Raw genomic sequence first — 57,671 nt, forward strand, 5'->3', positions numbered from 1 at the left:
CAAATGATTATTAAGATAAAATAAATAATTAAATAAAGGATAATTATATGACTTTTCGCCCAGCCAGCCATTATATTAATGACAGCTTGCATATTGATGCCGATATACTTGTCTCTGCCCTGCCGTATTTTGATTATATTGATGGTGTGCTGCACATTGACGGCGTGAGTAGTCTTGAACTTGCCAAGCAATACGGTACGCCTTCTTATGTTTATTCACAGCGTGCCATCTTGGATAATTATCAAGCCTACAGTCGAGCATTTGCAAGCCTTGACCATCAGATTTGTTATGCTGTTAAAACCAATTCCAATCTTGCCGTTCTCAAAAGCCTTGCCCAAATCGGTGCAGGCTTTGATATCGTCTCAAAAGGTGAGCTGGCACGCGTATTACAAGTAACCGATGGCAAAAAAGTCGTCTATTCTGGCGTGGGCAAAACCGCAGATGACATTGAATACGCACTCAATGCCGATATTTGTTGCTTTAATGTTGAGGCTATTAGCGAACTTGATACCATTTCCCAAGTTGCCACACGCCTTAATAAAACCGCTCGCATTTCTTTGCGTATCAATCCTGATGTTGATGCCAAAACTCACCCTTATATCTCCACAGGTCTAAAGTCCAACAAATTTGGCATCAGCCACCAAGCTGCCGTGCAAGCCTATCTGCATGCCAAACAACTGCCATATCTACAAATCGTTGGCATTGACTGTCATATTGGCTCGCAACTGATTGATATTCAAGGATTTTCTGATGCATTAGACAAGCTGATTGAGCTGATTGATGAATTAAAATCACACGGCATTCATCTGGAGCATATCGATCTTGGTGGTGGGCTTGGCGTGCGTTATATTGACGAAAATCCAGCCAGTGTTGATGATTTTGCCAAGTTGCTACTGCCTCGCCTTCAAAAGCTTGGACTAAAGCTCTACCTAGAGCCGGGTCGCAGCTTGCTTGCCAATGCAGGCGTTTTGCTTAGCCGTGTTGATGTCCTAAAACCCACCGAATTTAAGAATTTTGCCATCATTGACGCCTCGATGAGCGAGCTGATTCGTCCAGCACTTTATGAGGCTGTGATGGCGATTATCCCCACCGACACACGCAATGCTCGCGAAATTCACACTTGGGACATTGTCGGCTCTGTCTGTGAATCCAGCGACTTTTTGGGCAAAGACCGTGCCTTCGGTCTGCAAGTGGGCGACATACTGGCAATCACAGGTGCTGGTGCCTATGGCTTTAGCATGGCGTGCAATTACAACAGCCGTCCACGCCCTTGCGAAGTGATGGTTGATGACGGCAGTCATCGCCTGATTCGTAAGCGTGAATCTCTTGCTGATTTATGGCGTGATGAAATTATCTAAACCAACCAGCCCTCATGATTTGAGGGCTTTTTAGTATCATCATTCATCACAACACGGGCAAATGCACACAGCCTACTTTTTAATAACCCAAAATCAAGCTCTGCACGGCAAAATCTGTGGAAAGTATGTGGATAAATGGCATATCAATGTGGGTAATCTGTGGATAATTTTACAAAATAATCAACCAGTGGCAAAATTATCAGCCAATTTGTGAAACAAAATAATTATTTATTAATTATACTATTAATAAATATAATCAATAAAACTGGCTCAATCAACCGTTCATTTGACAATCCAGCCTGCCAAACCTTAGCCTGTCAGGCTTTGTTTGCTTTTCCCCACAAATTGTGGATAACTTAGCAAATGCATAAATTTTTTATTCGTCATGACTAGTAATACCAAGTGTTTGAGACGATTGAATGAAAATTAATCAATTTGTCATAAATAAAATAAATTATTTAAAATCAATGACTTAAAAATTTTCAATAAACTTCTGAATGATTATCTTTGTGAATCATTGGCTGTTTTTTGTGATTTTCTTTAGCCTTATGGTTTCACAAAATAGCAAATTAATAATGTGGACAAAACTGTGGATAACTTTTTTTGTGTGGCAAAGATGAGTCAAAAAGGCTGGTGATTAAGCATTGTGGGATTTTTTGTACAACTGAGCACGAGGATGGGCATGATCATAGATGCGTGTCAAAGCAGCAAAATCAACATGAGTGTAGATTTGGGTGGTGCTGATATTGCTATGACCAAGCAATTCTTGCACCGCACGCAAATCGCCACTGGCAGATAATAGATGCGATGCAAAACAATGGCGTAGCAAATGGGGATATAGGTTCAAATCAATCCCAGCGGCAGTGGCGGCAAGCTTTAGTCGCAACTGTATCGCTCGCGTGCTTAGGCGTGTGCCGTGTCGTTCACTGATGAATAAAGCAGCAGAATCTTGCTCCTGCCACAAATCACGATGCGGCAAGTAATTAGTAATGGCAATGACCGCCTTGCGTCCAACGGGTACTTGGCGTGTCTTATTGCCCTTGCCAAGCACACGCACCAAACCTGCCGCCAAATCAATATCGCCAATATCCAACGATGCAAGCTCGGATACTCGCAGCCCACTGCTGTACATCAGCTCAAACATTGCCTTATCTCGCACCCACAAGCGTGCTTTGGCGGCATCGTCAGGCATCGGCTGATCAAGAAGCTGATTGATAAGATCCACATCGGCAATGCTGGGAAGTTTTTTTGTGGCAGGTTTTAGGCGATAACCGACAGTAGGATCGGTCGCTGTGATGCCTTGATTGATGGCAAATTGATAAAAACTTTTGATGGCGGACAAAGCCAGTTTGGCACTAACTGGCTGAATGTTGCTCTCCTCAAGGCGTGTGCCAAAAAATCGCAATAAGTCTTGGCGAGTGCAAGCAAAAGCGGTGGCAATCTGGCTATCCTGCTCAACAAAAGTCAAAAATTGCGATACCGCCAATTGATAAGTTTTGATGGTATGCTTAGCATAATTTTGCCAAGCCAGCTCATCAAGCCAATCATTTAAACATTGCCAAGCAATATCGCAATCACGATTGCTGCCCGTATTGCTTGGCGGTGTCAATAGGTGAGATAGTCGCATTATCAATAAGTGCTGTCGTCATTTGGGTCTAGTTTTAGCCCAACAGACGCTGCCAAACCATCTGGACTAAACACACCTTCATAAACAAAAGCTGTCGACCCTGTCATGGATAAATTATAGCCCTCTTGCCAGCGAATCGCCAATGAGCCGCCGTACAGTTGTGCACGAATATCCACCCCTTCGTCCAGCCAGCCCTCACGAATTGCTGTCGCCACAGACGCACAAGCACCTGTACCGCATGCCTGCGTTTCGCCAACGCCACGCTCAAAAACACGAATACGAATGTGTCGCTGATTGACAATTTGTACAAAATTCACATTCACCCGCTCAGGAAATGCCTCGTGCGACTCGATAAGCTTGCCAAGCCGTTCAACTTCGGCAGTGAGAACATCATCAACCTTAATAATTGCGTGCGGATTGCCCATATTTGCCACATACAGCTGCACAGGCGTGCCATCAACATCAAGACGGTAGGCATTGCCAATTTTGGTGATGGCTTTTGGGGCAAAAGGAATTTCCGCTGGTTCAAATTTTGGCTTGCCCATGTCCACCTGCACCCAGCCATAGCGGTCTGTGGATAGCACAATGATGCCACTTGCCGTCTCAACACGCAATCGTTGCTTGAAGGATAATTTGCGAGCTTGGACAAACGAAGCAAAACAACGCGCACCATTGCCACATTGTGCCACTTCAGAACCATCTGCATTAAAAATACGGTAGCGAAAATCCACATCAGGGCGAGTCGGCGGCTCAACAATCAACAGCTGATCAAAACCCACCCCAAGACGGCGATCGGCAAGCAATCGCACAAGCTCGGGCGTGAGCGTCATGCGTTGAGTAACCAAATCAATAACCATAAAGTCATTGCCCAGTCCGTGCATTTTTGTAAATTCAATAAGCATTGTCTTGCCCTTATTATTTTTTAAATTACTGATTATCTTATCACGAAAAACGCCCGCTTGCTAATGCTTTTGTTGTATAAAATAAATTTCCCTTCTTGTGCCATTTTGCGTGGTCGGAGCTTCAATTAAAAAATTAAAAAATTGAGAAATTAAAAAATTGAGAAATTGAGAAACTTGACCACCAAGCATTTTTATAAATCAGGCTTGTCGCCAAACAAACCGACAAGCCCTATCAACATCAAGCATCAAACAACTCAGCCGACCAATTGCTTGGCAATCCAGTGCTTAATGGGTGGTAAATTATTGCTCACTCGCAGCGTCAAATCTCGCAGTGGACGCACAAGTTTATTATCTGTGGTAAACAGCCGAACCATCGCATTGGTGCCATGATACAAAGGTCGTGTATGAGCCTGATGCTGACGATTATAACTGGCAAGCAGCTGCCAAGAGCCGATATCAGATTGCTTGTCATAAGCCTGCAAAATCAGCGAAGTCAGCGTCTTGGCACTGGCAAGCCCCAGATTATACCCGTGTGCAGTTACAGGGTGCATACCAACCGCAGCATCGCCAATCAATGCCGCACGCTGCGACACAAAGCTCTGTGCATGCACCCCAATCAATGGATAATGGTGCACCGTGCCAGCAATGCTAAACTTGCCCAATTTATCGCCAAACATTCGCTGTGCCTCGTGTGCCAATTGGGCTGGCGACAGACTAAGCAGTGCTTGAGCCTGTGTATTATCCACAGTAATCACACAATTGCTCATGGTATCAGTCAATGGTAAAATCGCCAAAGTTCGGCCGTGCAAAAAGCATTCTTGGGCGGTGGCAGTATTGGATTCTGGGTGGCTGACACGAAACACAATCACCGTCCGCCCAAAGTCATTCATATCTGCACCAATGCCCAGCAAACGCCGCACGCCAGACATACGACTATCAGCAGCAATTAATAAATCTGCGGTAAACTGTCGCCCATCTGATAGCGTAACGGTTGCCCTGTCCTCTCCTGTCTTTACTGTATCAACACACGCATCGCCAATCAGCTCAACATTTGGCATCGTTGACACTTCATCGTACAGTGCCTTGCGAATGTGGTGATTTGAGACCAGATTGCCCAAGCGGTCAAGCGAACGCATGGTACGCATAGATTTGGGAACTTGAAAATGCAAGGCATAATCCAAAGTACCATTATAAACTTTGGCATCTTTTAGTGGGTAAATTTCATCATCATTCAAACGCTGCCACACACCCAAATTTTGTAGGATTTCTTTGGAGCTGTTGGTTAGAGCAATTTCACGCCCATCATACGCTGGATTTTGCAGTGCAGCTATCGGTGCTTTGTCAATGACACGCAAACGAATATCGCTACCCAAAAAAAAGCGAGCAAACGCCAGCCCTGCAGGCCCTGCTCCCACAACGATGATGTCGCTATGCTGCACTGTGTTCATGACCGCTCCAATCGCACTATTTTCTTATCTGTAACAGGGATTATTCTTGACCTGCTTGCTGATAGTTTGCCAATTCATGACGCACTGCCATCTGTACCCATGCTCGCAAATCGTCAGCCAATTGAGCGGTATGCTCCACCAAAAACTCATCAATCTGCGTTGCCAAACTCTCATTTAGGCGAGCTTCAACTGCCTTAAAATCCACCTGATTTGCCGCATGGGAAGTTTTTTCAGCACTCAATGAGGTGGTTTCGATAGAATGAATCAAGCGGCTTGGTGTGCTGACAGCCTCGCCTTGATTGATGGCTGTAGCAACTGCCTGATAAAAATCAGCATGGGTAAAAACAAACGCTTTGCTTGGCGTATCACTATCAAGCAAATTGATAATATCATCTAGCTCATCATAGATCGCCTTGCGTGCTGCAACTGGTGTGGCAAGCCAACGCTTGGCAAACTGAATACTTGGTGAAAAATTGGCCATAGCAAACCTTTTTGGTTGGTGAAATATAAACCGTTGCCTGCTTGGTGGCAATTGTTGATGAATGCAAAACGCCCAACAACCGCTCATTTGCCAAACAAGCACCGAATACAATCTGTAAAACTATTAATAGTATTGTAAATCAAAACTGCCGTGCGTGCAATCTGATATTATTTGGCAAACTTTTGTTGCATGGCGGTGCTTTTAACCAGCTCAAAACCTGTTTTGTTGGCATTTTCAATCACAAACAACGCCATCACGCCCTGTTCATTGGCAAGATTGATCGCCTGCTGATATGGCATGGCGGTCAAAGCAGTCGCCCACGCGTCCGCCAGTGCAACCGTATCGTGCAGCACCGTTACGCTTGGTGCATTATCCGCCACAGGTCTGCCCGTAACAGGGTTAATCGTGTGGCTGTATCGCTTGCCATCATAAACCACCGAGTTGCGATAGCCTCCCGAAGTAGCGATGTGCAAAGAACCGCCAGCAGGCTGAGTAAGTGTTGTTAGCGTTGTGCGATTGCTCTGCGTGCTATCAATCACAGGTGCATCAATGCCCAGCACCCATGCCCTGCCCTTGTCATTGACACCCATGGTTGCAACTTCGCCACCAATCTCAACCATATAATTGTTAATGCCATAATTCTCGCGTAAGGTATTGGCGATAACATCAACCGCATAGCCTTTGGCAATTGCCGAAAAATCCAAGCCAACGCCCTGTATGCGTTTGCTAATTTTGTCGCCCTCTAGGCTGATTTTATCCAAACCAACCAAAGCTGATGCGGCAGCAATCTCACTGTCGCTTGGTGGTGATTGCAGTCGCTCAACACTCATCTTGCTGCCAAAGCCCCATAGCTCAACCAAAGGATACACGGTCGGATCAAAGGCACGATTTGACGCTTGATATACCTGCTGACTGTCTGTTAGCACTTTGATAAAATCAGCATCAATCACCAAAGGTGTATTTGCCTGTAGACGATTAAAGCGGCTGATGGTGCTATCTTGCTGATAGGTGGACATACTGTTATTAATGTCCTGCAATCGCTTATCTATCACCGACTGAATCTTGGCAAGGTCTGCTTTATTTGCCTGCAAGCTAATATGGTAGCTTGTTCCCATCGTTTCACCGCTGATACGCTGGTAACTGGGCTTGCTATCACACGCAGTCATCACAATCGCACTACAAGCCAAGGCAACATAAGCATAACGCATAGTCATTCACCACTCCACAGGGGTAATTTTATTGATAATTAATATACATTTAATGAAATAAATCTTAGCAAATCTAAGCCACTTCTGATCGGCGGCACCAAGTAGTAAAACGATAATTCAGGCCGCTTTTTTTGTCCGTTTTTGTATCGCTTTGATAAGTTTTTATGAAAAATTTATCATCAATATCTGGATAATAAGCATCGCCCGCCACCTCAATATCCACTTCGGTAATCTCCAGCACATGAGCGATTGGTAGGCTTTGCTGATAAATTTCACCACCGCCGATGATAAAGATTTTTTGCTGATTGCGGCTGATGGCATCATCAACTGCTTGGCGTAATGCCTCATCAAGCGAAGCTGCAACAACCACGCCTGCATGACAAAAATCGCTTTGGCGAGTGATGACATGATGGCTGCGATTGGGCAACACTCGTCCAAGCGACTCAAAGGTCTTGCGACCCATGACGATGACACCGCCGTCTGTTAGTCGCTTAAAGTGCTGCAAGTCCTCAGGAATATGCCACAAGAGCTGATTGTCTTTGCCAATGGCACGATTGCGACTGATGGCGACCACCTGCACAATTTGGACAGCCGACTGGCAAAAAAGTGTTTTCATAGCACCATCCATCAAACAGACACTTCTGCCTTGATGGCAGGGTGTGATTGGTAATTAAGAATTTTAATATCTTCAAAGGTGAAATCAAAGATATCACGCACTTGCGGATTGAGCCACAGCTGGCATGGCGGCATGGGGCTGCGACTTAACTGCAAACGAGCCTGCTCAAAGTGGTTGCTATATAGATGCGTATCGCCACCTGTCCAAACAAATTCACCCACTTGCAAATCGCACACTTGGGCAATCATGTGGGTCAAAAGTGCATAACTTGCGATATTAAACGGCACGCCCAAAAATACATCAGCACTGCGTTGATACAGCTGACAAGACAATTTGCCCTGCTGCACAAAAAATTGAAACAGCGTATGGCAAGGTGGCAGAGCCACTGCGGCTGCCTCGTTGGGATTCCAACCAGAGACAATGAGTCGGCGTGAGTTTGGGTTGGTTTTTATTTCATTCACCAGCCAAGAAATCTGGTCAAAACCATCATCACGATAGTTGCCAGCCTCATCTTTGCTCGCCCCAAAATTTCGCCACTGATGACCATACACAGGCCCCAAGTCCCCTGCCTGCCGCCCAAAGCGTGCGGTCTGCTCATCGGTTGCCCACTCATCCCAAATGGTTACTTGATTGGCGGTCAGATAGTCAATGGTGGTTTCACCCTTTAAAAACCAAAGCAGCTCATGGACGATGGATTTGATGTGTACTTTTTTGGTCGTTAGCAGCGGAAAACCTGTCGCCAAATCAAAACGCATTTGATAACCAAAAACCGAGCGAGTGCCTGTGCCTGTTCGGTCAGATTTATCCTCACCATTGTCTAGAATATGCTGTAATAATTGCAAATATTGTTTCATTGGGTTATTTTCCAGTCATAAATCGGTTTGCGATACGCCATAATCATCAAAATAACACCCGCGACAATCATCGGCACGCTGTATAATTGCCCTTTGCTCATCCAACCAAAAATCAGCTGGTAGCCGACATCTGGCTGGCGGAAAAATTCGGTAATAAAGCGACTGATGCCATAACCCAACAAAAATAACGCCGATACTGCATAGCGTGGACGAGGCTTGGCACTAAACCACCACAAAAGCACAAATAACAACACACCCTCCGTTGCTGCTTGATACAACTGCGAGGGATGGCGTGGCAATAACAAATAACCGCCGATGTTGCTGGCAAGACTTTGTAGGCTTGGCTCAGCTTGTAGTAGCTGAAAATCGGCATCTGCTGCTTGCGGAAAATACATCAAATAAGACGCATTTGCTTGTGAAACACGCCCCCACAGTTCGCCATTGATAAAATTACCAATTCGCCCAAACAGTAGCCCTGTCGGTATGCACGGAGCAATAAAATCAAGCACGGTAAAAGCTGACTTTTTATATTTATAAGCAAAATAGCACATGGCAACCAAGACACCCACAAAGCCGCCATGAAAACTCATGCCCCCTTCCCAAACACGCAGCAGATATAATGGATTTGCCAAAAACTCACCAAAGTTATAAAGCAGCACATAGCCAATGCGACCGCCCAAAATCACGCCCAATGAGCCAAAAAACACCAAATCTGATACCATCTGGGCATTAAAATCCTCACGCTTTTTGGTACGCTGCCATGCCAAAAAATACGCCGCCGCAAAAGCAAGCAAATACATCAAGCCATACCAATGCAGCTTGATGACGCCCAAATCCAGTGCCACTGGGTTAAATTGTGGATGCAATACAGCCATAGTCCGCCCACCATTGATTTGTTATTGGTTGATTAAGGGTGCTTATTATAGTGCAATTTCGCTATTTTTTATACTTTTTGCCAAAATTCATCATAAATTTAGCGTTTGCAGTTCATTGTGGCTATCTCCGACTCCGAATCCCGTTCGGTGATTTTATATATCAAGTTTTTGTCATCAAGTTTTTGGATTTCTACCGTAGTGGGTTCATAATTAGGCTCAAGCTCCCCATCATTTATTGCAAGGAGCACATCATCAAATTTTGGACTATGTACTGTCTGCATCTGCCACTGATAGCTATCATCTCGGGCTGACCACTTTCCTTGGTAGCCAACACGCCACAAGCCCGTCAGTTCATCATAAGTCATTTGCCCGACCTCTTCGGCTTGATAAGTTCTATCAGGGCGATAATCAATGGTGACAAAAGATAGCATCTCAAAGAGTGGATTCCAAGTCGCTTGGCAAAACCACCTGCCAAGCATCTTCCGCTCTGTGGCAGTCAGCGAAACTGATTTTTTGCCAGTCTTGGCATGGGTTATTGTCGGCAGGGCAGCAGCTACGCCACACAATACCACAAGCAGCGTCGCACAGATACGGTTTTTCATGGTCTATCCTTTGTTTTGGGCTTATAAATCATGCGGCACAATGCCACAACTGTATTATACTGCAAAACCACAGCAAACGCACACCATCAATCAGTGCTTGATGACTTTTGGTGAATGATGGGGTATAATAGACCGTTTTTCTACGCCGACCAAGCAGGAGTTGTCTTTATTTCTGTCGCTGGGGGCGTTTTTTTATTAATCCAATAAGTGTTATTATGAAAAAATTTTTGCGTTATTTACTAATTGTACTGGCACTCATCCTGCTGGCAATCTTGGTATTTTTATTCCGCCCTGTCGCCAGCAAACCTGTTACTGGCAACGATGGCGAGCCTGTCGTTGATGCTGTGCTAATCGGTGGCGGTATCATGAGTGCCACGCTGGGTACTTATCTGAATGAGCTTGAACCTGACTGGAAAATCCAAATGTACGAGCGACTTGATACGGTTGCCCAAGAAAGCTCATACGCCTTTAATAATGCTGGCACAGGGCATTCTGGCTTTATGGAAATGAACTACACGCCACAAGCTGACGATGGCAGCATTGACATCAAGCGTGCCGAAAACATCGCCAGCCAATTTGAGGTCGCCAAGCAATTTTGGGCATATCAAGTACAAAACGGTCGCTTGGGTCAGCCAAATACCTTCATCAACCCTGTGCCGCACATCGCCTTTGTCTGGGGCAATGAGGTTGATTATCTCAAACGCCGCTATCAAGCGATGGTAAAATCACCTTTATTTGCCGACATGGTCTATACCGAAGACAAGGCAGAAATCGAACGCTGGTCGCCGCTGGTGATGCAAGGCCGTGATGCCAACCAACAAGTCGCTGCCACACGCATGGACATTGGTTCAGATGTCAATTATGGTGCAATCACCACACAGCTGATTGACAGCCTAAGCAAAAACGCCAATTTTTCACTTGCCACCAATAGCGAAGTAACAGGAATTAGCCGTAATGCTGACAAAACTTGGACAGTGAGCGTCAAAAATCTAAAAACAGGTGAGCTTAGCCAAACCAAAACTCGCTTTGTCTTCATTGGTGCTGGTGGTGCAGCGGTGAAATTACTGCAATACACCGACCTGCCAGAAAGCAAATATTACGCAGGCTTCCCTGTTGGCGGACTGTTCCTGATGACCGACAATCCTGCCATCACTGCAGCACACACCGCCAAAGTGTACGGCAAGGCTGAATTGGGTGCACCGCCAATGTCTGTGCCACACATTGACACTCGCTATGTTGATGGCAAAAAATATGTGCTGTTTGGCCCATTTGCCACCTATTCTAACAAGTTCCTAAAAAATGGCTCGCAGCTTGACCTTATCAAGTCAGCCACCAAGGATAATGCTCTACCGATGATTAATATCGGTCTTGAGAATACTGATTTGGTAAAATATTTAATCAGCCAAGTCATGCTAAGTGATGACGAACGCCTAAAAGAGCTACAAAAATACTATCCAAATGCCAAGCTGGAAGACTGGACAGCAGTACAAGGCGGTCAGCGTGTGCAAATCATCAAAAAACTGCCAAATGAACCAGCCAAATTACAATTTGGTACAGAGATTTTCAGCTCTGAAGACGGTACTGTTACCGCCCTACTGGGTGCCTCACCAGGTGCATCAACCTCGCCACATATTTTGCTAAACCTACTAGAAAAATCATTCCCTGAGCAGGTTCAAGGCAAATGGAAGGCAAAAATTGAAGAAATCATTCCATCATACGGCAAAGATTTGTCAAAAGATGCTACCTTGCTTGATGAAGTTCGCCGCAATACCAGCCGTACTTTGGGCTTGAACTATCAGCCAAAGTCCACGCCTGCTGTTTCACCCGCGACAGATGCAGCCAATGTTGAACGATTAAAGCAAACCAGCGATGAAGTTGTCATCAAACCTGCTGCTTGATTACTTGGCAGAAAATTACTTGGCATAAATAGGGGCAAATCAGCCCCTATTTTTTCGTCAGAATATCTCTTGGGCAAGATTAACCTTGCCACCAGCCACGAATCATCAGCCGTAATGGCGTATTGCTAATTTTCTAATTTTCTAATTTTCTAATTTTCTAATTTTCTAATTTTCTAATTTTCTAATTTTCTAATTTTCTAATTTTCTAATTTTCTAATTTTCTAATTTTCTAATTTTCTAATTTTCTAATTTTCTAATTTTCTAATTTTCTAATTTTCTAATTTTCTAATTTTCTAATTTTCTAATTTTCTAATTTTCTAATTTTCTAATTTTCTAATTTTCTAATTTTCTAATTTTCTAATTTTCTAATTTTCTAATTTTCTAATTTTCTAATTTTCTAATTTTCTAATTTTCTAATTTTCTAATTTTCTAATTTTCTAATTTTCTAATTTTCTAATTTTCTAATTTTCTAATTTTCTAATTTTCTAATTTTCTAATTTTCTAATTTTCTAATTTTCTAATTTTTCTAATTTTCTAATTTTCTAATTTTCTAATTTTCTAATTTTCTAATTTTCTAATTTTCTAATTTTCTAATTTTCATTATTGCGGTTTTGTAATATTAGTCAAGCATTTTTCGTCAAAAATTTGACTTAAAAAATCCCCAAAACCAGCAAGATTTTGGGGATTGTAGATGCCAAAAGTATTTTTGCCATCTGCTATTTAGGGTGTCAAATTCTTAAGCGTGGCTGACACCATAGTGCATCAGCCCACAATCGAACGGTTTACATCATACCGCCCATGCCACCCATACCGCCCATGCCAGCAGGCATTGCAGCAGCATTATCTTTGGCAGGCAAATCGGTGATCATCACCTCAGTGGTCAGCATCAGACCTGCTACAGAAGCAGCGTGTTCCAAGGCAGAACGAGTTACTTTTGCAGGGTCCAAAATGCCCATCTCGATCATATCGCCATATTCGCCAGTTGCAGCATTATAGCCATAGTTGCCTGTGCCATTTTTTACTGCATTGATAACCACAGAGGCCTCATCGCCTGCGTTAGTTACGATTTGACGCAGCGGTGCCTCCATCGCACGGCGTAGGATATTGATACCAGCATTTTGGTCTTCGTTATCGCCTTTTAGCTCATTAAGTGCTGCCAATGCACGCACCAACGCCACACCGCCACCTGGTACAACGCCTTCTTCAACCGCTGCACGAGTTGCGTGCAAAGCATCATCAACGCGGTCTTTTTTCTCTTTCATTTCGGTTTCGGTGGCTGCACCAACTTTAATAACAGCAACACCGCCTGATAGTTTTGCCACGCGTTCTTGTAGCTTTTCTTTGTCGTATTCAGAGGTTGATTCTTCAACTTGACGGCGGATAGATTCAACACGGGCATCAATGGCTGCCTTGTCGCCAGCACCATCAACAATCACTGTGTTTTCTTTGCCGATGGTAACTTTTTTGGCAGTACCCAAATGTTCAATTTCGGCAGCTTCAAGCGACAGTCCAACTTCTTCAGAAATCACCACGCCACCTGTCAAGATAGCAATATCTTGCAACATTGCTTTGCGGCGATCGCCAAAGCCGGGGGCTTTTACCGCACAAGTTTTCAGACCACCACGCAGGGTATTCACCACCAAAGTTGCCAATGCTTCATTTTCTACATCTTCAGCAATGATAAGTAGCGGACGGCTGGTTTGCATGACTTTTTCAAGCAAAGGCACGATTTCGCGAATATTGCTGATTTTTTTGTCCGCCAATAGGATAAACGGATTGTCAAATTCGCAAGTTAGGCTGTCTTGCTTGTTGGCAAAATATGGGCTGATATAACCACGATCAAACTGCATGCCCTCAACCACTTCCAACGCATCTTCAAAGCCTGAACCCTCCTCAACGGTGATCACGCCTTGCTTGCCAACGGTCTCCATCGCACGGCTAATAAGCTCGCCGATGGTGGCATCTGAGTTTGCCGAAATTGAGCCAACTTGAGCGATTGCCTTATGGTCGTTGGCTGGGGTTGATAGTGCTTTGATTTCTGCAACAGCAGCACGCACACCTTTATCAATACCACGCTTTAGATCCATCGGGTTCATGCCTGCAGCAACGGTTTTCATGCCCTCAACCAAGATTGCCTGTGCCAATACGGTTGCCGTTGTTGTGCCATCGCCTGCAACATCATTGGTCTTGGCAGCCACCTCACGCACCAATTGTGCACCCATATTCTCAAACTTGTCCTCAAGCTCAATCTCTTTGGCAACAGAAACACCGTCTTTGGTGATGGTTGGTGCACCAAATGATTTATCAATCACCACATTGCGACCTTTTGGACCCAAAGTTACCTTGACAGCATTTGCCAAAATATTCACGCCATCAATCATTTTTTCACGAGCATTTGTGCCAAAACTTACATCTTTTGCCATGATAGTTTCCTTAAATTAAAATAAATTATGTTTATTAGCAATTTAACATAGTGTCAAAAGCATTAAGCCTCTAACACGCCAAGCACATCAGATTCTTTCATAATCAGAAGCTCTTCGCCATCAACCTTGACAGTTTGACCAGCATATTGACCAAACAGTACGGTATCGCCAACTTTTACATCCAATGAGCGTACGCCATTGTCGGTGATTTGACCGTTGCCAACAGCAAGCACTTCGCCTTGTTGTGGTTTTTCGGTGGCAGAACCTGGCAATAAAATACCCCCTGCGGTTTTTTGCTCTTCTTCGGTACGGCGAACGACAATGCGATCGTGTAGTGGACGAATTTTCATAATCACTCCATTTTGGTTGTCAATAAAAAATATCGGCACAAAAGCCTAAGATGTTTTGTAAAATGGAGTTTGCTGGATAAATTTCAAGAAAAAAGTCAAAAAATTTCTGCCATTTGGCGATTTTTCACCCATTAATAAGTTTACAAAAAGTATCATTTGATTACATTTTCACCAAATAACTGTGAATTTACGCATCGTTGGTATAACTCTGTGCAAGAAAATGACGATTGCGACACAAAAAACTCAAACAATCATGAGCATTTGCCCTTGAAAATGTAACAAAATTTATCCATTATAACCGCAACTGCTTGGCGTTTTAAACTTGGTGTAAAAATACCACCAATAATTAGCACAAGCAAAAACAAACCCAATATCAAACACAATCAGCAATTGACAAATATAAAGTCTATACTTTAAGGATAATAATGAAACGAGCAAACTTTTTAAAAGCACTGTTTACCAGCACTGCAGTAGCAGGGACAACCAGCCTATCTACCTTGGCAACTGCTGGTGATTTGGCGGCATTTTCTGCCACTTATAAGGTCAGTGCCGATGGCAAAACAGGCACAGCCACACGCACACTGACCAAAAATGCAAACAGCTATCAATACAGCGTCAATGCTCGTGCTGCTGGCATCTCCACCTTAAACCAAGAAGCGAAATTTAGCCTAAACGGTGGGCAAATCATACCAAATTCAGCCAAACTCTCCATGCGTATTTTAGGCGTGGGCTATACACATGAAATTCGCTTTAATCATACCAATAAAAGCGTCATCAGCACCTATAAAAACAACAGCACCACGCTTGCCATGCCTAAACAAGCCTTTGATGATTTAAGCCTAGAAGCTCAAATCCGCCAAGAGTTGCTCAATGGTAAGTTCACAGGAAATTATCTTTTGGTCAAACGAAGCCAAATTGAAAACACCAAATTCAAACGCACAGGCAATACCAAAATCACCGTACCAGCAGGCACTTATGACACGATACGCATCGATCGCATTCATGATGACAAAGATCGTGCAACCAGCTTTTGGCTGGCTCCCACGCTAAATTATCTGCCGATCAAAGTCAGCCAAACCAACGATGGCAAGACCATCTCTATGGAGCTAACCAAAATCAACTGATGGGGTAATTTTTGGCTATCTGCCATCTAAGACAAATACAGAGCAGTCCATTATCCAGCTGGTACTGCTCTGTTATAAGTGGCACATTAATCAGCACAATCACTATTGCCATAAAGTCAATTAACCGACTAATTTGACCAAGTAATGCCAAAATCATCGCTGATTTGACTTAGTCGGCATTGTACTGCTTATGCATGGCGGGCAATCGCTTAAGCAGGATAAACAAACAGTAATTCACCGCAAGCAATGCCAGCATACGGATAAACTGCATCACCCACAGCAATGTTGGTGCTTTTTCATAAAAACTCATCAATACCTGCACGCCTGCCAGACCCAAATAAATAAGCATAATCATGCTCACCCACATCAACGCATACGGCGAACTACCCCGTTTTATCGCTGGTGTGCATAGCAATGCAGGCAGCACCATAAGTAGCTCAGCCACCACCCCAAGCCACAAGGGCAAAGGCAAGGATACCACAGATACTACCGCCAACGGATACAGCAGCAATGCCACCACAAGCCACAGGCACCAAGACCACCACAGTCTACGGCGTGCTGCAACAATCGCCTTGTCATCATACTTATGATTCATTTTTGCCCGCCTGTAATTTTTGAGCCAACATCGCCAATCGCCTACCTTGTGCAATGGCAAGCACCTGCTCATCTTGGCTAACAGGATATTGATGCTGCGTACCTGACACATGGCTTGCTCCGTATGGCGTGCCACCTTTGGTCGTGTTGGATAATTCAGGATACGCATAAGGCAATCCCATGATTAACATACCATGATGCAACAATGGCAACATCATAGACAACAGCGTACTTTCTTGACCGCCATGCTGACTGCCTGTACTGGTAAATACACAAGCAGGCTTGCCCTGCAAATCGCCTGCCAGCCAAGCCGACACCGTATTGTCCCAAAAGTACTTCATTGAAGCTGACATATTGCCAAAATGCGTCGGACTGCCCAGTGCCAGCCCAGCACAATCAATCAGCTCATCAATGCTGCAATATAAATCGCCTTCATCAGGAATGCTTGGCAGCACAGCCTCGCTTAATGGCGAAACTTTTGGCACACGGCGAATTTTCACCGCCATGCCTGCATTATTCACCCCTTGGGCAATCAAATATGCCAACTGCTTGGTGGTGTTTTTGTTGCTGTCATACAGCACCAGAATATAAGAATCAGTCATACATTTCCCACATTATTATCTAAAATCACAAGCCCATAACTGCATTATAACAAGATTTTGGCAGTCAAGATAACTTTTCATTGCATTCATCATTAACCAAACCAGAAAATCCAAAAACCAATACACCAAACCGCCGATTTTACCAAGCTAAGTAAAATTGCCAAAATACCCAATAACAGATACATAATTACAAAAATTTTTCTTGTGTAAAATTACAGCAGATTTGTTACACTAATAGACAAACTCACTCACTAAGATGCTATCATGACTAATTTTTTGAACAAATTACCCTTTGCACATCACGCTTGGTTTATGTATTTGCGGTTATTGGTACGGCATTTTATGGAAGACGAATGCCAACAAAAAGCCGCCAGTCTCACCTATACCACTTTGTTGTCGCTTGTTCCTATGCTGACCGTGGTGCTGGTGATATTCTCCAGTGTGCCAGCGTTGGCGGATTTGCGTGAGCAGGTTCAGCAGATGATTTCTACCAATCTGTTCCCAGCTGCTGGCAATCAAATCAGTGAGCATATCAAGACCTTTGCCGAAAAATCAAGCAATCTTGGCATCATCGGTGTCGCAGGTTTATTCATTACCGCCATCATGACGCTCAATACCATCGAGCACGCATTTAACAAAATTTGGCGTGTGCAAGACCGCTCAGGCGGTGCAGCAAGCATTGTGCGTTACTGGATGATTATCACCTTAGGCCCTGTGATTTTGGGCGTGGCATTTGGTGCGTCAAGTGCCATTCAGAGCGTGGATTTTTTGAACCGTCAAATCGGTGGCTATGGTATTGATTGGGGCATTTGGGCATATCTCATCTCATTTGCCCTGATGACCTGTGGCTTTGTGCTGATGTACTGGTTTATCCCAAAAGCACAAGTTCCCATCAAAAATGCCGCCATCGCAGGTATCGTTACTGCAGTATTGTTTGAAAGTCTCAAGCAGGTTTTTGGCACTGTGATGACCAACTTCACCAGCTATGAGGCAATCTATGGGGCATTTGCCGCCCTGCCAATCTTTTTGCTGTGGGTGTATTTGTCATGGAATTTAATCCTGCTTGGTGTACAAATCAGCTACACGCTGACAATTTTTGAGACCAAAGAAGTGCCAGTACGCCACCCGTTGCTTAGCTTGCTTGATATGCTTAATTTGGCATACAAACGCTATCAAAATGGCGAAACCGTCAGCGAAAACGAGCTACGCAATATGCTTGGTCGCAAAGAGCTGCCCAAGTGGAGTATGTATTTGGCTCAATTGCAGCAAAACGACCTAATTACCGAAACCAGAAATAACGAATATCTGCTCAAAACCGACCTAAACACCATCAATTTGTGGCAATTTTATAAAAAACTGCCCTATCCACTGCCCATTCGCCAAGAGCTTGATCAACTTGAGGCGGCTGACTATGATCCATGGTTTGTTGAGCTATATCAGCACTTGGACAAAATCGAACGCACGGCAAGCTCCGCCTTGGACATGTCATTGGCGACACTGTTTGACACCACGCCACTGCGTGAAAAACAAACCATCGTGCGTATCACAGATGAAAAAACTGACGACACGGGCGAAATGCAAGGCTTTGATAATGATGCACGCCGCACCATCGATGAATCTGGCAATTCGGTGGTGATTCCTGATGGCAAGGCAGCCTTTACCGAAAGCCGCTTTGTGCAGGTTTTGCGACTGCTCAAAAAAGCACGGCATATTTTTGGTCAAAGCAAGCAAAAAATCAATGAAGTCAAACGATTATTTGATAAATAAGCCAAATTAAACCGTCAAAATATTTCATTTAATTGTAAGTATTTTGGATAGTTTATTTAGCTAATTTTTATAAAACCAACCAAAGGAACGCTTATGAAACGCTTCAAACTTGCCACCTTGGCAACCATCATTGCCCTGTCAGGCTGTGCCAGCACCGACCCAACTCAAGTAGGCACAACTGCCAATAACATCGGCATGGGCATTGTCCAATCGGCGGTCAAACAAAGCTGCCAAAACCAACTTGACAAAAACCAATATTGGAAAATCGCCAGCGTCGCCATGGCCCAAGAGACACAAGCCAAAGTCTCTGACACTGTCTGTGGCTGCGTTGCCGACAAAGCACCAAAAACCGTCAGCCTGGCCGAAGTTGCTACCGCCGCCATCGACCCTACAGCACGCACCCAAGTGGCTCAAAAAGTGGTGGTTGGCTCGCTACAAGCCTGCATGAGCGATACCTTAAGCAGCTTTCTGAATAAATAACCTTCAGCAAAAATGCCATCATTTGTTTGATGGCATTTGATTTTTTTGGGCAATGACAAGTGCCAAAATGATAATTGGCAATTAACCAACCAAGCAACTACTTGGCAAAACTTTTTATGCAACTTACAAACCAATCTCACCAATAAATGGCAGGTGGCGGTATTTTTGATCATAGTCCAAACCATAGCCCACGATGAATCTATCCTCAACCTCAAAGCCACAAAACTGCACTGCCATCTCAACCTCTCGGCGTGATGGTTTGCTCACCAAAGTGCAAATCTGCAACGAGTTTGGCTCACGCGTTTGTAAAATTTGTACAACTTTTGCCAATGTACGCCCTGAATCAATAATATCTTCAACCACCAGCACATCTTTGCCTTTAATGTCGCTGTCCAAGTCTTTTAGGATTTTGACATCGCCACTAGAGATGGTCGTTTTGTTCAGATAGCTAGAAACCGTCATAAAATCAATCTCATGCGGCTTGTCAATCTTGCGGCACAAATCTGCCATAAAAATCACCGAGCCACGCAGCAACCCAATCAGCACCAACGGCTTGTCGCTGGTTGCATAATGGGCGGTGATTTGTTCACCAAGCTGCGTAACCTTGCTGGCAATCTGCTCGGCAGAAATCATCACAGTCAGTGCCTTTGGCTGTTTCATAAAAACTCCTAAATCGTTATACGCATTCACGCTTGTTGTGCCATCTGCTTGATAATGCCAACAAGGCTAAAAGATAAGCACCGCTCCATCACGGTGCAAACATTGCCAACGCCATCTCGGACAAGGCAAATTGCCTGATATCGTTGAGCATGGTAGTGTCAAAATTATGAATAAAAGCAAAAGCAAGCCTGCGTTTGGGATCACAAAATGCCACCGAACCATTATAACCCATATGCCCATAGCCATCGGTCTGCTGTAGAGCAAATAAGCGATGAAACCCCATACGCCAACGCATATTTGCTGGCATGACCGCATCAAAGCCATCAGTTTGCACAAGACGCAACCGAGCCATGACCTCAGGACGAATGAACTGCTTGTCCTGCCATACACCATCGGCTGCGTGCATGGCATAGATGCGTGCCAAAGCCTGTGCGGTGGACACGCCATTTGCCGCTGGAATGCACGCCATCAGCACATCATCACGATGATACTCCAGCCCATCTTTGGCATTGGGCATGAGTGCATTCTTATAATTGCTCAAATTCATGCGACTGGTATCAAAATACAGGCGATTGATATTGGCGGTGGTGAGCTTTTGCCCCATCAGTGCCTCTTGCCAGCACTTGGCGGCAGAAAGCTGGGTTAATTTTTCAAGCACCGCCTCACTGTCTGGCTTTAGCACAGGTTTGCGACGCACCGTGGTGTCATTGGGCGATTCATAAAAATACCGCACTGGCTTGGCAATCTGATTTAACAAAGAGGCATCGATGCCATAGTACAACTGACCTGACACCCCAAGCGGCTCGGCCAAATATCGCTGCAAGGCTTCATTAAGCGACATACCAGTTACTCGCTCAACCACACCACCCAGCACCCAGCCTGACACCAACGCACTGTAGGCACTGGCATAGTTTTCCTTGTTTTGTGCTTTTGGTATACAGACAGGCATGGCAGCAACCCTATCAAGCATCTGCGTCCAGTCAAGCAATATCGCGGCATCACTTGCCACCGAACTGATATCAAACAAACCAGCACGATGGCTTAAGACTTCACTTAATAAAATATCCGCCTTGCCGTTTTTGGCAAAATCCTGCCAATAATAGCTAACAGGTCGCTCATATTCCAGCAATCCCTGCGATACCAAAATGGCAATCAAGGTTGCCATCACACCCTTACCGATAGAAAAATTCACCGACAAAGTTTGGTCTGACCACGGCTGGTTTGGCAGTGCTTGCCCTGTGCTGGCACAAACCACCTGCTCGCCTTGATGATAAATCACCAAAGCACCGCCAGCAGGTGCATCATCAAATTGCAAAGCGTCTAATGTCGCTTGAAAATCTGCATACTGCATTGATTTTCCTATATTTATTGATTTATAAAAAAGCAATTGTGCCAAGCAGGTGCGTTTTGTCGCTGTTTTTGGCATACATCGCAAACTCAATGCCCAACTGGCATGGTTCATCGCTAATCAGCTCCACCGTTGATGGCAAAAATACTGGCAGCTTAAACGAAACATCTACACGAAATGCAGCAGGCAGAGTGTATTGACGAGAAATTGTCGCCAGTGAGCGAGCCTTTGTCCACATACCATGGGCGATTGCTCGCGGAAAACCAAAAGCACGAGCCGACAAAGGATGCAGATGAATCAAATTAAAATCCCCAGAAACAAAAGCATAACGGCGACCAATATCCTCATCGATGACAATCTCTTGTGCCACACCGCCTGCCACTGGTTGCATTTTGGCAGCGACAGGCTGTTTGGTATCGCCAGCAGTTCGCTGCTTGTTCTTTTTTTGGCGAGATAAATAGGTCGAAACCCCTTGCCAAACCAGCTCATCTGCAACACTGACTGTGGTAATAAAATCAAACTGCTGCCCCTTGTCATGCGGCTGTAGATTGTCCAAACGCACAGACATGCTCACCGTCTCAGTATCAAAAATCACACGGTGCTGCACGACACTGTTGGCGATGTGCACAAGCCCAAGCATGGCAAAAGGAAAATCATGCCTTGCCATCATATTCATCTGCAAAGTTTGCGACAATACTGCAAAATAAGTCGCTGGCACACGACCATCATCAACAAAACCGCAGATTTTGCGATATTCACGCAAATTGCTTTGGTCGATTGCTAATTTTTGCACTGTATATACGCCACTGGGCAGACTGGTTGCCTTATTGTCAGCAGATGGCAGCAGGCTTTTGATGACATTGGCATAAGTGGTGTGCAGCTTTGGCAACTCTTGAAATTGTAAATCTGACATAATTTCTCCCTTGGTGCAAAAAACTGTATGAATTGTTTAAAATGACAACAAAATCTCTTTAGAAAATTTTTACATCATCAAACAATTCACAAAATCCCATCAAGCACCCAACAAACTCTGACCACAAACACGGATAATGTTGCCATTAATGCCGCCCGAGCGAGGCGATAATAGCCATGCGATGGTCTCGGCAACATCAACAGGCTCACCGCCTTGGCTCATTGAGTTCATACGGCGACCTGCCTCACGGATTGCAAAGGGGATTTGGCTGGTCATCTTGGTCTCAATAAATCCGGGTGCAACGGCGTTGATGGTGCGTGCCGTGCCAGCAAATAGCTTGGCTGTTGCCTGTGTCAGTCCAATCACTCCTGCCTTGCTGGTGGCGTAATTTGTCTGACCTAAGTTGCCAGCAATGCCCGAAATTGATGACACGCACACAATTCGAGCTGTATCGCTAAGCCCACTGTTCTCAAGCAAATAATCGTTGATACGCACGATGGCAGCAAGGTTGATCTGCATCACCAAATCCCACTGCTCTTGGCTCATTTTTGCCAAAGTCTTATCTCGTGTAATGCCTGCATTATGCACCACGCCATCAAGCACGCCACACGCACGGACAATCTGCTCGGCAGCATCATCGGCGGTAATATCCAGCGGAAGTGCATGACCACCAATCTGCCCTGCAACTTTTTGCAATTGTGCCAAATTGGCAGGTATATCAAGGCAATAGACTTTGGCACCTTCACGAGCCAGCACCTGTGCAATCGCCTCACCAATGCCGCGACTGGCACCTGTTACCAGTATTTTTTTGTCAAGCAAAGATTTGTTTGATGCAAAAGCTGTCAATTCACTCGGCGTGGCAGACTGATAAGCATCAACAATGGTAACGGCTTGTGCTGATACATAGGCAGATTTTGCTGACATAAAGAACTCAAGTGCCGAAGCAAGCTCTGATTCTGCTCCTTTTTTTACATACAGCACTTGGGCGGTGATGCCCTGTTTGAATTCTTTGGTGATAGACTTAACAAAACCCAGCAAAGCACGCTGTGCTAAGGCAAAACCGACATCTGTGCCAGTGCAGCACTCAGGGCGACCGATGACAATCACACGACCTGATGACTTGATGCGGCGAGCCAGCGGCTGAAAAAATTGATACAACTGCTGCAACTGCTCGCTGCTTTTGATATTGCTGGCATCAAAAATCACCACCTTAAAGCGTGCATTTTCGTCCTCCAGACGCGTCTTGATTGAGCTGCTTGGCAGAGCAAAACGCTCAGGCTCACTACAGGCAATCTTCGCCTGATGCACCTGCAAAATATCAGCCAATGCATCAGATACCGAATTATCATCGCCTGCCGACAGCCCCAGTGCCAACTCACCACGCACCACAGGCTGCCCCAGCTCATAGCGGTCAAGTTTGATTGGCATTGGCAAGCCAAGATTTTTTGCTACTTTTCTGCCCAGTGGTGATTGCACCAATTCCCCATAACGATCGCTCATAAATACTCCTTGATAAGACAATAACCTGTTTTTGTCAAACACCCATACTTAGCAATGCCACATCAACAATACTAAGCACAAGATGCCTTCCGACCAAATCTTATACAAATACAACGCCCCATTGTAGCACAAAACAACAATAATGATAAATCGTGCTTTTTGGTTGATTAAGTAAAATTATCACAAATGCTAAAGGTGGCTTTGACCACTTGCACAACTGAAAATTTTTACCATCGTGTATGAGCAAGGTAAATTTTGACAAGTCAAGACAGACAGACGGCTATTTAAACAGCAAAATAACATGACTTGTTGCAAATTAATCTTATATATTTTGCATTAAAACCAATTAATATCAACCATAAGCACGGAGTTTTTTGATTATTTATTTAACTTATTGTTAATAATTATTCATCTATTAAACCACAGCCATAATAACTATTTTGCATGATTTGGGCATTTTTAATAATATTTTGTTATAATTTGTGAATTTTTCCCACATTCGCCGTCAATAATGCTAAGCTAGGCATAACGGTTGCCAAATCAAGGCAGCTCAATATTTTGCAGATAGTAATAAGGATAAGCCATGACAACCATCAAAAAAGTCGCCATCTTGGGCGGTAATCGCATTCCTTTTGCTCGCAGCAATGGCGTATATGCCGATGCCAGCAATATTGATATGCTAAGTGCTGCTTTGGACGGCTTGGTCGCAAGATTTGACTTGGCAAATAAACCCATTGGCGAAGTCGTTGCAGGCACGGTGCTAAAACACAGCCGCGACCTAAACCTAACACGAGAAGCTGTACTTAATACCGAACTTGCCGCCACCACACCTGCCTATGACATCTCTCAGGCCTGTGGTACAGGGCTGCAAGCTGCATTTGCCGTCGCCAACAAAATCGCCCTTGGCATCATTGATAGCGGTATCGCAGGTGGCACAGACACCACCTCTGACGCACCGATTGCTCTTGGCGATGGTTTACGCAAACCCTTATTGCGACTTAGCAATGCCAAAACCGCCAAACAGCGATTGGCAGCACTTGGTAGCATTAACCCAAAAAATCTACTCGCCCTGCCCGAAAATGGCGAGCCACGCACCCGCTTATCCATGGGTGAGCACCAAGCCATCACTGCTCTAGAGTGGAACATCACTCGCACAGCACAAGATGAGCTTGCCTATGCCAGCCACCAAAATCTTACTCGTGCCTATGAGGCGGGATTTTTTGATGATTTAATCACCCCCTATAAGGGCTTGAGCGTTGATAATAATCTGCGTGCTGACACGACACTTGAAAAACTCGCTGGGCTAAAGCCTGCTTTTGGCAAAAAAAACGCCAACCCAACCATGACTGCTGGCAACTCCACCCCACTGACTGATGGTGCCTCTTGCGTTCTACTTGCCAGTGATGAATGGGCAGCGGCACATGGCTTTGAGCCTTTGGCGTACATCACCCATCAACAAACTGCTGCGGTTGATTTTATTGGCAAGCAAGGACTGACCGAGGGCTTGTTAATGGCACCTGCTTATGCTGTGCCAAAAATGCTTGCCAAAGCTGGGCTTAGCTTACAAGATTTTGATTTTTATGAAATTCATGAAGCGTTTGCCTCACAAGTGCTTGCTACGCTTGCCGCTTGGGAGGACGAAAGTTTTTGCAAAAACAGACTGGGGCTTGATGCACCATTGGGCAGCATTGACCGCAACAAACTCAATGTCAATGGCTCAAGTTTGGCCGCTGGGCATCCATTTGCAGCCACAGGTGGGCGTATTTTGGCAACCGCTGCCAAACTGCTTGCCCAAAAAGGCTCGGGTCGTGCATTGATTTCCATTTGTGCCGCTGGAGGACAAGGGGTAACTTGTATTCTTGAGCGTTGATTTGATTTTTTGCCAGACTTATTACAAACTTCCTCTAAATCAGAGGAAGTTTTTTTATAAAAACTAAACAATAATTTAATATAATATAAAAAATTTCTTGTATCTTGCAACCATCTTCCCACTCCCCACCCATCAAAACCACCCTGTGTTTGGGTTTGGCTAATTGCTGTGGTTTTGGTGTATTTTGTTCATCCGGGTGTTGTTTAATGCCCTGTTTTCTAAGGTAAACTATGCTAACTATCAAACATCTTTCGCTGGCAACAGCGATTGCTGCGGCAAGTTTTGCAGTGTCTGCTTCGGCAAATACTGTGGTTGTGCCTGGCAGCTCTCATGTTAAATGGACCAAATCAGCTTCTGGTGATTTGAACAATCTACAACTTAGCGATCGTACTGCTGGTGTTGTGTTTATTCGCCCAAGTGCCAACAATCAAGTTGCACCTGAATCAAGCACCAACATCGGTCTTGATGGTCGTTTCCTAACCAGCTTGCAAGATGGTCATTATTCAGCAGGTGTGGTATGTGCTGGCAATGTTAAGCTAAGTGCTATCCCAACCGCTGCCAAAGTTAATGACTTGGCCATCGGTGCTGCTACCATCAATCTAAAAGCAGGCGAAACTCAGTACTTCCTAGTTGGCACAGAACAAAACTATGTCCCAGTGCTACAACAAATCAGTGCTGAACAAGCAAGACAAGTATTGTCTGCCGACAAAACTTACAAACAAAACCATCAAATCAGCCGTGTAAACCCTGAAAACTGCCCAGCTCCAGCTCCAGTACCAGCACCTGTTGTGCCAGCTCCAGCTCCAGTACCAGCACCGACTGAATACTATGTAGAAACTCGCCCAAATGTTCGCTTGAACATCTTGTTTGACTTTGACAAATCAAACATCAAATCACAATACCAAGGCGAAGTTGCCAAAGCAGCGGCATTCTTGTCTCAATACCCAGATGCCAAGGCAATCATCGAAGGTCATACCGACTCTGTTGGTTCTGATGCCTACAACCAACGCCTATCAGAGCGTCGTGCCAATGCTGTGCGTGAAGCCCTTATCAAAAATCACGGCATCGCAGCCAATCGTTTGACCGCTCAAGGTTTTGGTGAATCTCGTCCAGTTGCTACCAACAGCACTGATGCTGGTCGTCAAGAAAACCGCCGTGTGATGGTTGTGATTCCAAGCGAGTAATTTTTTTTGAAAAATTGCTATAAATAGCTTATTTATTTTTATTAATTTCAAAGAAATTTTATATGAAAAATATCATCGTAAAAATCAATGACGCTGTACAAACTGTACAAGAAGTCAATGTTGTTACCAATGATGGTCAACCAACCGTCATTAAAGCAACAAAAAATGTAAACTATCAATTCATCGACCGTGCAACTGGTCGTGGCCCTGACCACATCGTAACCAAACGCGTCGGTCAAGACCTACACATCTCTTTGGAAGATGAAGGCAAAGAAAGCGATCTTATCATCGAAGGTTTTTATGACCAAGACGGTGCTGCTGCCTTGATTGGTCAAGCCGAAAATGGTCAATACTACTACTATGTGCCAGATACTGGTGAAGTGGCTGATTATGTTACTCAGCTGGTTCCTGGTGATATCGAAGGTCAAGCATTGGGCGGCGAATCCGTTGTTGCTCCATGGTGGCTTGGTGCTACCCAAACCAAAGCAGCCATCTGGCCATGGCTACTGGGCGGTCTATTGGGTGCTGGTGCAATCGCTGCCTTGGCAAATGATGATGACGATAAGGGTAGTAATGATAATAACTCAACTACGCCTGTTCAGCCTACGCCAAAAACCGCCACCCCAACCGTTACTGTAACCAACAAAGATACAGATAACGATGGCGTGGACGACAAAACCACCATCTCTGGTACAACCGAGCCAAATGCAGAAGTGACTGTTAAACTACCAGATGGTTCAACGGTAACGACGAAAGCTAACGACAAAGGCGAATACAGCGTTGATGTGCCTGTGTTAAATGAAGGTGATAAAGTAGAAGTGACTGCTAAAGCACCAAACAAAGAAACTTCTGACCCAACAGAAGGCACAGTGCCAGCCGTAGACACCACACCAAATGAGCCTGAAGTGGAAAAAACCGCTACTCCAACTGTTAATGTAACCAACAAAGATACAGATAACGATGGCGTGGACGACAAAACCACCATCTCTGGTACAACCGAGCCAAATGCAGAAGTGACTGTTAAACTACCAGATGGTTCAACGGTAACGACGAAAGCTAACGACAAAGGCGAATACAGCGTTGATGTGCCTGTGTTAAATGAAGGTGATAAAGTAGAAGTGACTGCTAAAGCACCAAACAAAGAAACTTCTGACCCAACAGAAGGCACAGTGCCAGCCGTAGACACCACACCAAATGAGCCTGAAGTGGAAAAAACCGCTACTCCAACTGTTAATGTAACCAACAAAGATACAGATAACGATGGCGTGGACGACAAAACCACCATCTCTGGTACAACCGAGCCAAATGCAGAAGTGACTGTTAAACTACCAGATGGTTCAACGGTAACGACGAAAGCTAACGACAAAGGCGAATACAGCGTTGATGTGCCTGTGTTAAATGAAGGTGATAAAGTAGAAGTGACTGCTAAAGCACCAAACAAAGAAACTTCTGACCCAACAGAAGGCACAGTGCCAGCCGTAGACACCACACCAAATGAGCCTGAAGTGGAAAAAACCGCTACTCCAACTGTTAATGTAACCAACAAAGATACAGATAACGATGGCGTGGACGACAAAACCACCATCTCTGGTACAACCGAGCCAAATGCAGAAGTGACTGTTAAACTACCAGATGGTTCAACGGTAACGACGAAAGCTAACGACAAAGGCGAATACAGCGTTGATGTGCCTGTGTTAAATGAAGGTGATAAAGTAGAAGTGACTGCTAAAGCACCAAACAAAGAAACTTCTGACCCAACAGAAGGCACAGTGCCAGCCGTAGACACCACACCAAATGAGCCTGAAGTGGAAAAAACCGCTACTCCAACTGTTAATGTAACCAACAAAGATACAGATAACGATGGCGTGGACGACAAAACCACCATCTCTGGTACAACCGAGCCAAATGCAGAAGTGACTGTTAAACTACCAGATGGTTCAACGGTAACGACGAAAGCTAACGACAAAGGCGAATACAGCGTTGATGTGCCTGTGTTAAATGAAGGTGATAAAGTAGAAGTGACTGCTAAAGCACCAAACAAAGAAACTTCTGACCCAACAGAAGGCACAGTGCCAGCCGTAGACACCACACCAAATGAGCCTGAAGTGGAAAAAACCGCTACTCCAACTGTTAATGTAACCAACAAAGATACAGATAACGATGGCGTGGACGACAAAACCACCATCTCTGGTACAACCGAGCCAAATGCAGAAGTGACTGTTAAACTACCAGATGGTTCAACGGTAACGACGAAAGCTAACGACAAAGGCGAATACAGCGTTGATGTGCCTGTGTTAAATGAAGGTGATAAAGTAGAAGTGACTGCTAAAGCACCAAACAAAGAAACTTCTGACCCAACAGAAGGCACAGTGCCTGCGGTGGATAATACGCCAACGCCAGCAGCAGTAGACAACTCAAACGGTGATGGCGTTGTTACTCAAAATGCCGACGAAGGTAAAGATGTTGTTACGACAGTGAAACTTAACAACAACAACGGCGTGGATAACCTCACCATCGATGTTGCTGGTGGTACAAGCGGCAGACCAATCCAAATGGACGACTTGGCACCAGTTGCTGAAAGAACGTTCACCGCTTATGACAAAGACGGCAACGAAGTCACAGACGGTGTAACCGCTAACCAAGATGGCACCGTGAATGTTGCAGCTGGCGTTGTGAAGTTTGACATCAAACAAAAAGCGCTTGAAGACAACGAAACCGAAGGTACAGAGCTTCTTGTGTACACCGTAGGTGGCGTACAAGGTAATGAAGCGCAAATTATTGATACTTCATTTACCCCAGTAGCTTCAGAACCAACCGTAACCCCATCAACCAAAGATGGTTCGGTAACTGTAAATCCAGGTACTGATAACGATGAAGTGCCGATTACTTTCACAGGTGAAGACAATCAACCGAAGAAAGTAACCGCCAAGAAAGATACGCAAACCAATACTTGGACCTTGGACGATCCAAATGGCACAGGTGCGACCATCAATTCACAAACAGGCGAAGTTACTATCCCACAAGACAGCGTTAAAGACGGTGAGAAAGTAACGGCTATCGGTAAAGAGACAGGTAAAAATGACTCTGAGCCAGTAGACGACAATGCTGGCACTGACACCAAAAATGCTACTGTGGACAACACCAACAAGGATGGCGTAGTTACCCAAAATGCCGACGAAGGTAAAGATGTTGTTACGACAGTGAAACTCACCAACAACAACGGCGTAGACAACCTTGCTATCAATGTCGCTGGTACAGGTACCAAGCCTGCTGACCCTGCAACTGACTTGGCAGCAATCACCACCAGAACCTTCACCGCTTATGATGCAGCGGGCAATGAAGTCACAAACGGCGTAACCGCTAACCAAGACGGCTCGGTAAATGTTAAAGCAGGCGTTGTGAAGTTTGATATCAAACAACAAGCGGTTGCCGACAGCACCACCGAAGGAGCAGAAACCCTCACTTACACTGTAGGTGGCGTAACGGGTAACGAAGCAACCATTAACGATACCTCAACTGCACCAAAAACGGCAGGAGTGGAAGAATTATATCTTCAGGAATGGCTCGAAGAGGGTGATGAAACAACAAAAACGGTAGATGTAGGCACTATTGTACTAACCAACGACACAGGTGCTGATGATATTCCATTTAGCTTCACAGGCACTGCAAAAGCAGGTAAAGAAGGGGCAACCACTGCCGATACCGACTTCACTGTTTATGATTTGATCGCCCGTGATGCAGACACGAATGAAGTACCAGGCGGCATCACCTACACCGTTAATGCTGATGGTAGCGGTACCTTCTCTGTGGCACCGGGTGTGAAATATGTTGGCGTGAGACTCAATATCATCCAAGACAACACACGAGAGCCTGATGAGCCATTTACCATGAAAGTGGGTAAAACAGGTAATGAACTCACGGCAGATAGCAAGGTTAGGGACAATTCATCTATTATTCAGCTCACCATCGCTCTTGAAAACGACTCTGTAGGTGCTGGTACAAGCGGTACAAATACCGACAAAGTTACCAATGACAGCACTGTGATCGTTACAGGTGTACCAGCAGGTCGTGCGTGGGAATACACCACTGATGGTGGTGCAACTTGGAATAATGGCTCAGGCGATCGTTTCGAAATGCCAAACAATACTGAATTGCAAGGTGTGAAACATGTAATGCAAGTGCGTCTAAAAGATGACACAAGCACTACATCAAATGAGCTAACTGCCGTTTATGACAAGACAACAACTGAAGGTCGTATGACTGTTGAAATCGTAAACGGAAAAGCAACGATTAAAGTCGTAGATCTTGAGCCAAACTCTGTTGTAAATGTAAATGGTACCAACAAAGCAGCAACCAAAGAAGGCGTCGTTGTAGTAGATAACATCACTGTAAACCCAAGTTCAGTATTTGGTGCCAAACGAGCCATTGAACAAACCGTCTCTGCTGTGATTAAGGTAACTGATATTGCAGGTAATACCGCAGGTAGCGATACCGCTCAATCGTTCCGCTTTATGAATCAACCGAATATTTACAACGAGAGAGCGAGTGAAGCTGACCGTCAAAGCAATGTTAATAACAATGTTACTAATAGTAACGATGTTATCTTTGTTGGTTCTGATGGTGGCTATGGTGATATCGGTGGTAACATCCTAGGTCCTGTAAATATCAGCACCTTAGGTGGCAACGACACTTTGATTGGTGACACTATTCAGGCGGCTGGTGCAGGTAGCCCAACTACCATCGACATGGGTGCAGGCAATGACTCAATCTACCTAGCCAACTATATCGCTGCAACAGGCATGGTGCCAATTACAATCAATATGGGTGATGGTGATGACTTGATTGATGTTGGCACAGCCAGCACAGGTCAATCATTCTATTCACCATCAGGTGCGGCTCCAATCAATATTGATATGGGCAATGGTAATGACACCTTTATCCTATCTGGTTGGAAAGGTGGTGCAGGTCCAGTAAGCATCACAGGTGGTGCAGGCTTTGACACCATTGTATTTGACAAGAAAGGTTCCAAAGATCAACCATTAGGATTTAACGATTCTGATATTAAGGTTACTGGCTTTGAGCGTATCTTGCTAGATACTGATGATGTACTTGATTTGGCAGTTGGTCAATTAACCAATAATGGCAACGGTACCAAAGTAATCAATGGTGTAAGCTATACAGGTCTGTTTATTGAGAAGCTAGATGGATCAACCCAAGTTGGTCAAGTGAACTTAGGTACAGACAATGGTAATGGCACAACCCCAGGCTTTACCAAGCAAGCCAATGCACCAGAAGGATACAATGCTTATTTGGCAGATAATGGTCAAATGGTATATATCCAAGATGTCATCACAATTCTTTAATCAGTATTTGGATATGCATATGGCTAGTACTGTGCATATCTAATACAAGTTATTGGATTGGATTGTAATGAACAATCACATAATCAACTCATGAATTGATTATAAATCCAGTAATTTAGATTAAACAAAAAAACACCTCCGAAGTTCGGGGGTGTTTTTTTATCCAAAAAAACAGATCGCCATGGCTTGAGAGATGTTTGATTGGGCTTTTGTGTGGCAGGGGCAATCTGTCCAAATAAATGACAATTGCCTGCATATTCCAAACATTTGCCTTGGCTGTGGTAAAATACAGCGTATCAAATGGGCATTTCTCAATAATCTTTTGGCTCTCTTGTTGTTGATTTACCTTATCCAACCAAAATAAATTTCAAGCCAAATCGGTAATTTTATGATTAATAGCAATTTTTAATTTCAGCCTTGTTATTGATGGCTCTGGGAATAAAAAAACACCCCCACGTTGCTGTGGGGGTGTTGGTTGGTTTGTAACCTGTACGAGCTAGGTTTAGCTGTACGGTAGGTGAGATAACCGTTAGGCTTAACCGCTGTGATTAAATAGCACTTGGTTTTTACCGTGGTGATTTAGATAATCACTTGGTTTAGCCGTGGGTTAAATAACCATTCGGTTGGTTAGACAACCTCGATACCTTGTTGGATATAGACTTTGCTGGTTGAGCCGTCTGCTACCGACCAGATATCGTAGGTTACGCCATCAACGGTTGTGGTGCCGCTCTTCGCGAAACCTGCTGTGTTGGTAACAAGGTAACCACCTGGACCGAGGTTCACTTTGTCGCCAGCATTACCTGTGATGTAGAGACCATCGTTTTTCAGCAAGTTCTCTTTGGTGAGGTAGTTGATGATATTGTTACCTGTGCCAGTGAGGTCAATTCTCTCGATGCCTGAAACGTGGGTCATATCAAGAATTTGTCCTGCACCTTTGAGGTTAATAATATCGGTACCTGCACCACCTTTGATGGTTAGCTGGGTTGGGTCTGTTTTGCCACCTAGGTTTACGGTGTTGGTATCGGTCGCAAGATCGGTGTTGTTGTCGTTACCGAGCGATCTGCCGTTTGCGTTTTGGATCGCGTTGTATTCTCTGAGATAGGTTGCTGGCATATTGTCGCCACTACCTAAGTCAATGGTTACAAAGGTGTTGATGTTACCCTCGATGGTCAAGGTGTCGCTACCACTACCCAAGTAAATGTTCGATTGCGATACATTTTTCTTGATGGTTACGGTGTCGTTACCTGCTTCGGCAAAAATATCCGCCGAGGTAGCGTCACTGTTGAGCGATGAGAATAGCGAACCGTTTAGGATATATTCATCGTTACCTTCGCCCAGATACACACGGGTTGCTTGGTTTTGATCCTCACGCACCATCAATGTATCATCACCTGCACCTAAGTCCACAGTGGTGATGCTGGCTGCGTTGTCGGCAGAGGTTCTAGCTGGACCTAGATCATTGTAGTTAGCGATGTTACCGCCGTCCGATGTTACCGTGCCATCAGCGTAGTAGCCGATATAGACGGTGTCGGCACCGTTTGAGGTAACAATCGCAGTGCCTGCGTTATCACCAGAAACGGCGGTGGCAATGGTATAACCAAAGTCGCCAGTTCGTACATTTGCCGCACTTTGACCGTAGTAAAGGGTCATATCACCATTGAGAGCGTTTAGGGTGATGGCGTTACCATCAACGATAAGCCCTGTGGCGGTTGAGTTGTTGCCCACTCTGTAGTTTGAGTCAGCTTGAACGGTGGCAACCAGTTTTTCTTGACCTTCGTGGTTGAAGGCGTTACCGAAGGTTTCTAGCACTGGATCGACCAAGAAGCTGGCTGAGGTTTTACCTGCTTTGACGGTAAGCGTTACCGTGTTGGTGGCAGCGTCGTAGTTGGCTGGTGAGCCATCTTCCAAGGTAACGCTCTTGATATCCGCACTGCTTGCACGACCATTGACATTGTCATCGCCCAATTTCACTTTAACGGTGAGGTCATTGGCGAGTGTTTGGTCTAGGGTTACAGTGTAGGTAAGACCTGTTGTCGTATCGTTATCTTCCATTGTGGCTTGGAAGTTGGCAGTAGTGGTTGAATTTAGTGGTGCGGTTACGGGACCCAAATCACCACTGACGGAGATATTAACAACTGGCGGCTTATCCGCTGCAATTGCACTATCTGCCGTGAGTTCATTACCTGTTTTACCCACTTTCATGGTAAACGGCTCACTAGGCTCTCCATCTTGGTTTTTGATGATATTGAGTCTCACGCCAACATATTTCACACCCGGTGCCACAGAGAAGGTACCGCTACCATCAGCATTAACGGTGTAGGTGATGCCGCCTGGTACTTCATTCGTGTCTGCATCACGGGCGATCAAATTATAAACAGTGAAGTCGGTATCGGCAGTGGTTGCCCCTTCTTTACCTGCTTTTGCAGTGCCTGTGAAGCTAAATGGAATATCATCAGCACCTGTGTCGTTGGTTAGTACAATAGTGCCTACATCTGCCGTTTTTGTTGTTTCATCACCCTCTTCGAGCCATTCCTGAAGATATAATTCTTCCACTCCTGCCGTTTTTGGTGCAGTTGAGGTATCGTTAATGGTTGCTTCGTTACCTTTTACGCCACCTACAGTGTAAGTGAGGGTTTCTGCCCCTTCGGTGGTGCTGTCGGCAACCGCTTGTTGTTTGATATCAAACTTCACAACGCCTGCTTTAACATTTACCGAGCCGTTTTGGTTAGCGGTTACGCCGTTTGTTACTTCTTTGCCGTCTTTGTCATAAGCGGTGAAGGTTCTATTGGTGATTGCTGCCAAGTCAGTTGCTGGGTTGGCAGGGGTTGTGCCTGTGCCTGCAACATCGATGCTGAGGTTGTTTGCACCGTTGTTGTTGGTGAGTTTCACTGTCGTAACAACATCTTTACCTTCGTCGGCATTTTGAGTAACCACGCCATCCTTGTTGGTGTTGTCCACAGTAGCATTTTTGGTGTCAGTGCCAGCATTGCCGTCTACTGGCTCAGAGTCATTTTTACCTGTCTCTTTACCGATAGCCGTTACTTTCTCACCGTCTTTAACGCTGTCTTGTGGGATAGTGACTTCGCCTGTTTGTGGATTGATGGTCGCACCTGTGCCGTTTGGATCGTCCAAGGTCCAAGTATTGGTTTGCGTATCTTTCTTGGCGGTTACTTTCTTCGGTTGATTGTCTTCACCTGTGAAAGTAATCGGCACTTCATCGTTATCAGTACCTGGATTTACAGTTACCGAACCATCTTTGGTTGATGGGGTAACGGTTGGTTTTTCAGCTGGTGTTTTTGATGAGTCGGTTACAGTAAATGTGTTACCTTCAACTACTGAACCATCTGGGTTGCCCACAGCCACTTTACCTGTTTCATCACCTTCGGTAGTGTTGTCTGCTTTCACAGGAACACGGATTTCAAATTCAGTGACCCCTGGTGGTACGTTCACTGTACCATCGCCGTTTGAGGTTACGCCGTTAGTGAAAGTCACATTCGTTAGGTCAAAGTCAGCACCATCTACGCCTGTCGTATCTGGGCTGTTGATACCGATAACGAGGTTGTCCACACCGTTGTTGTTATCCAACTTGATTTTGGTAACAAGCACTTCACCTTCATTCACGGGTGTTGTTGTCGTAGTGACACCGTCTGGGTTGCCGTCGTTGTCGCTATCGCTGCTGATGACTTTGGCATTTTTCGGGTCATTTTTTGAGGTTGCATCATCGTCTGCGGTGTTGTTGTTCGCATCTGTTGAAGTTGCCTCTACAGGAGTGTTATCTTTCACCGCATCTGGTGGTAGCGTCACTGTACCTGTTGTTGGGTCAACCCAAGGTTGTTTTGGATTGTTCGCATCTGGTGCTGTTGGTAATTCGTTACCATCTTTATCCGTCGCTTTCCAAGTACCATCAGGTTGTTTTGTCGCGGTGATGATTTGCTCATTGTCATCTTCATCGGTGTATTTAGTCGTGTTTTTCACACTGTCCTTACCCGGTGTTGATGTCACTGAACCATCGTCATTGGCAACGACTTCTGGTTTATCCGCTGCTGTATCCACGGTGGCTTCCGTTGGGTCTGAAGTCTCTTTGCCTGGTGCTTTAGCGGTTACGGTCACTTTGTCGCCTTCGTTTAGTTTAGGCACATCAACGCTGTACTCGCCTTTGTCGTTAGCTTTAGTCGTAATTGTGCGACCATCTGGTAATGTGATAGTGACATCCGCATTCGGGTCAGTTTTACCCGAGATGGTGGTGGTGTCATCTTGACCGTCGCCATCGGTGTCTTTGTTGGTTAATACAACCGTTGGTTTAGTGGTTTTTGGCGTAGGCTGAACAGGCGTAGTTGGGTTATTATCATTACTACTCTTATCGTCATCATCATTTGCCAAGGCAGCGATTGCACCAGCACCCAATAGACCGCCCAGTAGCCATGGCCAGATGGCTGCTTTGGTTTGGGTAGCACCAAGCCACCATGGAGCAACAACTGATTCGCCGCCCAATGCTTGACCTTCGATATCACCAGGAACCAGCTGAGTAACATAATCAGCCACTTCACCAGTATCTGGCACATAGTAGTAGTATTGACCATTTTCGGCTTGACCAATCAAGGCAGCAGCACCATCTTGGTCATAAAAACCTTCGATGATAAGATCGCTTTCTTTGCCTTCATCTTCCAAAGAGATGTGTAGGTCTTGACCGACGCGTTTGGTTACGATGTGGTCAGGGCCACGACCAGTTGCACGGTCGATGAATTGATAGTTTACATTTTTTGTTGCTTTAATGACGGTTGGTTGACCATCATTGGTAACAACATTGACTTCTTGTACAGTTTGTACAGCGTCATTGATTTTTACGATGATATTTTTCATATAAAATTTCTTTGAAATTAATAAAAATAAATAAGCTATTTATAGCAATTTTTCAAAAAAAATTACTCGCTTGGAATCACAACCATCACACGGCGGTTTTCTTGACGACCAGCATCAGTGCTGTTGGTAGCAACTGGACGAGATTCACCAAAACCTTGAGCGGTCAAACGATTGGCTGCGATGCCGTGATTTTTGATAAGGGCTTCACGCACAGCATTGGCACGACGCTCTGATAGGCGTTGGTTGTAGGCATCAGAACCAACAGAGTCGGTATGACCTTCGATGATTGCCTTGGCATCTGGGTATTGAGACAAGAATGCCGCTGCTTTGGCAACTTCGCCTTGGTATTGTGATTTGATGTTTGATTTGTCAAAGTCAAACAAGATGTTCAAGCGAACATTTGGGCGAGTTTCTACATAGTATTCAGTCGGTGCTGGTACTGGAGCTGGAGCTGGCACAACAGGTGCTGGTACTGGAGCTGGAGCTGGGCAGTTTTCAGGGTTTACACGGCTGATTTGATGGTTTTGTTTGTAAGTTTTGTCGGCAGACAATACTTGTCTTGCTTGTTCAGCACTGATTTGTTGTAGCACTGGGACATAGTTTTGTTCTGTGCCAACTAGGAAGTACTGAGTTTCGCCTGCTTTTAGATTGATGGTAGCAGCACCGATGGCCAAGTCATTAACTTTGGCAGCGGTTGGGATAGCACTTAGCTTAACATTGCCAGCACATACCACACCTGCTGAATAATGACCATCTTGCAAGCTGGTTAGGAAACGACCATCAAGACCGATGTTGGTGCTTGATTCAGGTGCAACTTGATTGTTGGCACTTGGGCGAATAAACACAACACCAGCAGTACGATCGCTAAGTTGTAGATTGTTCAAATCACCAGAAGCTGATTTGGTCCATTTAACATGAGAGCTGCCAGGCACAACCACAGTATTTGCCGAAGCAGACACTGCAAAACTTGCCGCAGCAATCGCTGTTGCCAGCGAAAGATGTTTGATAGTTAGCATAGTTTACCTTAGAAAACAGGGCATTAAACAACACCCAGATGAACAAAATACACCAAAACCACAGCAATTAGCCAAACCCAAACACAGGGTGGTTTTGATGGGTGGGGAGTGGGATAGCCCAATCCATGCACCCTATTATTATACCTGATTGTAAAGCAATATAAAAACCAACAATTGTTCACAAATCAACCAGTGGTATATTTAATAACTCATTGATTTATGGTCATTTTTTATTGAAATTATTAAAATAGTTGCAAGTTATTTACAAGAAACTAACAAAAATACATACAAGTTATATCTTTTAGCTGGGGGGGGGGAGAACATAAGTTGCGAAAAATCAACCAGTTAAAAGGATTTTGTTTTTGTAAGAATTGGGTAACATTTGGGAAATTTATTGTGGGCGAGAATTATACAAAATTTGACAGCTGCTATATTATAGCACAACACAATGTATAAAACAGCTCGCCCTTATATCATCACCAGCCCAGTACGCCTTCTTGTTGCACCTTGTCTGAGATGATGCGACCTTTGCTTGTGCGTTGGATATAACCTTGTTGCAATAAATATGGCTCGATGACATCTTCAAGCGTACCTCTGTCCTCTGCCATGGCTGCCGCCAAAGCCTCCACCCCAGCAGGCCCGCCATGGAATCGCTCGGACAATACCGACAGATAGCGACGATCCAACTGGTCAAGACCTCGCTTATCCACAGCAAGCATATCCAAGGCCGCAGCTGCAATCTGAGCAGTTACCACGCCATCACTACGCACCTCGGCATAATCTCGCACGCGTCTTAGTAGGCGGTTGGCGATACGAGGCGTGCCACGGCTGCGATGAGCCACTTCCGCCGCCCCACCATCATCCATCACCACGCCAATCAATCGTGCCGAACGCTTGATGATGGTTGTCAAATCCGCAACATTATAAAACTCAAGCCGCTGCACGATGCCAAAACGGTCAAATAATGGTGCAGATAACAGCCCTGCCCTTGTGGTTGCCGCCACCAAAGTAAACGGTGGCAAATCCAGCTTAATTGAGCGTGCAGCAGGCCCCTCACCAATCATAATATCAAGCTGATAATCCTCCATCGCAGGGTATAGGATTTCTTCAATCACAGGGCTAAGCCTATGAATCTCATCAATAAACAGCACATCATGAGCCTCAAGATTGGTAAGAATAGCCGCCAAATCTCCTGCCCTTTCTAGTACAGGCCCTGAGGTGCTACGCAAATTGCCACCCATCTCACGAGCGATGATATTAGCAAGGGTGGTTTTACCAAGCCCCGGTGGCCCAAAAATCAGCGTATGATCCAACGCCTCGCCCCTTGCCTTTGCCGCTGGGATAAATACCTCCATCTGCTCACGCACCTTCGGCTGTCCGATGTATTCGGCCAAGCTATTCGGGCGAATGGCACGGTCGGCAATATCGTCTTTTTTTAGACTGGGGTCAATAAGGCGGTTATCTGACATTGGCAGCTCTGCTGTTGGTTGGCTATTATAATAAAGCTGGGATTGCAATCCCTATAAAGATAACAAAAACATCAATTATCCAAACTGTGTATTTTATCACAAAACTTGCCCAATGATAAAAAATCGCTAAAATCACCGCAAAACCATGCGATATTGTGGCAAATTTTGCCAATCTGTTACTAAAATATGCCTTTAACTACAATACACATACATTTTATTAGGGATTTTTTTGGTGGAAGTTATTATTATATAGCTAAATTTTTACAAGAGCTTTTGGCTGTTTGGCGACAAGTCTGGCTGTGGCAGTTAATGCGTTATTCAAATAACAAATCTGGCACCAGAGCCACGCACGACAAATTCACGCCTTTTATTTGTAATCTATAATATATGAAAAATTTACAATCCGCCCCATCTGCTCATCATTCACACTGGCACAGGATTGCCATGCCAACCTCGCTTGGCAAGTCCAGCCACCACAAAACCCTTGTCCTGCTAGTATTGACTGTATGCCTATGGGGCAGTTTTACTCTGCTGGCAAATGCTCGCTATCAACGCACTGCCACACCACAGACGGTCGCCAGCCAAGAGGTCTATCTGACAGTTACTCGTTATGAACTAGCATTGATTCAAGTATTGTCCGAAATCTGCCCATCTGTACTTAACACTCGGCAAAAAATCAATTTTAACCGTGCTTATGACAGACAGCTTAGAGCCTTTATGCCTCGTGCAACGAACCCACATCAGACACTGCGTGAGCTAAGCAATCAGCGTGAATACCGCAATATCCTACAAAATGTCCGTGCATGGACCGCCAGCTACCCTGCCGATGAAAATCGTGCTTTGTGTTATGAATTTGCCAATATGGGCTAATATCAGCTGCCAGTCGCCAGCTGGACATAACCATGCCGCCCTATCAGACTCTTCGGCATATTATTACTTTTGCCCTTGCTACACCAATGCCATCTTACCACTTAACTATCAATATCACCAAGCTCACCGATCTGTGCCAAAGAGGCGACTTCAACCCAAGAAAGTGTTATAATGCCAACATACCCTATCAACCATCAAAGGTGAATTATGTACACTTTTAATCGTCAATTCCCCCATAGCCGCCTGCGTCGTCTGCGTGTCAGCGATGGACTGCGTGAGATGGTGCGTGAGACACATTTGGCACCTGCACATTTAATCGCCCCTGTGTTCGTCATCGAAGGCGTGCAACAAAAACAAGCCATTGCCAGCATGCCAAATGTCTATCGCTACTCGATTGATTTGTTGATTGATTATGTGCGTCAGCTGTTTGCCGAAGGTGTACGCATGATTGATATTTTTCCTGTGATTGATCCTGCCAAAAAAACCGCCGATGGGCAAGATGCCTATCACCCAGACACGCTGGCGGTGCGAGCAGTGCAAGCTATTAAAGATGCAGTACCTGAGATGGTTGTCATGACCGATGTTGCACTTGACCCCTATACCACGCACGGACAAGATGGGCTGATAGATGATGCAGGCTATGTACAAAATGACGCCACCATCGAGGCACTCATCAAACAAACCCTGCTCCATGCCCATGCAGGTGCCGATGTCATCTCACCAAGCGATATGATGGACGGTCGCATTCGTGCCATGCGTGAGGCACTTGAAAGTCAGGGCTTGGTAAATACTGCCATCATGGCGTATTCTGCCAAATACGCCTCTGCTTATTATGGGCCATTTCGTGATGCTGTCGGCTCAAAAGGCAACCTAAAAGGACACAAAAAGCAATACCAGATGGACCCTGCCAACCGTGCCGAAGCACTGCATGAGGTGGCACTGGATATCCAAGAAGGGGCGGATATGGTGATGGTAAAACCAGGGCAGCCCTATCTGGACATTGTCCGAGAAGTCAAAGACAGCTTCGGCGTGCCGACCTTTGCCTACCAAGTCTCTGGCGAATATGCCATGCACATGGCAGCCATCAATAACGGCTGGCTGGACGAGGCGGTTATTCTAGAGAGCCTAATGGGCTTTCGCCGTGCTGGCTGTGATGGCATCTTGACTTATTTTGCCTTAGACGCTGCCAAAATGCTGAATGAATATGCATAAACAACACTCAAGCGTATAACAAAAGTCAAATAATCAGCCCAAAGGAAATGGCATCATGGCATTAAGCAAGCATGGAGCATTTGATTTTCGCCGTGGTGAGCTGGCGTTAAACCTGTGCTTTTTTGTTAATGCCTTTGGCTCTACCATGTTAATACCATTCATTGTGTTTTATACAATGAATGGGGCAATTACTGAGCAGCAAGTAGAGCTGCTCGGTGCGATGAAATTTTGGCTGTTGCCCTTTTTTTCTGTCATTGGCTTATTTTTGGCATTAGAAAAACGCATTAATAAGTATCTTATCGCAGGCTTGGTACTTAAAAGCAGTGCGTTTTTTGTCATTATGGTCAGTCAGCAGTTTTATGCTCTGTGTGTTGCTTTATCGCTCAATGCTCTTGGCGGTGTGCTATTTTCAACCGCCAGTGCCTTGTACATTAAACAAACTTCACATGATATTGCCCACAGCTTTTCGCTGCGTTTTACCATTGCCAACATGGCAGCTACCGTATCGCCGATATTTGTCATCTTATCACAAAAGGCACCGCATGGATTTTATGCACTTAGCATTGGCGTGATGGTATTGTATGCTGTTGGCGTGGGTTTGTTTTGGGCATTTGCTCGAAGCGTTGCACCCACATCAGCCCCGCAAGCCGCCACAGACTCCAAGAATCCACAAAACACCATCGCACAAATCGGCATTGTATTATTTCTTGCCTTAAGCTCTATGGCGTTTGCGATTTTTTATTATACCTTTGAAGTTGGCGTGCCGATTCATTTGACCAATTTTGACAAAAAAGCAATTTTTCCCTATCTGATGGGATTAAACACGCTTGCCATTGTCTTGTTACAAATCAAACTCTACAAAATAATCACCAGCAAAATTGGTAATTTTTATGCCTTATTGCTCTCACTTGCTTGTTGTTTTGTGTTATACCTACCGTTTTTGAGCCATGAAGATTTTCGCCTGCTGCCGTTGTTTTCTTTGGTAGTCGGCATAACGATGGTTGAGATTTTTTATAGCACGGCTTTGGATGTGATTATTGTCAATCATTTTAGCAAAAAAGCAGCCAAATACCTGCTAAATCTTGCCCATGTCTTCGTGGCAATCGGTGCAACCATCGCAAGTCTTATAGACAATAAAAATACCCTTATCTATGTGCTGCTTGCCTTGATTTTTGCCATCGTGTGCATTTGTATCAAGCTACGCCCAAAGGCAGCTCGGCTTGATAAATAGCACCAAAGCAAATTATACCACCCAAGCCCAAACTCAACTCATCAGCAGCACAACCCAACTGCCAAAGCCAAGCCGCAAACAGTTCATCAAACTTATCCATTGCAGCTTGCTTTGCAAATACAAATTGGCGTGTTGCACCGACCATTAAGTTTATGGTTTTATCGCTTTTTACAACCAATCTGTGTGCATATTTGCTGATTTGAATCATAAATTTATCTCTGTTTTTGCCTATCACTTGATAAAAAATCATGCTAAAATAGCAAGACCGAATTTATATTTACAACCAAACTTACAACCGCACAGTGTACGCATTGTAAGTAAACGGATTCATCAAACAAGCCAATGGGTCATTTATGAGTAACACAATCCCCGAAGAACAAAAGGTAAAAGACACGGCATTTAATTCTGATGCCGACCTACAAAAACAGCAATTTGAACAAGCTGCTCTGCACTATCACGAACACCCACGCCCCGGCAAAATCTCTGTAACACCAACCAAAAAAATCGCCAACCAACGAGATTTGGCACTCGCCTACTCACCAGGCGTTGCCGTGCCATGCCTTGAGATTGAAAAAGATCCCAAACTTGCTGCCAAATACACCGCTCGCAACAATTTGGTTGGTGTTATTACCAATGGTACTGCCGTGCTTGGCTTGGGTAATATCGGTGCATTGGCATCTAAGCCTGTGATGGAAGGCAAAGGCGTATTATTTAAAAAATTCGCTGGCATTGATGTTTTTGACATTGAGATTAACCAAAACGATCCTGACAAATTCATCGAAGCGGTAGCAAGCCTTGAGCCGACCTTTGGCGGTATTAACCTAGAAGACATCAAAGCCCCTGAATGCTTCAAAATTGAGCAAGAATTGCGTGAACGCATGAATATTCCTGTGTTCCATGACGACCAGCATGGCACGGCAATCATCGCAGCTGCCGCCCTGCTTAACGCCCTAAAACTTGTCAAAAAAGACATCGCTGACATTAAAGTTGTCTGTTCGGGTGCGGGTGCAGCGGCGATTAGCTGCCTTGAGCTGATTGTGGCACTTGGCGTTACTCGCTCAAATATCTATGTGCTTGATTCTCGCGGTGTCATTACCACGCATCGTGAGGGGCTGGATGAATCAAAACAACGCTTCGCCCAAGCTACTGACGCAGTAACGCTTGATGAAGTCATTGGCGATGCTGACTTTTTCTTGGGATTATCAGGCCCTGGTATCTTGACCCCTGATATGGTCAAACGCATGGCAAAAGACCCCATCATCTTTGCCCTAGCCAACCCCACGCCCGAAATCATGCCAGAACTTGCACACGCTGCTCGTTCTGATGTCATCATGGCAACAGGTCGCTCGGATTATCCAAACCAAGTCAATAACGCCCTGTGCTTCCCTTACATTTTCCGTGGTGCATTGGATGTTGGTGCAACCATTGTCAATGAAGAGATGAAAATCGCCTGTGTGCACGCCATTGCAGCGATGGCACATACCGAAGTGTCGCTGTCTGAAACAGACAAAGCCACCGAAAGCAAGCAGTTCGGTCGTGAATATCTCATTCCTGGCCCACTGGAGCCAAACCTAATCCTAAACATCGCCCCTGCTGTTGCCAAAGCTGCGATGGATTCTGGTGTGGCGACTTTGCCGATTGAGGATTTTGATGCCTATCGCCAAACCCTCTCCGAGTTTGTTTATAACTCTGCACTGGCAATGAAACCTGTTTTCACCCAAGCCAAACAAGCACCCAAACGCATTGTCTATGCAGAAGGTGAAGATCCAAATGTCCTGCGTGCCGTACAGGTGGTGGTTGATGAGAACATGGCTCACCCTATTGTCATCGGTCGCCCAGAGGTTATCGCTGAACAGATTCAGGCACTGGGTCTTCGTCTACACTTGGGCGAAAATGTAGAAGTGGTTGATATCAATAACAATCCTAAGCATGAAGCATACTGGCAACACTACCATCAAGCCAACCATCGCTTGGGCGTATCGGCAGAATTGGCACGCCGCGATATGCGTCGCAAAAGCTCGCTTTTGGGTGCGATGATGGTCAGCCAAGGCGATGCTGATGGCTTGCTATGTGGTACTTTTGGTTATTATGATTTGCACTTGGGCTATATCCGCCGTGTTATCGGTAAGCGTGCAGGTGTCAGCGATTTTTATGCAATGAGCGGTGTTATTCTCCAAGATCGCACATTATTTATCGCCGATCCATACATTCACGAAAACCCAACCGCTGAGCAAATTGCCGAAATGACCATCTTGGCCGCCCAAAGCATTCGCCGCTTCGGTGTTGAGCCACGAGTCGCCCTATTGTCGCACTCTGACTTCGGTACTTCACAGCGAGAATCAGCAGTGAAAATGCGTGAAGCTTACCGCATTTTGCGTGAAATGAATGTGGATTTTGAGTTTGATGGCGAAATGCACGGCGATACCGCTCTTGATGTGCGTGTGCGTGAACAAAATCACCCATTTAGCACCCTGCACGGCTCTGCCAACTTGCTGATTATGCCAACTTTGGACGCAGCTCATATTGCCTTTAACCTACTCAAGGCAACCAGCGGCGGTTCAGCGATTGGCCCAATCTTGCTTGGTGCTGATAAGCCTGTGCATATCCTTGTACCTGCAGCAACGGCCAGACGCATCGTCAATATGACAGCGATTGCCGTAACCGATGCCCAAAAGTCATCAAATCACTAATAAAACAACCAAAAACGCCAACGATTGCTTGGCGTTTTTTATACCTCTAATCTAAGCTTGATGGTTTATAAATCAGTACTTGCAACTTGTTTGCTTGGCTAACAATCATCGTTACAGCAGCCAAAATGTACAAATTATTGGCATAAGCCCATTACCAAAACCACACCAAAATAGCTTGGTGATTAAGTATATTTGATATTAGCTTTAAGCCATTTTAGCTTACACAACATGGCAATAATAGATAGAAATTACCTGCCAAATGCCATTTCGAATGATTTTTATTAATTCTAATAAATTAAAAATAATTTTGACAATTGTCAATTTTTATAAAAATTTGGCAGCTTTGATAAAATTACTATAAATATAAATGCACTATCCTACCGAACACAATGTTTGCATAAGCAATCTGTCAGTGGCAACTGGTTATCACTGATTATAAAAAAACGGCCAGCTTACTGACCGTTTTTCAAGATAGGCTTAAATCACTCAATGCCATAAGTGGCGAGCAGTGCCTTTGGATCTGGCTTGCGGCCACGATAATTAATATACAACTCCATCGGCGAACGAGAACCACCCTGAGACAAGATGGTGTCTTCTAGGCGTTTGCCTGTTACAGGGTTTAGTACGCCCTCTTCTTCAAACTTGGCAAAACCATCGCTTGCCAACAGCTCTGCCCACAGATAGCTATAATATCCTGCTGCATAACCGCCAGAGAACAAGTGCGTAAAGAAGTTCGGACGGCGTACATAGCGTGGCGTATGAGCAACACCAACCTCATCAACAACTTGCAAAAACAGGTTTTGTGCATAGTTGCTTGGCTTGTCAGCAGTGTACTCGGTATTGGCTCTCATGTCAAAAATACCAAATTCCAACTGACGGATTAAACGATATGCCCCTTGATAGTGCTTGGCTTCTAGCAGTTTATCAAGCAATTCGCTTGGCAGCGGCTCGCCAGTCTTATAATGTGCCGAGATTAGCGGTAGTGATTTACGATCTAGGGTAAAACCCTCCATCAGCTGACTGTTAAACTCAACAGCGTCCCATGGTATGCCATTAAACCCTGTTACCCCGAGAATCTCCATCTGTGTCAGCATGGATTGCAAGCCATGTCCAAACTCATGAAACAGCGTATTTACTTCATCGTGCAACAATAGCGATGGCTGACCATCGGCAGGCTTGCGAAAATTCATCGCCATCACAGTAACAGGCAATTGCAAACTGCCATCGGCACGGCGAATACGGTCAATGGCAACCGACTGCCATGCACCGCCACGCTTGTTGCTGCGAGCATACATATCCAAATAAAACGATGCCTTGTGCTGACCCAAAGCGTCATAAACTTCATAGAACTTCACCGACTCGTCCCAAACATCGGCTTTGGCTGGGCGAATGCTGATACCGAAAAGACGCTTGCTAATCTCAAATAAGCCTGACAGCACTTTGTCTTCGGGGAAGTATTCACGCAGCATTTCTTTGTCAAATGAATACAGGGCATTTTTGTGTTTTTCGGTATAATATGCCATGTCCCACGCGTTAAGCTTGTCTACGCCATAGTTTGTTTTGGCAAATTTGGCAAGCTCTTCAACCTGTGTTTTTGCCTTGCTGCGGCTTTTGTTCACCAATCCTGTCAAAAACGCCATCACCTCTGCTGGCGAATCTGCCATTTTGGTTGCCAAAGAATATTCGGCATAATTTTTAAATCCAAGCAGTTTGGATTTTTTCAGTCGCAATGACAAAATCTCAGCAATCACAGGGCCATTGTCCCATTTGCCAGCATTTGGCCCAAGTTCAGAGGCTCTGGTAAAAAATGCCTCGTACACTTCGGCACGCAAGGCAGCGTCATCAGCATAGTTCATTACCGCTGTATAGCTTGGCGTATCCAGTCCAATGCGATAGCCTGTCTGGCCTTTGTCCTCGGCGGCTTTTTTGGCACTTTGCAAGGCTGCTTCATTTAGCCCTTTTAGCGGCTCGGCAGTGTCAAAAGTCTTATGCCAGCCATTGGTTGCATCTAGCACATTATTGCCAAACTGCGTTGATAATTCTGATAAGCGTTTATTAATATCCGCCAACTGCTCTTGCTGATTTTTTGGCAAATCAATGCCCGACAAGCGGAAACTCAGCAAAGCATCATCAATGGATTTTTGTTGTGCGGCATTGTACTGGGCAAATTCTGGAGAGTTTTTTAGCGTCATCATCGCATCAAACAGTGGCTTGTGCATACCACGCCAAGTGTAAAACTCGCTCACAACACTTCTGGTGCTGTTATACGCCTCTCTTAATTCTGGTGTATTGGCAACAGAGTTGAGATTTGATACCGATGTCCATGCACGATCAAATTTTTCATCAATGTCCGCCAAAGGGAAATAAAAATTATCCCAAGTTAAATTCGGCTGGTTTGCGACCTGCTCGATGACTTTTTTGGATTCATCAATCAAAAATTGCATCGCAGGCATGATATGCTCAGGTTTGATTTTTGAATACTTTGGCAAACCCGAAAAATCAAGCAAAGGGTTGCCTGATAAATGCTCGGGCGTTTGTAGTGAAACTGTTGGCAGCGTAGCCAATGCCATCTTTGGCAAGCCAAATAATCCCAATGCTGTCGCACCCATGCTACCATACAAAAAATTGCGTCTATTCATAAATACTCCCTTAAACGGACTTAAAAAATTGCCATCTTTGGCAACAAACCTACCCCCATTCTAACACAAGCAAAAAATAAAAGCACCCATCAATGAGTGCTTTTAGATAAATTTTCATCACAATCACGGTGCCTGTGTACCACTTGGTAAGTGTTCTGGCACAGGTTGCGTGATGACAGTCTGGCTTGCCGCTGGCACTGCTGCTTTTTCAAGCTGTTGACCATTGGCAAGCTCGGCAGTACGCATCGCCTGACGCTGACGCTCAAACTCAGCAATCTGCTCGGCGGTCAAATTAGCACCGCCGCCAAGTGCTTGATACAACTGAATCTGGCTGATTAATCTTGCCAATTCTAGTTGTAAAATGCCCTGCTGATTGGCAAATAGCGAACGCTCGGCATCTAACACGGTCAGATAGTTGTCAAGCCCTGAACGAAACCTTGCATAAGCAATGTTATAAGTCTGCTGAAAATTATCTTGTAGGCTAAATTGCGACTGCAATTGACGACCCAGATTGGCACGGTCAGCAAGCACATCAGAAACTTCCTTAAAGGCAGTTTGAATGGCTTTTTCGTAATTTACCAAGGCGGACTGCTGGGCAACTTGGGCAACTTGATAATTGGCACGGCGAGCCCCTGCATCAAAAATCGGCAGGCTAATGCTTGGCCCAAACGACCAGCCCAATGCCGAGCTTTTTAACAAATCATCCAGACTGCCACTGCTAAAGCCAATGTTTGACGACAGTTGAATCGAAGGGAAATAAGCCGCTCGAGCGACATTGATATTCGCCCCTGTCGCTTTTAGCATTTGTTCAGCTTGGATAATATCAGGACGATAGTACAACAGCTCGCTTGGCAACCCTGTGCTAAACAAGGTCTGTGCCGTGATATCGCTAAGGCGCAAGTTACTGTTAATGCTTGGTAATAGCTCATCTGGCACAGGCTGACCAATGAGTAACTGTAGACCATTGCGTGCTTTTAGGATATTGGTATCGGCAGTATATACCGCAAGTTTTGCTTCTTCAAGTGAGCTTGCCGCCTGCAAACTGGGCGATTTGGCATCAATGCCCGCCTCAAAGCGTTTTTGGGTGATAAGCAATGCCTGTTCACGAGTCTTGAGCGTCTCAACAGCAAGCTGACGCTGTGCCAGTGCGTGTGCCAAACTGACATAGCCTTGTGCTACGCCTGAGATGATGGAGATTTGTGCAGCATCTTTGGCGGCGTTGGTGGCCAGATATTGGTGCAATGCTTGCTGTTTTTGGCTGGCAACCTTACCCCACAAATCCAGCTCATAGCTACTCATCGCCAGACCAACATTATAAGCTGTCGATGGGTTGGCATCGATACGGTTGTTGGCTTGGCGTGTCGCCCCTGCTGATGCACCGACCGATGGCAAGCTACCAGCTTGGGTGATTTGGTACTGAGCACGAGCTGACTGCACCGCCAACACTGCTGATTGCAGGTCTTTATTATGCTCCAACGCCAACTCAATCAAAGACTTGAGTTTGTCATCGGTATAAAAATCCTGCCAACGCACTGCTGCCATACTGCCTGCTTGACTGGTGCTGATGGTTTGGTCATCATACACTTCATAGGATTCATTCATCGGCACATTTGGCACAGCAAGCACGGCTGCTGTTGTGTCGATTTTTTTTGGAATGCTACCACAGGCTGCCAAAGCAGCAGCCAGTAGCGACAGGCTAAAAACTTTTACAGTTGAAGTAGTCATGATTACTCCTTAACTTGTGTATTAACAGTCAATTTTGGCTTATATGGGAATAGCGTTCTTACCCACACATAGAACATTGGGATAAAGAATATGCCCAAGAAAGTTGCTGTCAATACACCGCCAACAACCCCAGTGCCAACTGCATTTTGGCTGCCTGAGCCTGCACCTGAAGCAATCGCAAGTGGCACAACACCCATGCCAAATGCCAGCGATGTCATGATAATCGGACGCAATCTTAGGCGTGCTGCTTCCATGACTGATTCTTTGAGCGACTTGCCTGATTCTTGGATTTCTTTGGCAAATTCAATAATCAAAATCGCATTTTTCGCCGACAAGCCGACCACGGTCAATAGTGCTACTTGTAAATAAACATCATTGGCAAAACCACGCAATGTCGTAAATAGCAACGCACCGATAACACCCAGCGGAATAACCAAAATCACCGAAAATGGCACAGACCAACTTTCGTACAATGCCGCCAAGCACAAAAATACCACCAAGATAGAAATGGCATACAAGAATGGTGCTTGACCGCCTGATTTTTGTTGCTCAAGTGATAAGCCTGTCCATTCAAAATCAATACCCTCTGGCAACTGTTCTGCCATCTGAGCCATTGCATTCATCGCATCACCAGTACTCTTGCCTTGTGCTGCTGCCCCTGTCAGAGCCATTGATGAGAAGCCATTATAGCGAGTCAGACTTGGGCTGCCATATTCCCACTTGCTGGTTGCAAATGCACCCAAGCTAACCATTTCGCCTGAATTATTACGCACATACCAACGGTTGATATCCTCTGGTACGGTGCGACTGCTTGGCTCACCTTGGATATAAACTTTCTTGATACGACCACGATCAATGAAGTCATTGACATAGCTACCGCCCCATGCTTGCGACAAAGTGCCATTAACTGTTGGCAACGAAACGCCATAAGCAGCTGCCTGTTGCTGGTTAATGTCCACTTTTAGCTTCGGTGCATCTTCTTGACCACCTGGGCGAATTGACGCAATCTCTGAGTTTTGCATTGCCATGCCCATCAGCATATTGCGTGCCTCAAGCAAGGCTGCATGGCCAACACCGCCAATATCTTGTAGCTGCATCTCAAAGCCGCTGGCATTACCAAAGCCCTGAATTGGTGGCGGAGCAACTGGATAAATCAAACTCGCCTCAGGAATCATCACATTCATCGCCATCGCACGAGCCACGATTGCTTGGGCGGTATTTTGCTCACCCTTACGCTCGTCCCAGTCTTTTAAATCAACAAATGCCATACCAGCATTTTGTCCAGTACCCATAAAGCTAAAACCTGAAATGGTAAATACCGATTCAATATTATCCGCTTCTTGGGTGTTATAGTACTCTGCCATCTTCTGCATGACCGAATTGGTCTGTGCCAATGTTGAACCTGCTGGCAGCTGCACCAAAGTCATCACCGCACCCTGATCTTCTTCAGGAACGAAGGAGCTTGGTAGACGCACAAAAAGCAACGCCATCACGGCAATGATTGCTGCATAAATGCCCAAATAGATTAATTTGGCAGAATAAGTCTTGCCGACAAATCTCTCGTAACGCTGACTTGCCTTATAAAATAGACGGTTAAACCAACCAAAAAAGCCTTTTTGGGTATGAATATCTTTGTGTGCTTGTCGTTTTAAGATAGTAACGCATAATGCTGGTGTAAAAATCAAGGCAATGATTGCCGACAGTGTCATGCTGGTAATCAAAGTTACCGCAAACTGACGATAAATCACCCCAGTTGAACCACCAAAGAAAATCATCGGTACAAAAACCACCGACAAAATCAACGCAATACCAACAACCACCTTGCTGATTTCGCCCATGGATTTTATCGTTGCGTCCATCACAGAGATATTGGGGTCTTCTTCTAGCAGACGCTCAACATTCTCCACGACGATAATCGCATCATCCACGAGCAAGCCGATGGCAAGCACCATTGCAAACATTGTCAAAATGTTAATGCTGTAGCCCAGCATAGACAATACGGCAAAAGTACCCAAAATCACCACAGGCACCGCCAAAGTTGGGATTAAGGTTGCACGCCAATTCTGCAAGAATAAGAACATGACCAAAAACACCAGCACAATCGCTTCAATCAGCGTATTAACCACTTGGCTGATTGACAAACGCACAAATGGCGTGGTGTCATAAGGCACAACCATTTTCATGCCTTGTGGGAAATTCTTCGACAATTCATCAAGTCTGGCACCGACAGCCTCACGCACCTCCAATGCGTTCGCACCCGATGATAGCATGATTGCCATACCTGAGGCAGGCTTGCCGTTATATTGAGCTTGGAATTGGTAGTTTTCACTGCCCAGCTCAACACGAGCAACATCTTTAATGCGTACCTGCGCCCCTGAGGTATCGGTTTTTAGCAAAATATTCTCAAACTGCTCTGGCGTTTGCATATAGCTTTGTACACTGACAGTCGCATTAATCACCGCCTTATCCGTATCGGTTGGCAATGTTGCCAATTGACCTGCCGATACTTGCACATTTTGGGCAGAAATTGCTGCCGATACATCAGCAGGCATCAGCCCATAGGCACGCAGTTTGTCAGGATCAAGCCAGATACGCATGGCATACGCCGAACCAAAGATATTCGTACCGCCAACGCCCTCTACACGGCTGATCGGATCGACAATATTGGCATTGATATAGTCAGCGATATCCGTCTGATCCATGCTGCCATCTTCAGAAACAAAACCCGCCACCATCAAGAAGTCGCTGGCTGATTTTTCGACCGTCAGACCCATTCGTTGCACCATTTCGGGCAGTGAGCTGGTTGCAGCTTGTAGCTTGTTTTGCACCTGAACTTGTGCAGTGTCTGGATTTGTGCCATTTTCAAAAGTCAGGGTAACGGATGCCGTCCCTGCTGCTGATGAGCTTGATGACATATACATCAAGCCGTCCAATCCTTTCATCTGCTGCTCAATGACTTGAGTTACCGAGTTTTCAATGGTCTCGGCATCAGCACCGGGGTATGTTGCCTGCACCGATACTGTCGGTGGTGCGATTTGTGGATATTGCTCAATTGGCAGACCACGAATTGCCAAGATACCCACCAGCATGATTAAGATGGCGATAACCCAAGCAAAAATCGGTCTATGAATAAAAAAACGAGACATATATTACCTATTCGTTGGATTATTGAGATGAGTCAGCTGCCGCTTCGGCTTCGGTTGCTGCATCGGCAGTGTCGCCATCTTTTGATGGACGAGCCATAGGTACAGTTGCTGCATTGGCGGCTGGTTGGTTGCCTGCTGGAGCTTGGGCTGCAGCATTTGCTTCGCTGCTGGCTGCTGGCAGTTCGCGTGCCGTTACCTCTTGATCAGGTTTTACCTTGCTGCCACCGATAATCACCACACGGTCGCCAGAATTAATACCACCTGTTACAATCCAATTGCCATTATAAGTACCAGAGGTTGTGATGTTGCGTAGCTCAACCTTATTGTCAGCATTGACGATATATACTTGAGTTTCGCCAGTTGGTGTACGCATGATGGCACTTTGTGGCAACAAAGCAGCGTTTTGGACAACGCTTTGAATCAGGCGAGCATTAACAAACATACCTGGCACTAGCTTGCCTTGTGGATTTGGGAAAATCGCACGCAAGGTCATCGCCCCTGTTGATTCATCAACGCGTGCATTGGCAAGCAACAATCTGCCAAGCATCGGGTAAGTTTGTCCATCTTCTAGCACCAGTTGCACCTCTGCACTGCCCTGACCTGCCTGACCTGACTCGATTTGTTCACGCAAGCGTAGCATTTCGGCAGCAGACTGGCTGATATCCACATACACTTCATTCAAGCGACTGATGGTAACCAGCGGCGTTGCTTGGTTGGTTGCAACCAATGCTCCAGCGGTAACGGCAGAGATGCCTGTTACGCCACTGATTGGAGCTTTGACGATGGTGCGACCAATATCCAGCTGACTGGCTCCCAGACTGGCTTTGGCACTTTGTACTGATGAGCTGGCACTGGCGATATTGGCATCTGCTTGTGCTACTGCTGCTTTGGCAGCTTCGACATTTGCCTGTGCCGTACGCACTGCGGTTACCGCCTGATCGTATAATTGACGAGAGACCGCCTGCACTTCTAACAAGCCTTCATAGCGTGCCAAATCCGCACGAGCCTGTGCCAGATTTGCCTGTTGTGCTGCCAGATTTGCCTGTGCTGATGCTCTGGTTGCTTGTGCATTGCCCACCGCAGCTTCGGCACTTCTGACCGCCGCTTCACCAGCCTGAACCGAGCTGGTATAGTTATCAACATTAATGCGGTACAAAGGCTGTCCTGCCTGCACGATACTGCCCTCACGGAACAGCACTTCTTCGACCACGCCCGTTACCTGCGGACGCACCTCAGAAGTCTCGCTGGCCGCCACTCGACCTGCAAAACTCTGAATCACAGGCACAGTCTGCAAGGTGATGGTCTGTACATCAACAACTGGGTTTGGCATTTGTTGCTGCTGAGCTGCTTGCTCATTAGACTTGCCACACGCCACCAAAAAGCCTGTACTGCCCATCAAAGCAATAATCATGGCTGCGCGTAAATTTAATTTCATAAAAACCTACTTTTTGTTACATGATTTTACGGATTTACCTACTCAATATTAAAAATTAAATATAAATTAAGCAAAACCTTAAAACCGCTTCATACGCCAAGCATGCTTGGCACTGTCTGACAATTAATAAATAATCGCCCAATAAATCTTCTTATTATAACCCTTTTTTTTTGCTTATCAATCGTAAACTTGCGGATTTCCGCCACAACCTTATACATAGCGGTCAGATTTATCGCTTGCAATTTGGTTGATTTTGTGTGCAAAATAATAAAATACCTGCCCATTTGCTAAAAATTTTTGAAAATTTGAAAATTTTGCTTGTTTTTTTGAAAATTTTTGGTAAGATAGCAACACTTAAATGGCTGGATGGCAGAGTGGTCATGCAGCGGACTGCAACTCCGTGTACGCCGGTTCGATTCCGACTCCAGCCTCCATTTTTTGCCCGGGTGGTGAAATTGGTAGACACAAGGGATTTAAAATCCCTCGCTCTTTTGAGCGTGCCGGTTCAAGTCCGGCTCTGGGCACCATCACATTTCCCCTGTCTTAGGACGGGGGTTTTGCTTTTATAAAGCAAATCAGACGATTGAATTCCACCATGCCGTTTTTCCACATTTTTACCAACCGCTAATTGCAAGATTTGCCGCCACCATTACAGATTTTATATAACATCAATCAGTTAGCCTACCCATCTGATATCAGAATTTTGCCATTTTTCTTGTGGTTATCCATAACTTTTTATTTGTTAATGAGAATGATAATCAAAAATTTTTTCATTTGATATTTTGTTGCTACAATGTATAATTTATTCGGATACTTTTTAGCAATATTAATTAACAAATAGGCAAGATAATGAATCAATTGACCACGTCAACAACCAGCAAATCCTTACTGGCGTTATGTATTTTTATGATTATGGCACAAAATGCCCATGCGGACACGCCTGCCGACAACCGCCCACTCACCGTTGTGCTGCCACCAGCCATCATTCATCAACCCAGCCTGCCCAGATTGCAATTTGCCGATAGCAAAATCACAAGGGACAATCTGAACAACCAGCTTATTAATGATGCTTATGATTTAGTGCGTTATGACAGCGATGTCTCGGTCGCCCAGCTGGGCAGATTTGGCAATCAAGGCTTTGCCATTCGTGGCGTTGAGGGCAATCGGGTGAACCTAAACCTTGATGGGGTGAATTTGCCAGAATCAGAATCAAATGAAATATTTTCACGCTATGGCTATATGCCTGAGGGTCGTATCATACCCGAAATGGAACTGATGGATCAGGTGCTGATACACGCAGGTGCTGACAGTACAGCGGTCGGCTCTGGTGCATTGGGCGGCTCGGTGAGCTTTAAGAGCAAAGAACCTACAAGCCTAGTCAAAGACACGCAAGGCTTTGGTGGCTATGCCAAAATTGGTTACAGCAATAAAAATGAAGAAAAAATGGCGGCGGTTGGTATGGCGGCGGTTGGTACCAAAGCGGAATTTTTGCTCAATTATACACGCCGAGAAGGTAGCGAAACCAAGAACCATGCCATGCGTCCAAAAGACAAGGCAAAACTTGACCCAAATTATGTATTTAGCCGTGATGAGATGCCAAACCTCATCACCGCAAGCAGCTTAATTTATCCAAATCCCCAAAGCTACACTCAAGACGGCTTGACTGCCAAGCTCTATATCAAATCAAACAAACATCGATTTGGCATACATGGTCTGTATCAAGAAAAACAAAGCCTGACCAATGCCGACTCCATGCACAACCCACCCATCAGCCCCAACAGACGGCTTGCCAATGATGCACGGCGTACGCATGACACCAGTCGGCTGGCAACCTATGGGCTAAGTTATCGCTATCAACCAACAACCACACTGATTGACAGCATTGGGATAAATCTTAATCAAAGTCGTGCCTTGACACTGGCGGATACTTGGCTTTATGACAGGGTCTTTGATGGCGAGACCTTAAAATCCTCACAGCTGTATCGGCGAGAATATCGACCGACCAACACTGTTACCAAACAAGCCGATTTAATCATCAAAACCAATCCCATCACGCTGGGCAAGGCAGGCACGCATAATCTTAGCTTTGGTACGCAATACAGCCGCCAAAACTACGATTTGGCAACAGTGCAGCTGGGCAAAACAGCGAGTATGGACAGAGCATTTGTTGATAGCAAAAAGCAGGATTTGAGTTTTTATTTGCATGATAATATTGAGATAAATGATCGCCTGCGAGCAAATATTGGCGTACGCTACACCGATTATCAATCCAAGCCATATTTTCAGAGCAATGTTTTTGGCAATGATGAAAATGCCATCAATGCCGAATTGTGTGATGAATATAACGAAGGGTCGTTTTGCCAACTGTACCGTCAAGGCAACAATTTGCCCAAAGCACGATTTACAAAAACCACCTACAGTGGTGGTATCGATTATGACCTAATACCCAATCGTGCCAAAGTCGGCTACAAAATCGCCACAGGGTTTTTGGCACCGACCACCACCCAACTGTACGCCAACCAAGAAGTGTCATATTTTGACATCAGACAACTTGCCAACCCTGAACTCAAACCCGAAACCTCCCTTAGCCAAGAGTTCAGCGTTCAAGTTAAGCCACTTAGTAATATAAGGCTAACCGCAACAGCTTATCAAAATAACTACAAAAATTTTATCCAAACCAAATGGGGCGATGACTTAGCAGGCTGTGGCGGGTCGTACTGTTCACAGTCGGTCAATCTAAATGATGCCAAAGTTACAGGGTTTAAACTTGGTGTTGATGCTGATTTATCCAATCTGCTTAACACCAATGGTCGATTGCTGGCATTTGCCAACTATCACCAAGCCAAAGACCGTGCAAGTTTTGACGGCAATAATGGCAAACTTACCATCAACACACTAAGCACCGCCCCAGCAACCTTAATCATGGGTGCAAGCTATACCGCCAGTGATGACAGCTGGCAGCTGCACGGCGTGGTTAATGCCATCGCCGCCAAAAAAGCAAAAGATGCCCAAGTCATCAGACAAGGCAGAACAGCCACAGGCAGAAGCTATGAATATTCAGGGGCGTACGAGCATATTAATCGCAGCAAAAACGCCCTCATCTACGATCTGTATGGCAGCAAAAAACTTGGCAAAAACTTAAGCCTAACCGCTGGTGTGTACAACATCACCAATGTGCGTTATATCCCTTGGGAGAATCTTAAGCAGTTTGTTGATGGCGAGGCGGGCAACAGCATGGTTGATGACAAAGGCTATGGTTTTGCTCGCTACACAGCAACAGGTCGTAACTATGCTGCCGCATTAACCTACACCTTTTAACCAAGCCAAAAAA

At 45.2% G+C, this 57,671-nt stretch carries 39 protein-coding genes and 2 tRNA genes (1 of these 41 running past the window's edge); 16 read left to right on the top strand and 25 right to left on the bottom strand.

Features of this window, described 5'->3' with window-relative positions; translation table 11 throughout:
- Together lptM and lysA are read left to right on the top strand one after the other, a co-directional pair.
- Positions 1 to 14, top strand: partial view of an LPS translocon maturation chaperone LptM gene (lptM, locus tag EL162_RS09645; protein WP_126331575.1) — the 3' portion only. It extends 121 nt beyond the left edge of the window; the window shows 14 of its 135 coding nt (coding positions 122-135); the start codon falls outside the window, past its left edge; its stop codon occupies positions 12 to 14.
- Between the two features lie 33 nt (positions 15 to 47).
- Positions 48 to 1,358, top strand: coding sequence for a diaminopimelate decarboxylase (gene lysA / locus EL162_RS09650; protein ID WP_126331576.1), 1,311 nt, complete (start codon positions 48 to 50; stop codon positions 1,356 to 1,358).
- Between the two features lie 637 nt (positions 1,359 to 1,995).
- Here lysA and xerA read toward each other — a convergent pair.
- From xerA to EL162_RS09695, 9 genes are all read right to left on the bottom strand, one after another.
- The gene (gene xerA / locus EL162_RS09655) at positions 1,996 to 2,985 is read right to left on the bottom strand and encodes a site-specific tyrosine recombinase/integron integrase (RefSeq protein WP_197718977.1); all 990 of its coding nucleotides are present in this window, start codon (positions 2,983 to 2,985) and stop codon (positions 1,996 to 1,998) included.
- Between the two features lie 2 nt (positions 2,986 to 2,987).
- Positions 2,988 to 3,887, bottom strand: a complete 900-nt coding sequence (gene dapF / locus EL162_RS09660; RefSeq protein WP_126331577.1) for a diaminopimelate epimerase — start codon at positions 3,885 to 3,887, stop codon at positions 2,988 to 2,990.
- Between the two features lie 254 nt (positions 3,888 to 4,141).
- Positions 4,142 to 5,335: a 5-demethoxyubiquinol-8 5-hydroxylase UbiM gene (ubiM, locus tag EL162_RS09665; protein WP_126331578.1), complete on the bottom strand. Its 1,194-nt coding sequence runs from the start codon at positions 5,333 to 5,335 to the stop codon at positions 4,142 to 4,144.
- A gap of 40 nt (positions 5,336 to 5,375) precedes the next feature.
- Positions 5,376 to 5,816 (bottom strand): hypothetical protein, encoded by a 441-nt coding sequence (locus tag EL162_RS09670; protein ID WP_126331579.1) that lies wholly within the window; start codon positions 5,814 to 5,816, stop codon positions 5,376 to 5,378.
- Positions 5,817 to 5,983: 167 nt separating this feature from the next.
- Complete coding sequence (locus EL162_RS09675; RefSeq protein ID WP_227543403.1) at positions 5,984 to 7,030, bottom strand: FAD:protein FMN transferase; 1,047 nt, start codon at positions 7,028 to 7,030, stop codon at positions 5,984 to 5,986.
- 67 nt (positions 7,031 to 7,097) lie between these two features.
- Entirely contained in the window at positions 7,098 to 7,640 is a 543-nt protein-coding gene (locus tag EL162_RS09680) for a dihydrofolate reductase (RefSeq protein ID WP_126331580.1), read from the bottom strand.
- Positions 7,641 to 7,651: 11 nt separating this feature from the next.
- Positions 7,652 to 8,494 (bottom strand): thymidylate synthase, encoded by an 843-nt coding sequence (locus EL162_RS09685; protein ID WP_126331581.1) that lies wholly within the window; start codon positions 8,492 to 8,494, stop codon positions 7,652 to 7,654.
- Positions 8,491 to 9,369, bottom strand: a complete 879-nt coding sequence (gene lgt / locus EL162_RS09690; RefSeq protein WP_126331582.1) for a prolipoprotein diacylglyceryl transferase — start codon at positions 9,367 to 9,369, stop codon at positions 8,491 to 8,493. Before lgt ends, EL162_RS09685 begins: the two co-directional genes overlap by 4 nt.
- A 98-nt stretch (positions 9,370 to 9,467) precedes the next feature.
- On the bottom strand, positions 9,468 to 9,971 hold the full coding sequence (locus EL162_RS09695) for a hypothetical protein (RefSeq protein WP_126331583.1): 504 nt from the start codon (positions 9,969 to 9,971) through the stop codon (positions 9,468 to 9,470).
- Between the two features lie 215 nt (positions 9,972 to 10,186).
- Here EL162_RS09695 and mqo point away from each other — a divergent pair, with 215 nt between their 5' ends.
- Positions 10,187 to 11,869 carry a malate dehydrogenase (quinone) gene (gene mqo / locus EL162_RS09700; RefSeq protein WP_126331584.1) on the top strand — a complete coding sequence of 561 codons (1,683 nt, stop codon included), beginning with the start codon at positions 10,187 to 10,189 and terminating at the stop codon, positions 11,867 to 11,869.
- A 782-nt stretch (positions 11,870 to 12,651) separates the two neighbouring features.
- Here mqo and groL read toward each other — a convergent pair.
- Entirely contained in the window at positions 12,652 to 14,295 is a 1,644-nt protein-coding gene (gene groL, locus EL162_RS09705; RefSeq protein WP_170161460.1) for a chaperonin GroEL, read from the bottom strand.
- Positions 14,296 to 14,354: 59 nt separating this feature from the next.
- Complete coding sequence (locus EL162_RS09710) at positions 14,355 to 14,645, bottom strand: co-chaperone GroES (RefSeq protein ID WP_169835308.1); 291 nt, start codon at positions 14,643 to 14,645, stop codon at positions 14,355 to 14,357.
- Between the two features lie 422 nt (positions 14,646 to 15,067).
- On the opposite strand from EL162_RS09710, the gene EL162_RS09715 reads away from it, so the two are divergent.
- A complete protein-coding gene (locus EL162_RS09715; protein ID WP_126331586.1) occupies positions 15,068 to 15,766 on the top strand; it encodes a DUF3108 domain-containing protein in 699 nt (232 codons plus the stop codon).
- A 169-nt stretch (positions 15,767 to 15,935) separates the two neighbouring features.
- Here EL162_RS09715 and EL162_RS09720 read toward each other — a convergent pair whose 3' ends face one another.
- Together EL162_RS09720 and wrbA are read right to left on the bottom strand one after the other, a co-directional pair.
- Positions 15,936 to 16,361 carry a hypothetical protein gene (locus EL162_RS09720; protein ID WP_126331587.1) on the bottom strand — a complete coding sequence of 142 codons (426 nt, stop codon included), beginning with the start codon at positions 16,359 to 16,361 and terminating at the stop codon, positions 15,936 to 15,938.
- Positions 16,351 to 16,962, bottom strand: coding sequence for an NAD(P)H:quinone oxidoreductase (gene wrbA, locus EL162_RS09725; protein ID WP_126331588.1), 612 nt, complete (start codon positions 16,960 to 16,962; stop codon positions 16,351 to 16,353). Before wrbA ends, EL162_RS09720 begins: the two co-directional genes overlap by 11 nt.
- 264 nt (positions 16,963 to 17,226) lie before the next feature.
- On the opposite strand from wrbA, the gene EL162_RS09730 reads away from it, so the two are divergent.
- Complete coding sequence (locus EL162_RS09730; RefSeq protein ID WP_076555823.1) at positions 17,227 to 18,729, top strand: YihY family inner membrane protein; 1,503 nt, start codon at positions 17,227 to 17,229, stop codon at positions 18,727 to 18,729.
- A 93-nt stretch (positions 18,730 to 18,822) separates the two neighbouring features.
- On the top strand, positions 18,823 to 19,209 hold the full coding sequence (locus EL162_RS09735) for a hypothetical protein (protein WP_126331589.1): 387 nt from the start codon (positions 18,823 to 18,825) through the stop codon (positions 19,207 to 19,209).
- A 123-nt stretch (positions 19,210 to 19,332) separates the two neighbouring features.
- On the opposite strand, the gene hpt is transcribed toward EL162_RS09735, so the two are convergent.
- The 4 genes from hpt to EL162_RS09755 form a co-directional block, all read right to left on the bottom strand.
- The gene (gene hpt, locus EL162_RS09740) at positions 19,333 to 19,869 is read right to left on the bottom strand and encodes a hypoxanthine phosphoribosyltransferase (protein ID WP_126331590.1); all 537 of its coding nucleotides are present in this window, start codon (positions 19,867 to 19,869) and stop codon (positions 19,333 to 19,335) included.
- Positions 19,870 to 19,957: 88 nt separating this feature from the next.
- Positions 19,958 to 21,220 carry a serine hydrolase domain-containing protein gene (locus EL162_RS09745; RefSeq protein WP_126331591.1) on the bottom strand — a complete coding sequence of 421 codons (1,263 nt, stop codon included), beginning with the start codon at positions 21,218 to 21,220 and terminating at the stop codon, positions 19,958 to 19,960.
- A gap of 22 nt (positions 21,221 to 21,242) precedes the next feature.
- A complete protein-coding gene (locus tag EL162_RS09750; RefSeq protein WP_126331592.1) occupies positions 21,243 to 22,130 on the bottom strand; it encodes a MaoC family dehydratase in 888 nt (295 codons plus the stop codon).
- Positions 22,131 to 22,229: 99 nt separating this feature from the next.
- Positions 22,230 to 23,630, bottom strand: coding sequence for a 3-oxoacyl-ACP reductase (locus tag EL162_RS09755; protein ID WP_126331593.1), 1,401 nt, complete (start codon positions 23,628 to 23,630; stop codon positions 22,230 to 22,232).
- Positions 23,631 to 24,213: 583 nt separating this feature from the next.
- Between EL162_RS09755 and EL162_RS09760 the strand changes: the two genes are divergently transcribed.
- The 3 genes from EL162_RS09760 to EL162_RS09770 all read left to right on the top strand — a co-directional run bounded on the left by EL162_RS09760 (position 24,214) and on the right by EL162_RS09770 (position 32,047).
- Positions 24,214 to 25,500, top strand: coding sequence for an acetyl-CoA C-acetyltransferase (locus tag EL162_RS09760; RefSeq protein ID WP_126331594.1), 1,287 nt, complete (start codon positions 24,214 to 24,216; stop codon positions 25,498 to 25,500).
- Between the two features lie 230 nt (positions 25,501 to 25,730).
- Positions 25,731 to 26,684, top strand: a complete 954-nt coding sequence (locus EL162_RS09765) for an OmpA family protein (RefSeq protein WP_076555830.1) — start codon at positions 25,731 to 25,733, stop codon at positions 26,682 to 26,684.
- A gap of 62 nt (positions 26,685 to 26,746) precedes the next feature.
- Positions 26,747 to 32,047: an Ig-like domain-containing protein gene (locus EL162_RS09770; RefSeq protein ID WP_126331595.1), complete on the top strand. Its 5,301-nt coding sequence runs from the start codon at positions 26,747 to 26,749 to the stop codon at positions 32,045 to 32,047.
- A gap of 627 nt (positions 32,048 to 32,674) precedes the next feature.
- On the opposite strand, the gene EL162_RS09775 is transcribed toward EL162_RS09770, so the two are convergent.
- From EL162_RS09775 to ruvB, 3 genes are all read right to left on the bottom strand, one after another.
- Positions 32,675 to 36,907, bottom strand: a complete 4,233-nt coding sequence (locus EL162_RS09775) for a beta strand repeat-containing protein (protein WP_126331596.1) — start codon at positions 36,905 to 36,907, stop codon at positions 32,675 to 32,677.
- A 62-nt stretch (positions 36,908 to 36,969) separates the two neighbouring features.
- On the bottom strand, positions 36,970 to 37,923 hold the full coding sequence (locus EL162_RS09780) for an OmpA family protein (protein WP_076555830.1): 954 nt from the start codon (positions 37,921 to 37,923) through the stop codon (positions 36,970 to 36,972).
- A gap of 476 nt (positions 37,924 to 38,399) precedes the next feature.
- Positions 38,400 to 39,392 carry a Holliday junction branch migration DNA helicase RuvB gene (gene ruvB, locus EL162_RS09785; protein WP_126331597.1) on the bottom strand — a complete coding sequence of 331 codons (993 nt, stop codon included), beginning with the start codon at positions 39,390 to 39,392 and terminating at the stop codon, positions 38,400 to 38,402.
- A 387-nt stretch (positions 39,393 to 39,779) separates the two neighbouring features.
- Between ruvB and EL162_RS09790 the strand changes: the two genes are divergently transcribed.
- From EL162_RS09790 to EL162_RS09800, 3 genes are all read left to right on the top strand, one after another.
- On the top strand, positions 39,780 to 40,262 hold the full coding sequence (locus tag EL162_RS09790; protein WP_126331598.1) for an MCR_0457 family protein: 483 nt from the start codon (positions 39,780 to 39,782) through the stop codon (positions 40,260 to 40,262).
- A gap of 207 nt (positions 40,263 to 40,469) precedes the next feature.
- Positions 40,470 to 41,474, top strand: a complete 1,005-nt coding sequence (hemB, locus tag EL162_RS09795) for a porphobilinogen synthase (RefSeq protein ID WP_126331599.1) — start codon at positions 40,470 to 40,472, stop codon at positions 41,472 to 41,474.
- Between the two features lie 55 nt (positions 41,475 to 41,529).
- Complete coding sequence (locus EL162_RS09800) at positions 41,530 to 42,705, top strand: MFS transporter (RefSeq protein WP_126331600.1); 1,176 nt, start codon at positions 41,530 to 41,532, stop codon at positions 42,703 to 42,705.
- Here EL162_RS09800 and EL162_RS09805 read toward each other — a convergent pair.
- The gene (locus EL162_RS09805; RefSeq protein ID WP_126331601.1) at positions 42,668 to 42,913 is read right to left on the bottom strand and encodes a hypothetical protein; all 246 of its coding nucleotides are present in this window, start codon (positions 42,911 to 42,913) and stop codon (positions 42,668 to 42,670) included. The two genes, EL162_RS09800 and EL162_RS09805, sit on opposite strands and share 38 nt — an antisense overlap.
- A 145-nt stretch (positions 42,914 to 43,058) precedes the next feature.
- Between EL162_RS09805 and EL162_RS09810 the strand changes: the two genes are divergently transcribed.
- Positions 43,059 to 45,395, top strand: a complete 2,337-nt coding sequence (locus EL162_RS09810) for an NADP-dependent malic enzyme (protein ID WP_126331602.1) — start codon at positions 43,059 to 43,061, stop codon at positions 45,393 to 45,395.
- Between the two features lie 482 nt (positions 45,396 to 45,877).
- Here EL162_RS09810 and EL162_RS09815 read toward each other — a convergent pair whose 3' ends face one another.
- The 4 genes from EL162_RS09815 to EL162_RS09830 form a co-directional block, all read right to left on the bottom strand.
- The gene (locus EL162_RS09815; protein WP_078310302.1) at positions 45,878 to 48,034 is read right to left on the bottom strand and encodes a M3 family metallopeptidase; all 2,157 of its coding nucleotides are present in this window, start codon (positions 48,032 to 48,034) and stop codon (positions 45,878 to 45,880) included.
- Positions 48,035 to 48,157: 123 nt separating this feature from the next.
- Positions 48,158 to 49,759, bottom strand: a complete 1,602-nt coding sequence (locus EL162_RS09820; protein WP_227543404.1) for an efflux transporter outer membrane subunit — start codon at positions 49,757 to 49,759, stop codon at positions 48,158 to 48,160.
- 2 nt (positions 49,760 to 49,761) lie between these two features.
- The gene (locus EL162_RS09825; RefSeq protein ID WP_126331604.1) at positions 49,762 to 52,905 is read right to left on the bottom strand and encodes an efflux RND transporter permease subunit; all 3,144 of its coding nucleotides are present in this window, start codon (positions 52,903 to 52,905) and stop codon (positions 49,762 to 49,764) included.
- Between the two features lie 19 nt (positions 52,906 to 52,924).
- Positions 52,925 to 54,340: an efflux RND transporter periplasmic adaptor subunit gene (locus EL162_RS09830; protein ID WP_126331605.1), complete on the bottom strand. Its 1,416-nt coding sequence runs from the start codon at positions 54,338 to 54,340 to the stop codon at positions 52,925 to 52,927.
- A 360-nt stretch (positions 54,341 to 54,700) separates the two neighbouring features.
- Between EL162_RS09830 and EL162_RS09835 the strand changes: the two genes are divergently transcribed.
- The 3 genes from EL162_RS09835 to EL162_RS09845 all read left to right on the top strand — a co-directional run bounded on the left by EL162_RS09835 (position 54,701) and on the right by EL162_RS09845 (position 57,658).
- Positions 54,701 to 54,774: transfer RNA gene (locus EL162_RS09835), tRNA-Cys, on the top strand.
- Positions 54,775 to 54,780: 6 nt separating this feature from the next.
- Positions 54,781 to 54,867 (top strand) — tRNA-Leu (locus tag EL162_RS09840).
- Between the two features lie 322 nt (positions 54,868 to 55,189).
- Positions 55,190 to 57,658, top strand: a complete 2,469-nt coding sequence (locus tag EL162_RS09845) for a TonB-dependent hemoglobin/transferrin/lactoferrin family receptor (RefSeq protein WP_126331606.1) — start codon at positions 55,190 to 55,192, stop codon at positions 57,656 to 57,658.
- Positions 57,659 to 57,671: the final 13 nt, after the last annotated feature.

Origin of the sequence: Moraxella cuniculi (genome assembly GCF_900637105.1) — a bacterium.
Classification (GTDB): domain Bacteria; phylum Pseudomonadota; class Gammaproteobacteria; order Pseudomonadales; family Moraxellaceae; genus Moraxella; species Moraxella cuniculi.

Excerpts from the sequence above, each read along its gene's own strand:
- EL162_RS09670 (WP_126331579.1), bottom strand. The coding sequence starts at position 5,816 with ATGGCCAATTTTTCACCAAGTATTCAGTTTGCCAAGCGTTGGCTTGCC.
- EL162_RS09780 (WP_076555830.1), bottom strand. The coding sequence starts at position 37,923 with ATGCTAACTATCAAACATCTTTCGCTGGCAACAGCGATTGCTGCGGCA.
- EL162_RS09820 (WP_227543404.1), bottom strand. The coding sequence starts at position 49,759 with ATGACTACTTCAACTGTAAAAGTTTTTAGCCTGTCGCTACTGGCTGCT.
- EL162_RS09720 (WP_126331587.1), bottom strand. The coding sequence starts at position 16,361 with ATGAATCATAAGTATGATGACAAGGCGATTGTTGCAGCACGCCGTAGA.
- EL162_RS09810 (WP_126331602.1), top strand. The coding sequence starts at position 43,059 with ATGAGTAACACAATCCCCGAAGAACAAAAGGTAAAAGACACGGCATTT.
- xerA (WP_197718977.1), bottom strand. The coding sequence starts at position 2,985 with ATGCGACTATCTCACCTATTGACACCGCCAAGCAATACGGGCAGCAAT.
- EL162_RS09750 (WP_126331592.1), bottom strand. The coding sequence starts at position 22,130 with ATGTCAGATTTACAATTTCAAGAGTTGCCAAAGCTGCACACCACTTAT.
- EL162_RS09830 (WP_126331605.1), bottom strand. The coding sequence starts at position 54,340 with ATGAAATTAAATTTACGCGCAGCCATGATTATTGCTTTGATGGGCAGT.
- EL162_RS09825 (WP_126331604.1), bottom strand. The coding sequence starts at position 52,905 with ATGTCTCGTTTTTTTATTCATAGACCGATTTTTGCTTGGGTTATCGCC.
- hemB (WP_126331599.1), top strand. The coding sequence starts at position 40,470 with ATGTACACTTTTAATCGTCAATTCCCCCATAGCCGCCTGCGTCGTCTG.
- lgt (WP_126331582.1), bottom strand. The coding sequence starts at position 9,369 with ATGGCTGTATTGCATCCACAATTTAACCCAGTGGCACTGGATTTGGGC.
- EL162_RS09675 (WP_227543403.1), bottom strand. The coding sequence starts at position 7,030 with ATGACTATGCGTTATGCTTATGTTGCCTTGGCTTGTAGTGCGATTGTG.
- hpt (WP_126331590.1), bottom strand. The coding sequence starts at position 19,869 with ATGAAACAGCCAAAGGCACTGACTGTGATGATTTCTGCCGAGCAGATT.
- EL162_RS09800 (WP_126331600.1), top strand. The coding sequence starts at position 41,530 with ATGGCATTAAGCAAGCATGGAGCATTTGATTTTCGCCGTGGTGAGCTG.
- EL162_RS09815 (WP_078310302.1), bottom strand. The coding sequence starts at position 48,034 with ATGAATAGACGCAATTTTTTGTATGGTAGCATGGGTGCGACAGCATTG.
- EL162_RS09680 (WP_126331580.1), bottom strand. The coding sequence starts at position 7,640 with ATGAAAACACTTTTTTGCCAGTCGGCTGTCCAAATTGTGCAGGTGGTC.
- EL162_RS09715 (WP_126331586.1), top strand. The coding sequence starts at position 15,068 with ATGAAACGAGCAAACTTTTTAAAAGCACTGTTTACCAGCACTGCAGTA.
- mqo (WP_126331584.1), top strand. The coding sequence starts at position 10,187 with ATGAAAAAATTTTTGCGTTATTTACTAATTGTACTGGCACTCATCCTG.
- ubiM (WP_126331578.1), bottom strand. The coding sequence starts at position 5,335 with ATGAACACAGTGCAGCATAGCGACATCATCGTTGTGGGAGCAGGGCCT.
- dapF (WP_126331577.1), bottom strand. The coding sequence starts at position 3,887 with ATGCTTATTGAATTTACAAAAATGCACGGACTGGGCAATGACTTTATG.
- lysA (WP_126331576.1), top strand. The coding sequence starts at position 48 with ATGACTTTTCGCCCAGCCAGCCATTATATTAATGACAGCTTGCATATT.
- EL162_RS09775 (WP_126331596.1), bottom strand. The coding sequence starts at position 36,907 with ATGAAAAATATCATCGTAAAAATCAATGACGCTGTACAAACTGTACAA.
- ruvB (WP_126331597.1), bottom strand. The coding sequence starts at position 39,392 with ATGTCAGATAACCGCCTTATTGACCCCAGTCTAAAAAAAGACGATATT.
- EL162_RS09790 (WP_126331598.1), top strand. The coding sequence starts at position 39,780 with ATGAAAAATTTACAATCCGCCCCATCTGCTCATCATTCACACTGGCAC.
- wrbA (WP_126331588.1), bottom strand. The coding sequence starts at position 16,962 with ATGACTGATTCTTATATTCTGGTGCTGTATGACAGCAACAAAAACACC.
- EL162_RS09730 (WP_076555823.1), top strand. The coding sequence starts at position 17,227 with ATGACTAATTTTTTGAACAAATTACCCTTTGCACATCACGCTTGGTTT.
- EL162_RS09695 (WP_126331583.1), bottom strand. The coding sequence starts at position 9,971 with ATGAAAAACCGTATCTGTGCGACGCTGCTTGTGGTATTGTGTGGCGTA.
- EL162_RS09755 (WP_126331593.1), bottom strand. The coding sequence starts at position 23,630 with ATGAGCGATCGTTATGGGGAATTGGTGCAATCACCACTGGGCAGAAAA.
- EL162_RS09735 (WP_126331589.1), top strand. The coding sequence starts at position 18,823 with ATGAAACGCTTCAAACTTGCCACCTTGGCAACCATCATTGCCCTGTCA.
- EL162_RS09770 (WP_126331595.1), top strand. The coding sequence starts at position 26,747 with ATGAAAAATATCATCGTAAAAATCAATGACGCTGTACAAACTGTACAA.
- EL162_RS09765 (WP_076555830.1), top strand. The coding sequence starts at position 25,731 with ATGCTAACTATCAAACATCTTTCGCTGGCAACAGCGATTGCTGCGGCA.
- EL162_RS09805 (WP_126331601.1), bottom strand. The coding sequence starts at position 42,913 with ATGATTCAAATCAGCAAATATGCACACAGATTGGTTGTAAAAAGCGAT.
- EL162_RS09685 (WP_126331581.1), bottom strand. The coding sequence starts at position 8,494 with ATGAAACAATATTTGCAATTATTACAGCATATTCTAGACAATGGTGAG.
- EL162_RS09760 (WP_126331594.1), top strand. The coding sequence starts at position 24,214 with ATGACAACCATCAAAAAAGTCGCCATCTTGGGCGGTAATCGCATTCCT.
- EL162_RS09845 (WP_126331606.1), top strand. The coding sequence starts at position 55,190 with ATGAATCAATTGACCACGTCAACAACCAGCAAATCCTTACTGGCGTTA.
- EL162_RS09745 (WP_126331591.1), bottom strand. The coding sequence starts at position 21,220 with ATGCAGTATGCAGATTTTCAAGCGACATTAGACGCTTTGCAATTTGAT.